The sequence below is a fragment of the Methanosarcina sp. 1.H.A.2.2 genome, from assembly GCF_000979975.1.
In the GTDB taxonomy this organism is placed as follows: Archaea; Halobacteriota; Methanosarcinia; order Methanosarcinales; family Methanosarcinaceae; genus Methanosarcina.
In genome coordinates this window covers 31,544-76,776 of sequence record NZ_JJQL01000036.1, presented here as the reverse complement: position 1 = coordinate 76,776, position 45,233 = coordinate 31,544, and the positions used below count along the sequence as shown (strand labels likewise).

The window sequence follows — 45,233 nt, the reverse complement described above, 5'->3', positions numbered from 1 at the left end:
ATTAATGCAGCCATCAACATTAAACAATTTGCAATTAATAATCTAATCACCTCTGGAACAGAGGGTAGAGCCTGCGGAGTTATTCTCAAAAGAGAGAGCTGTGAAGCAGGATGCCCGTCATTTCAATGACGGGTAGTTCACATTTTCGTTACATTGAATCCATTACTTGTGAAAGTCTCGTCGTCAGAGACATACAGGTAGGAAGGTCTGAGATTGACAAAATCTGAACCGGAGCATTCAGGAGAAGAACACTCATATTCCCATGCCCACGGAGTTGTGGACCCCGAACTTCTTTCCACGGATAGGGGGCTCTTTGCTGTCAAATGGTCCTTTGCCGGCTTGATGCTAACTGCGCTCTTTCAAATTCTTGTCGTCTTGGTTTCGGGAAGTGTAGCCCTTCTTGCCGATACCATTCATAACTTCGGGGATGCCGCAACTGCAATCCCACTGGGATTTGCCTTCCTGCTCTCCAGAAAAAAACCCAACAAAAGTTTTACTTACGGCTACGGCAGGGCAGAAGATCTCGCAGGTCTGTTAATTGTTTTCCTTGTCTTTCTCAGTGCTGCAGTTGCAGCTTATGAATCGGTTCACCGGCTTCTCTCCCCACAACCTGTTGATTATCTATGGGCTGTGGCTGCAGCTTCAATTATTGGTTTTCTGGGAAATGAACTTGTGGCAAAGTTCAGGATCAGGGTAGGAAAAGAAATTGGAAGCGCTGCCCTTGTTGCCGACGGATACCATGCCCGAGCAGACGGTTTTACCAGCCTTGCCGTGCTTTTCGGAGCCCTTGGTGTCTGGCTGGGGTATCCTCTCGCAGACCCGATAATCGGGCTCCTGATCACAGTTGCAATCCTCCGCATAGTATGGGAAGCAGGCAAATCTGTTTTTTCCCGCATGCTGGATGGGGTTGACCCTCGGATTGTTGATGATATCCGGCAGGTGGTCAGCCAGGTAAAAGATGTGAGGGATATTACAGAGATAAGAGTGCGCTGGTTAGGGCACAGGCTTTATGCTGAAGTTAACATCGCAGTAGAATCCGGACTCTCTGTTAAGGAAGGGCATGAGATCGCGGTAAACGTGCGGCATAGGATGCTTCATGGTCTGAATTACCTGTCAAACGCAGTTGTACACGTAGATCCTCTGGGAGCGTCCGGAGAGGCCTTTCATCGCATTCCGGGACATGACCCCGATATTCCACCTGCTAATTCTCACTGAACCTGGAGTATTCCGGACTTTAAAAGACATCAAAATTCTTTAACCCGGAATTTAGCTCAGACTTTAAATATCAGACTTTAGAGACCTCTGCCCCGCTGTTCTTTGCTCGAGTCATCATTGTGATTCCACCTACCGATTCATCAAGCATTTTCTGGACTTCTGCCTGAAGTTGCCTGCCTTCTTCCCTGTTATCCACAAAGGCATAAACTACAGGTCCAAAAGAGCTTACTCCGGCTCCGTAACTCCGGCTGCGCATAAAGGAGGCAATGTTCTTCACGAAGTCGGGCCAGATCAGGCTCTCCCTTTTGTTAAAACCTACTGTCTGGACATGGTTTACCGCAGCCCCGAAGTTTTCAATGTCCCCCTCTATTACTGCAGGCATCATCTTCATGAGTACCATATGTACAACCTCCCTGACCTCCTCTATCGGGAGGGGACAGAATTCCTGAAACACATTGATCTCTTGCTGGTCATACATGCCTTTCTCATTGGGAACTGCAATAACTATATCCCAATCAGGGAAATCTTCTCTGAAAAGTACAGGTCCGGGCGGCACCCTGCTGGCGGCCGAAGGCATAAAAGCTCCTTTGTCTTTGAACCTGTGCCCTCCATCAACTATGAATCCCCCCTTCTCAAAAGCAGTTACTCCTATACCCGAGGTTCCTCCCCTTTTTACTGCAAATGCAAGTTCTCTAACGCTTTTTCCAAGCCCGTACAGTTCATTCACAGCTGCTGCCGCAGCCAGGGCAGACTGGGTACCTGATCCAAAGCCCACATGAGCAGGAATCAGTTCTTCTACATGAATTCTGACCCCTTTTCCTTCTGGAAGCAGGGATTCTGCGGCTTTTCTCATGCGGTCGGCAAATCCCTGAAGCCCCTCGATCTTGATTCCATCAGCTTCTACTGCAGTAACTTTTATGTTAGGGGAGGAAAGGGTCAGCCCTGCTCCCCCATCCACCCTCCCGATCTCACCATTCATATCGATAAGGGTTATGTGAAGCCGACTGGGAGTAGTTATTTTGATCATGTGTAGTACAACCCCAAAGAGTACATTTGTGGTTTTTATAATATGTTCACGATATTTACTTTCTATTGTAGCTGCTGATATTTAATCTTTTTAAAAAAATCCTGCCTGGAAAGTCAGTATTGATTATAAAAACCGATGCAGGGAACTCTTTAAAAAAATGAGTTTATGAGAAAAGAACCGGGCAGAAACCCAAATGAAATAAAATCAGTAATAAAAAGTATTAACGAAACCCCACTAAATATGAATAGATATAATGAGTTAGGGAAGAGAATGAGAAGAATTCGAAGAGCGACAGAAAAAACCGGTAAGAAAACAACAGGTCATCCATTGTTACCTGGTTGATGTTTTTGAGTACAAAAAAACAACGTCAGCTCTGGCGGAGGCGCTTATTTTACTGTGAATTGAAAATCGGTTCCCAGGGAAAGGAAAGTATTATCTCAGCCCTTGGGATATTTCTTAAGTATTTGATCTTTCTTAATTGCAGGATTGGTTTGCCGATTTTGTTTTATCTGTTTTACAGGCCGGCTCATGCCCAGTGTGGCGCATGGGAAGAAAACTAAAAGATTCCTTCCTGGATTCCGGAATAGATCAACCAATTAATCAGGAACCACCCCCCCAACAGGAAAAAAATAGAATTAAACCGAAAAAAGGCAAATATTAAAAACCGCAGAAAAATCTTAAGGGTGCAAACAGGAAGAAAAGAAAATGAGAACTGAAATCTAAAGAGAAAAAGAGAGAGTGAAAAGAAGCAAAAAGAAAATTAAATGAAAATAAAAAGCACTGGTTTTTTTCGTTACTGCTTCCTTTCCTTACTATTGCCCTTAACTTTATCTTTACCGTCACTCTTTTACAACTAACGATTTGCCTTTCATATCTTCGGGTTTAGGGACCCCGAGAAGATCCAGGAGAGTGGGAGCAAGGTCAGACAGTTTCCCGTTCTCAAGGGCTTTTACTTCGCCGTTTCCTGCGTAAATGCATCTGACATTATTTGACGTATGAGCTGTATGCGGCTCTCCTGTATGCGGATTTTCCATCTGTTCGGCATTTCCGTGGTCTGCAGTTATAAGTGCTACACCCCCTGCATTTTCCAGAGCCTCCGTAATCCTGCCCACGCAGTGATCCACAGTTTCTACTGCCTGTACAGCGGCTTCAAAAATTCCGGTGTGCCCGACCATATCCATATTTGCGAAATTGAGTATAATTACATCATACGTTCCTGACTGAATTCTCCTGATCACCTCATCCGCAACTTCATATGCACTCATCTCGGGCTTGAGGTCATAGGTGGCAATCTTCGGCGAGGGAATCAGGCAGCGATCTTCCCCCTCATAGCATTTTTCCTGTCCGCCGTTCAGGAAAAAGGTCACATGGGCGTATTTCTCGGTTTCTGCAATTCGAAGCTGGACAAGCCCTTGCTTGCTAAGTACTTCTCCAAGCACATTTTCCAGTTTTTCAGGTGGAAAGGCAATAGGCAAATCCAGAGTTTCATCATACTGTGCCATGCAGACATAGTGAACCTTCGGGTGTTTTTCCCTGACGAAACCTTCAAAATCATCTTTTACAAAAGCCCAGGTAAGCTGACGTGCCCGATCAGGCCTGAAATTGAAGAAGATTATTGAATCATTGTCCTGTATGACTGCCTCAGGATTCCCTTCAGGGTCAGTGACTATAGTGGGTTTTACAAATTCGTCAGTTTCTCCCCTATCATAGGCTTCAGAAACTGCAGTTTCAGCATTAATGGCTGTATGCGGGGCTACCCCACGAGTCAGGGCATCATAGGCAAGTTTTGTCCTCTCCCAGCGCGTATCCCGGTCCATTGCGTAGTAACGCCCTGATACTGTCGCGATCCTGGCACTCCCGCTTTTCTTACAAAACGCATCAAGTTCCCTGATATCTGCAAGAGCAGCTTTAGGGGGTACGTCCCTCCCATCCAGAAAAGCATGTATGTATACTTTTTTTAGCCCATTTTCCTGTGCAAGTTTGATAAGGGCATGAAGGTGGGTCATATAACTGTGAACGCCTCCGTAAGAGACAAGCCCCATGAGGTGCAGGCTTGAATCATTGCGCTTTGCGTTTGAAATTGCATTCAGCAAAACAGAGTTTTTGAAAAAGTCTCCGTTCCTGACAGAGAGGTTTATTCTTGTAAGGTCCTGGTAAACAACTCTTCCTGCCCCTATATTCAGATGGCCGACTTCAGAGTTCCCCATCTGACCTTCTGGCAGACCTACGGCTTCCCCTGATGATTCTAAAAAACACCATGGGTATTCTTTCAACAGGCGATCGAGGTTTGGAGTTCTGGCTGCCAGAATAGCATTTCCTTCTTCGGCTTCCCTGTAGCCCCAGCCATCAAGGATCATAAGCATAAGAGGTCTTCTTGCCTGAGTCATATGAAGGGAATTCCACACATGTTCATAAATAGCTTGTTATGAAACTTCATAATATCCGATCATAAGAGGATCTAATAGCTGCTTATGAAACTCCATAATATCCGATCATAAGAGGATCTAATAGCTGCATATAAAATTATGTATTATATATTTATGATGTATTGAAAATTTATTTACTGTCCGTAAATATAAGTATTAATAATTACATACTAAATTAAAAGGTAAAAAGAGACATCAAAAAAGGCAGAGTGTCTCTATGTAGTTTTTATAGGAAGTTCAGGCGAAATCTCCGATTAACGGGAAGGAGGATTGGATTTTATGAGTCAAAGCGTCAAAGATATTACAAATATTAGTAGTGTAAAGATAGCGGATTTAACCGCAAACCCTGCTCCTCTGGGTTTGATGGGTTTCGGAATGACAACTGTGCTTTTGAATATACACAATGCAGGCTTCTATCCGATGAATTCGATGATCCTATCTATGGGCATTTTCTATGGTGGATTAGCTCAGGTCATTGCAGGGATTGAGGAATGGAAAAAAGGCAATACGTTCGGAGCCACGGCTTTTACATCATATGGGCTTTTCTGGCTTTCTCTTGTGGGCCTTGTTTTAATCCCTAAGCCTGAAGGCTATTCAATGTTTGCTACTGAGGCGTTCCCATTTGCCGCATACCTCTTCATGTGGGGAGTTTTCACCCTTTTCATGTTCATAGGCACACTAAAAGGCTCAAGGGCTCTCTCTGTTGTTTTCCTGACTCTTACAATCCTGTTCTTCTTGCTGGCCGCAGGAAACTACCTTGGCAGTGCAGCAATACTCAAAATCGCTGGTTATGAAGGAATCCTTACAGGACTTTCCGCAATCTACACAGCCATGGGCCAGGTACTGAACGAGGCTTACGGGAAAAAGATGGTTCCTCTCTGAAAAAGCGTGTGACAGTTAAGGAATATTTTTTCGGGCTCTTAAGCCCGGATTTTTTTTATATTAAACTTTCATACTCATTTATTCTCCATTATCTATTTTATCAGCTATTTTTAGTGGGCTTATTTTTTTGACTATATCTATTTATTAGCTCTTTTTATCGCCTATTTTTTGTGTATATTTTTTGCCCATTTTTATCGCGGTCATTTAGTTCGGATCGCTTTTTGACATAGAGTATTTGGTTTCATATATTTATGATATTTTTTAGAAAAATACTTATTTCTTAATACGCATTTATTTTTTTATATTATCCGTATTAAAACTAAGCAAATTAACGAGGAAGCAGAATGGATATAAAAATCGACTGGAATGAGCTCTGGAAAGAAAGAATGGAGTTGCAGAGTAAAACGCAGATGAATACTGATTGCACAAACATGTGGAAAAGGAAAGAGAACGCCAGACGTTTCTGGGAAATGTCTCTGGAAAATAAGGATAGGATTGAAAAAACCCTGACTGGGATGGTTCTTTCCCCGGAGTCCAGAGTCCTTGACATCGGGGCAGGCCCCGGAAGCCTGGCAATTCCTCTTGCGGAGAGAGTTGCACATGTAACAGCAGTCGAGCCTGCAGAAGGGATGATGGAGATTCTGAAACAAAATATCGAGACTTACGGAATAAGGAATATCGATTGCGTCTATAAAGACTGGGAAACTGTTGATACAGAGCCTGACCTCTGCCCCCCTTATGATGTCGTGTTTGCATCTTACTCCCTGGGCATGAAAGATATCCGGGCCTCAATCCAAAAAATGATTGACGTGTCTTCAGGATATGTTTACCTTTACTGGTTTGCAGGAGATACGTCCTGGGACATACACTCTCGAAAACTCTGGCCCATCCTGCACGAGTGTGAGTACAGGCAGGGCCCAAAGGCAGACGTTCTTTACAACGTACTCTACGATATGGGAATCTATCCAGATGTGAAAGTATTTCCTTTTGAACACAAAAACCGCTTTAAAAATCTCGAAGAAGCTCTTGAGCACTTTAAGCCTCAATATGCCGCATTTTCGCCTGAGCAGGAAGAAATTCTCAGGTCTTACCTTCAGGAAGTACTTGAGGAAGAGAATGGGGCTCTCGTACAGAAGGGCTGGAGTACAAGGGTAAAGATGTGGTGGAAAGTCTCTGCCTTTTAAAAGAAAAAGATTTCGAGTACAATAATTCAAATGTCCCTTGCGGGATAAAATATATATGTGAATATTATTACTAAAAATAGTTTACGAAACTGAGATATAGTAGTATTTCACGTGCGCCCTCCGTGAAAACTTCCACATATAAGGTTCAGACAAGGTCTTTTTGCCCTCCATAAAAAAAGGGAGGGCAAAGTTATCATGCCCTCTTTTGCTTGTGTTTTTGCATATTTTTGCCTGTATTTTTTCCCGAACTCTGGCGCTTGCTCAAAGAGATGAGATACAAAGCGCAACCATAAAGATCCCGAAATCCATTCCCGTGCTACTCAGGATCTGATGTTTCACAAAAATTATGTATGTTATCGTTAGGAAAATTGTCAATCCGGCGACAACCTCATTTTGGGTCATTTTTGTTTTCACGAAGATTAAATATTCGTTATAAATTTGCCGTCGACACTCAGAGTACAGGGTTGATCCTGTAGAATTACACGTTTTTTGCGCGTTCAAGTTTTTAGAATAACGTATCCCGTTGCTTTTTTTAAAAAGTTCTGATCGAATAGTTTATCTGTATAAATATAATTGATAGTTAATCCACACAATTGTTAGTTCAATGAGATACAAATTGTTTAATGGTTTATTCATTATACAGATCTGCCCATATTATAGTGAAATAATTATATTTAAAAGTCAGACTGTATTAGTTTCATGAGCTCCAATGAATTTTCTGGAAGTTTTGGACACATTTTCAAGCACCGTAGAACGACTAACCCTGAATGTAAAAAGGAAAATGCCACTATTGAACTGTTGAAAAGTTCTATTTTAGTTGCATTCTCAGGTGCATTAAGAATACACCTCGCATTTCTATTACTCCATATTCAATCAAGTATACTAACCTGCATTGCAGGTGGTCTAATAATTTATACTGTATACACACTTGACAGAGCTTTGGGAGCCGAAGAAGACACCGTAAACCGGACGGAACTGAATGGCTCGAATAAAAAAGTTGGACTCGCGATTTCACTGCTGGCTTTTATTATAGGAACTTATATACTGGCAAAAGAGGGAATTCTTACACTTGCGTTCATACCTTTCATAACTGGCTATCTTTACAGTAAAGGCATAAAAATCGGCAAGTTCGCTTTGAAACTCAAAGGAGGACTTGGAATTAAGAATATTGTTGTGGGGCTTACATGGGGTATTTTTATTGCAGGCCTTGCAGGCAGTGGGTGTGGGAATCTGGTTCCTATTGTTCTGGTTTTTATTTTCTTTGGAGTCAAACTCTTTATTAACTCTGCCATCTATGATTTCAAGGACATTAAAGGAGATACTCTTGCAGGTATCAAGACCCTTCCCGTGAGCCTCGGAACACAGAAAACCCGCAATCTTCTTACTGCCATGCACCTTCTCTCCCACCTGGCACTCGGGATTGCCCTTATCCATGGAGTCCTTGCTTTCGAACCCCTTATAGTTCTCTACAGTTTCATTTGCGGGCTGATATGCATCCAGAACTTTACAAATTCTGAGGATGAGAAACTTTCTTCCAGAAAACTTGAAAGGACTTTTCTTGTGGACGGAGAATCAACTTCGATTCTTGGACTCAGGATGATTGCAAGCGCTCTGATTGCATAAGACCTGACTGTACAAAAGATTCTAATAAAAAAACTATGATAAAAGACTCGATCTGATACTTTATCTGATACTTTATCTGATATTTGATCCGATACTTGATCCGATACTTGATCTGATACTTGATCTGAGAATACATCTGGAGCCTGATGTAATATTAAAACGTTTACAAAAAGTATTAGTAAAAGAGATCTGTCGAAAGCCTGGTTAAATAGGCTTTAAGCAGGTTAGACTGAAGATCGAGCGTCTTCAGCCATACTTCCAATTCTGTTTTTCAGCATTTTCCTCTTTAGACTCTCGGAAGATCTGTTACCTCAGGACATTACAACCCTTCAGTTTACAGACTCTTTATCTCGACTGCACTCTCTTTGTAATGTTTAAAAAGGTCTTCTCCCCATTTAAGTGATAAAGAATCAAAACCCACAAGGTCACTTCTCGGGTCAAAGGTTCCATTTTTGAAAAACAGTGAGAGTGACATAAACCTGTCTGTTACGACAAAAGCTACCTTTGCGCTGTCGTAGACATGGAAACTTGTGTGTTTGTACTTAAGAAACTCTTCAATTTCAGCGTTATGCTCGCTTTTTATTTTAAAAAAGACATTTGGTGTAACAATTATGGAGATCGGGATGTTCCTGCGGGCCATCTCAAAAAACATCGATGGATAGCTGGGAAGGAAAATGGATGCAAACCCCATAAAACGACCGGAAGTCAGGACATTTTCCATGAACGCCTTATGGGAATCATAAATATGTTCATGTTCGTCCTTTATAACTCTGCACTCCTTTAGCTCTTGAATTCTATTTAGCAACATATCAGGAACTGCTATAAGGTCATGTTCTCTCCAGAAGTCTTCGTTTGCTTCGATAGCTGTCAGAGTGTCAAGGAAAGGTTTGTAATATATAGCTGCAACTTTCCCCAGAGAAGTCAGCTGATACAGTCCTTCCTGTCTGACAATTAAATTCGCGGTTTCCATTTCCTTCAGGCGAGGTAGAATCTCCGGTGATTTTACATCGAAGTAGTCCCTGATCTCCGAAAGGGTTTTTGGGCTCCCCTGAAGTAGAAATAAAATATCTTTTCGTTTTTCAGAAAAGGTTAGAATGCTTAAAAGTCCAGTTGATTTCACACATATCAGCCCGTGATTTTTTATAATGTATTTAGAGAAATTGGAGAGTTATTATGGAAAAATAAGTTCTCCGACTTTGATTTGAAGCGAAGGTAATTTGATTTTTTTAATTTTTATCATCTTTTATATTGAATTGAGGTGGCAGTTATATCAGGGTGATATAATATTGCTAGAATGGTATACGAATTCAAGATATATTATCTTTTTCAAGAGTAGACTTGATTCTTAATAATTTTTGATGATATTTAGAGATTATATGTACCAGTCTTTCGAAAACGTAAGATATCCAGTTGGGAAATATTTAACACTTTACAAAAAATATTCGTGTGATAATGATATAAAATGATTCTACTAATATACGGATTAAAGCTACATATTCAGCCAGCAGGCTGAAAATCATGGATAAAAAATTGATATTTGATGTAGCCTTTCGAGAAATTATTAATGAAAGTACGCAAATCCAGCAGTGAAATAAATGTGTACGCAAATGTATTAATTAATTAAAAAAGTAATTGGTTAATTAAACCCTCATATACAGCACACTTAAGTAAGAATAGATAAAAACTTCAACTCCGGCAAAGCTATTATCTTTAAAATCATGCTGTTCTGAAAAATAAGCTTAAACTGCCGTTCTGAAAAATAAGCTTCAACTGAGATTCTGAAAAATAAGCTTAAAATGAGATTCTGAAAAATAAGCTTAAAATGAGAATGTACCCTGCCCTTAAATGCAGGGTACTCGAGTTTTTACATTGAGCTCAAGTGTATACCTTGAGTTTTTCGTTGTCTTTACTGAGATTTCAATGAAGGAAATGCCGCATGCCTGTAAAAACCAGGGAAACTCCAAGTCGGTTTGCAGTAGCAATAACCTCATTGTCCCTGATCGACCCACCGGGGGAAACAATATAGCGGATGTTGTTTTCTGCTGCATAGACTACGCTATCATCAAAGGGGAAGAAAGCGTCTGATGCCATTACACATTCTAACATAATCTTCTGGCAGTACTCTTCGAAGGGTGCAGCAGGCTGCTCACGTTCATAGATTACCTTTAGATTTTCAACTGCCTTTGTAGCTGCCAGTTTGCGGATCGAGTCCACCCTGTTAGGCTGCCCTGCTCCCATACCCAGTGCCATGAAGTATCCAGGTTCGTATTCGTGAGCAAGGGTCACAGCATTGGATTTTGTAGCTTTGCAGGCTTTAAGGCAGAACTCCGAGAGGGCGCGTTTGTCCTCAGGATAGGGGATCTCAGTAACATACTCCCATTTTTCGTAGATCCCCATATCACGGCTCTGCTTAAGCATGCCCCCGATTACGTATTTGTAGGTGTATTCCGTCCCGAAAACCTCTCTGAGTTCCGGAAGTTTCAGGAGCCTCAGATTTTCACTTTTATTTTTCAGGTATTCAAGGGCATCAGGCTTGAAGTCAGGGGCGAGGATGATTTCGACGAATTTCCCATTCAGAAAAGTTGCAGCTTCAAGGTCAAAAGTCTCGTTTGTACAGATTATGCTTCCGTAAGCCGAAATCGGGTCTCCGTCCCAGGCAGCCTGCAGAGCCTGTAAGAGTGTGCCTCCAGTAGCAAGTCCGCATGGGTTATTGTGTTTTACAATTACCACAGCCGGAGAAGTATTTCCCAGTTCTTTGACCGTCTGAAGAGCATTGTCGGCGTCTACATAGTTGTTGTAGGAAAGTTCTTTCCCGTGCAACTGGGCAGCTTTTGCCAGACTCGGACCTTCAATTTTAGGGTCTTTAAAAAAAGAGGCTTCCTGATGCCAGTTCTCCCCATAGCGAAGTTTTACGCCATTGGTATATTTCAGGCGCAGTACATCTTCTCCAAGCAGGGTCCTGCTCAGATAAGTATCAATGGCTGCATCATAATCAGCCGTATGCCTGAAAGCTTTAACCGCAAGATCAGCACGGGTTTTGTCGGAGATAATTCCGCTTGAGCGCAGTTCCGTAAGGACATGCCCGTAGTCCGAAGGGTCAGATATCACCGTTACCGAGCGATAGTTCTTGGCTGCCGAGCGGAGAAGGGTAGGACCCCCGATATCTATGTTTTCGATGGCTTCTTCAAGTTCCACACCCTCTTTGGAAACCGTTACTTCAAAGGGGTACAGGTTTACGGCCACCAGATCGAGGAGGGAAATGTCTTCTTTTGCGGCCTCCGCCATCTGTTCTTTGCTGTCCCGCAGGCATAAGAGCCCACCATGAATTCTCGGGTGGAGAGTTTTGACTCTTCCCCCCATCATCTCCGGATAGCCTGTGACTTCCGCGACATCAGTAACCTCGATACCGGCATCACGAAGAATTTTCGCAGTCCCGCCTGTTGAGATGATCTTCACGCCGAGTGCTTCAAGCCCGCGTGCAAATTCCGTAATTCCTGTCTTGTCTGAAACGCTGAGCAATGCCCTTTTTACCAAAAAATCACCAATATATTTGGTTTAAAAATTATTAGCTATAAAACTTATGGTTTACATATTATTTTATTAATAAGAAACTTTTTTTATTGAAAAAAATCAGAGTTTAATTCCTCAAATACAACATTTCGGTTAACATTTAATCATGAATCTCTTGAGGTTCTAGTTCTTTAAGTTGTTGGTATTTTGGAACTATTTTTTCTGCCCCTCTACCATCAGAAACTTCTTTCAGGAAAAATTCAGATGAAATTCTTATTGCCTGGAAATAGAAAGAATAAGTGGTATAGGGGGATAGGGGTACAGAGTCATGGCCCGGAAAAGGTCAAATAAAAAGAGATCCAGATGCCTTTAAGAAACCTGTTCTTGTGGTTAAGGCCGGGAAAATAAACACGGTAATGGAGTTCTTTGATGCCGGAGAAAAAACCGAAGAAATTGACACCTAATGAGCCCTTGCAGGAGTATGATATTCCTGACAACAGGCATAATTTTGACCGGGTATGGGCGCTTTTAAAGGAAGAGTACCCGGATGCAAAACCTTCTCTTAACTACAGCAACCCGCTGGAACTTCTTGTAGCAACCGTGCTCTCTGCTCAGTCAACGGATGTCCAGATTAACAGGGTAACTGAAAATTTGTTCAAAAAATACAGGACTGCCGAAGACTATGCCAGCGCAGACATAAGGGAACTTGAAATTGACATTTATTCCACAGGATTTTACAAAAACAAAGCAAAAAATATCAAAGCTACTGCGCAATTGATTGTCGAACGCTACGGTGGAGAAGTCCCGGAGACCATGGAAGAACTGGTAACCCTTCCCGGTGTTGGAAGAAAAACCGCAAATATAGTGCTTGCCAGGGCTTTTGGAGTAATAGAAGGGATTGCCGTCGATACCCACGTAAAAAGAGTATCAGGGAGGCTGGGCTTTACCAGGCACTCAGACCCGGTAAAAATTGAACAGGACCTTATATCACTTGCCCGAAAAGAAGATCTTGATTCAATTTCCATGACCTTTATTTATCACGGGAGGAAAGTTTGCCAGGCAAGAAAACCCAGATGCCATGTTTGTGTTGTAAAAGAGCTGTGTCCTTCCAGTATAATATTTATTGATGAGTAACCAGTGGAAGTTTTGTTCATGGGACACAAAAATATATTGATTGAAGAGAATATGGAAAAAAGCCTGCTGAAATACAGGACTTATGAAAAACTACAATGAAAAACCGCCTCTCCCCGAAAGAAGGGCGGATTTTCAAAATGGATAACGATTTTTTGCTCAGGCCTTTCTATTGAACACTTTTCCAAACCCGAAACAGATTGCCAGTACCGCTATAGTCCCTATGGCAATCGCCATAACTTCTCCACTTTTTCCCATACCTTCAATTGAATAGTCAGGCATTGGAGAACTTACTGCAGGTTCCATTTCTTCAAGTTGAGACATCTTTGATTCTTCAATAATGCCACCTGCTGCACTTTCAAGCCCATCGGGGTCTGGAGATGCGAGGAAGGGAGCCAGAACCGAAAGCAGAAGCGCAATTGCAATTCCAGCATAAAAGAATTTCAGGTTAGAGTTTCCGCTCATGCGTGAACCTCCTTCTTAGACTTATCCGATTTGACAGTGAAACTATCCTCAAGGAGATCAGGGCGGGATTTTGCAATCGCGGTGATTACAACTGCAGTGATCAGTCCCTCACCAATAAAACCAATTATCAGGTGATAGGTACCCATTGCCATAAGTCCCGTATCCAGGGGGAAGGTGCCCGCAAGCCACATCTGAACAGCACAGACCATTGCAGAGATAAAGAGCCCGAGCCAGGCGCCCCCGAAAGCTGCGACACTTGTGCCCACACTCTTGCGAAGGGCAGCATAAGTATAATACCCAACAAACCCGGAAACAACGCCCATATTCAGGATGTTTGCACCCATTGTGGTGATCCCACCGTCACCAAAGGCAAAACCCTGCACGAGCAGCACAAGCGTTAGTACGAGAACTCCTGCCCAGGGGCTTCCGAAAACAATTGCCACAAGGGCTGCCCCGACCATGTGTCCGCTAGTCCCCATCCCTATAGGAATATTCATTGCCTGGATAGCAAAGATTCCTGCTGCAAGGGCAGCGAGAATCGGTACTTTCATCTCGTCAAGCTCTTTTCGTGCCCATCTCATAGACATTATAATGAAAGGAAGGGCAATAACCCAGTAAATAACTGCCTGGCTTAAAGGTATAAACGAATCAGGTATATGCATATTTCATTTCCTCTTTCTATATTTAAATTTTAATTTACCCACTTGAGACTTTTTAGAGACTTTTTAATATATTCTGGAATCATCAAAATTTAGATTTGTTTTCAGTATCTTGTGACCGTAATAGATCAAAAACTCAGAAGAGATTACAAAGGCTCCTCCTTGTTCCCGGCGTACATCCAAAAAATATTTTTAAGAATATTTTTCAGATGAGGATAAAAATCCCATAAAACAAAATTTGTAGAATTTTATAATGTGAATAAAGATCAGTTTATTAATCTATTATTACTGTTACTGTCATTCATTTTGGAACAAATTCTTTAAAGATTTTCCTATATCTTAGATAATTCAGTATTACATATATACATTTTGGTATTATTTTTTTAGACAATTATTTAGGGAAGTCATCTTCAGGACCTGTGTTTTTATTTTTAAATCAGATTAAATATCCCCATATTACCCACCAAGTCGAATATATATTCGCAGAAAAAAAGTTGGTGTTAATTTACATAGCCCCCATTTTTCAATGTATTTTTGATTTTTGCATAGTTGCCTTTTTATGCCATTAAGTAATATATACTCATTCGATTTAAAGTTTTAGTAATATTTGTTGTGAAAAAAAAGTACATTGGTATATTGCCAGATTTGTATAATATGGAGGAGTATTTATAGACTGCAAGAAAGTTATTGCCAATTACTGGAATTTCAGGTCTTCCACTTACAAAAATGGGGTAAATGGCTTTGATGAAGAAGAACGCACTGTCTGGAAACAAATATTTGAAAATTCCCTGGATTCCGGCAAGCGTTTAAAAGTACTGGATGTGGGAACAGGCACTGGTTTTCTCGCACTCCTTTTTGCCGAGATGGGGCATGAGGTAACAGGCATAGACATTTCCGCAGGCATGTTAGAGAAAGCAAGGAATAATTCAGATAATATGGGTATTGAAATTGATTTATTCCACGGAGACGCGGAAAATCTGCCTTTTGAGGACGGTCATTTTGACCTGGTTGTGAGTAAATACCTGCTCTGGACCCTCCCGGAGCCTTCCTGTGCAATTCGCGAATGGAAAAGAGTCCTTAAACCGGAAGGCATGATTTTTGCCATCGATGGCAACTGGTTTGATCCCCGACCAGACAAACGTATCAAAAGAAGGCTTTCCGAGTTTGCTGCAAGGTTTGCAAAAAAGAACCAGTACAATCTGATTTTCAAGGACTGCTACGGCCCAATAAGGAATTCCCTCCCCTTCTATGAAAAAATGAGTCCGGAGAATGCTTCACTTCTCTTTTCTGAAACCGGATTTGTGAACACTGCAATCAATCCTCTCCGGGAGGTTCAGGAGTTTCAAAAAAATAGGCACTCATTCTCGCAGAGGCTTCTGGGGGATAACTCCATTTTTTTGATATCAGGGCAGAAAAAGTGAGGTTAAGCCTCTCTGACCGGCATTTTTTAATCAAAACTTTCCCTAAAATGCCCCAACATTTTTATAATCACTCCGTTAACAATCTATTTTTTTGTATTTTCTTATTATATTTATGAGTTTTATTAAGATCTCTTACATTTTTCCTCATATTTTTTACATAATACAACAAAACTTTTTATCATACATACTTGTCGAAAATTATGCAAAACTTTATATGTGAATCTTGAAAACTGCCCATAAAATATGCACATATTACATTTTTTGTAATTCATTGTTGAGGAATAACGAGGGATCTAATCTCATGAACAGCTTACTGAGTGCTGAAGACAACAATTTTCCATTCAAATTTCAGGAATATGAGCCGCAATTATACGACATAAGGTCTCACATATTGCATTTTTACAGCAATATTAAAGATCTGGATTTAAGTACAAAGGCAGAGGCGAATCTTTCCGACCTTTATGAAATCTTCTCCGAACTGGATGAACTTGGGCATCGGGATGTTGCTGAAGATCTCTGCCAGGCCTTACTCAGGGACCCGTTGATCAGATCCTTACTTCCCGCTGTCTACACCAGTTACACCCATTTTTTCAGCCTGCACGAGACCCATCTTGCACGAAAAATTCTGGACTGCAAAGAACCCTGGGAAATGCTGGAGTCTTTTCCCCTGTATTCCAGATACGAAGATATGATTAAAACCCATGTCCAGAATTCCCCCAAAATTGAAGTGCTGGCTTTTATAGGCTGCGGCCCCCTTCCTGTTACCCTGCTAATTTTTAGTAAACTATACGGCATCCGCTGTATCGGCGTAGATAAGGATCCCGAAGCAGTGGTACTGGCAAAAAGTTGTGTAAAGCACTTTGGCCTCGAAAAAGAAATCAGTATTGTCGAGGGAGATGAAAATATACTTGCAGAACTCGACTGGGACTCTGTGCTTGTAGCAGGGCTCGCTGAACCCAAACAACACATCTTTAGGAACCTCCATTCGATTATAAAAAATCGAAAGTCAGAACCTGAAAATCCAACCTCGGTGTGCTACCGTAACTATAGCGGAATGAGGCAGTTGCTCTACTGGCCAGTCCAACCGGACCAGACCACGGGTTTTCGAAAAATAACTGAAATCTACCCTTCTGGCAAGGTAAACAATACCCTGGTCTTCATGGAGTGTGAATAACATCCCGAAAATCGATACCGCGCCCTTAATTGCCGAACTTTGGCAGATTTCTGTTATGGTAAATGATCTTGGAAAGGAAGAGATTCTGGAAAGCTCCTCTGAAGAACTGCATTCCATATTTATAAGGCTGGATGAACTTGCAGCCCTAAATGTAGATGAAAAGTCTACTGATGCAATCCTTAAAAGCCCGGATTTTAATTATCTGATGGATGCGATCTCTCGCTTTCGATTTTTATATAACCTGAAACTTGAGATTGAAAAAGCAAAAAGCCTTCTTGAAAGCTCGAATCCGTGGAAAACTCTCCGGAATTTTACATTTTACCCGAACTACCTGCAGCTTGCCAGGACCGAATATACAGATTCCGGCTTGGAACCCAACGACTGTGTTCTTTTTCTTGGCAGCGGCCCTCTCCCCCTGAGTCTGATAGTGCTCTGCAGCGAATACGGCCTTTCCGGAATAGGAATTGAGCAGGATGGAAAAAGGGCAAGCCTCTCCCGAGAGGTAATTGCCCGCCTTGGTCTTTCCGAAAGCATCAAGATAATAGAAGGAAACCACTTCATCCTGCCCCTTAAAATCAGCTGTGACCTTTACATGGTCGCTGCCCAGGCTGAACCCAAAAAGGAGGTATTCGAACACCTTGCAAAAGTCATTCCTGAGGGGAGCAAAGTCTCCTACCGCCTCTACGAAAAAGGTCTTCGGAGAGTTCTGGACGATAGTTCCCTCTTTGAGCTGCCTTCAGGATTTGAAGAATACCTCAGGGTTCAGCCGGAACCTCCAGTTAATAATACGGTTGTATTTCTGAAAAAAAGATGAAAACCTCTGGAGATCTGCAGAAAACGAGTTTCAAAAACGATACAACTCTAGCCTCTTTTCAGGCAGCAGGTCTTTCAGATATAAAGATGGATATATAATATGCAACATGCGCTCAGGAGCAAAAAAAAGATATCCGGAATCCTTATTTTTGTCCGATAATATGCTTTTTCATACCCTCTTCCATAGCCTCTGCAAAGCATACTGATATAGGTCCTTTCTCCCTGCTCGTAGGAGCGTATGAAAATTGCGCTCATACTATTTCCTACCTGCTCGATGGCCCATCTCCTCGGCACATCTTTGTTCCAGATATCAAAGAGCCGGGTCTGCTGTGCGATTCTTATCCTTTTGAGGACGGCCCAGAACAGAAAGAGATAACGCACCATCATGCTCAGGAGCAAAGTAAATTCCCTTGGAATGCCCATCCTATCTGCTGCTGAAACCATGTCTCTCAGCCGTGTAGTGGAAGATAGCAGGACGATGGCTGTTATGCAGACCAGAAATTTCGCAAGCAATGTACTCCCAAAAGCAAGTCCCTCGTATGTTATACTTAGCCCTAAAGGCAGGTCAAATGGGTAAAGAGTATAATTTTCAATGAAGGAAGGTCTCAGGAAAGGCTGGATAAGGGCAATTCCGAGTCCGAACGGTAAAATCGCAACAATACGAAGGAAAAAATATCTTAAATCCAGCCCGGAAACAAGCACAAGAAGCAGCAAATAAACTTCTATGGCAAAAAGGTGAATCATATTTTTTTCGTGAATCCGGGGCAGACTAACTACATAAATGATTATCGCGAGCGCAAAGAGTAATTTGACCCGGGGGTCAAGCCTGTGTATGGGACTGTTTTTATATGATTCGCGTTCGATATCCGTGAGAGTTACCATAAATATAATCTCCTGTAAGGAGCCTTCTTTCCGGCTTTCACTCATTCCCCGATTTTTGCTGTCCAGAGTTTATGAGCCGCAGTATTTCATCTCTGGCCGCTTCGGCTGTTATCTGTATGTTTACATCGAGTCCTTCTTGCCGGAGCATTTCGAATACTTCAGCCACCCTCGGAAGTCTAAGGTGAGCTTTCTTCAGGAGTTCGGGGTCATTGAATATCCCCTCCGGACTTCCGTCAGCCTCAAGTCTCCCATGATGAAGCACAAATACCCTTTCAGCAAAATAAGGGACAACATCCACATCATGGGTTGAAAGAAGCAGGGTAATTCCAAGTTCCCGGTTCATTTTCATGATGAGTTCCAGGATGCGGGCTGAACTCAAAGGGTCAAGCCCTGCGGTGGGTTCGTCAAGCACAATAACTTCCGGACGCATGGCAAGGATGCCTGCAATTGCCACAAGTTTCTTCTGCCCTCCGCTCAGATGGTGCGGAGCTCTCTCTTCAAAACCTGTAAGGCCCACCATTTCAAGGGCTTCTTTAACCCTGGTTTCTACCTCTTCTCTGGACAGACCCATATTGATAGGCCCAAAAGCTATATCTTCTTCAACACTTGGAGCAAGCACCTGGTCATCAGGGTCCTGAAAAACTATCCCCACTGCCTCCCTGCACATACGGACATTTTTTTTAGTAACAGTTTCTCCTTTTACCAGAACTTCTCCGGAAAGAGGACGAAGGATCCCATTGAGGTGCTTAAAAAGAGTTGATTTTCCTGCCCCGTTAGCCCCAAGCACTGCAACCCTTTCCCCTTTGAAGACTTTCAGGTTGATATTATCAAGGGCGTTTGAATCAAGATGAGGATATCTATGACAGAGGTCTTTGACTTCAAGGATAGGAATACCATTTATTTCAGAGATCCGGTCTGCTTTTTCGGAGCTGACCCCTGTATTAAGATTCCTCCGGCCTGCGATTTCTTTCGGGATAGATTTTGCTTCTTCTGAGGTGTGTGGGAGCTTCGATATACTCATACTTGAAAACGTCCTGTATGAAGATCGTGTTTAACTGCTGAAAAATAATTTTTTCAAAAATCGTGTTACATCTAATGAAGTTATCTTTTTTATGTGTTATGGTTTTTATTTTATATTTATTCCATTTTATTTTAAAGACACATGAGTTCATTTTGCTGCTTGCGCGTTATGTTTTTACGAGAGTTTCTAAGTTTGTGCTCCATTGTCTGCACTTTTGTCTGCAATTTTCCTGTTTCAAAGCTTGAGAGATAATTATACAAATCTTCCCCGCATCTTTTACTGTAATGCACCGGGTCATTCTTCACATAGACATGGACTATTTTTATGCAGCCATTGAGGAGCGGGAAAAGCCGGAACTCCGCGGAAAAGCAGTTGTGGTCTGCATGCTCTCCGGAAGAAGCGAACTCAGCGGATCTGTAAGCACATGTAATTACATTGCACGAGAGTTTGGAGTCCGATCAGGGATGCCCTGTTCAAGGGCTAAGAAACTCAATCCCGAAGCCGTTTTCCTGCCTGTAAGGAAGGAGTTTTACACTTCAGTTTCAGACAGAATCATGGAAATTCTCCGCAACTATGCAGACCCCGGAGAAAACGGAGATTCCTTTGAACAGATAAGTATTGATGAGGCTTTCCTTGATATTACCGACAGGACGGGGGGAGACTTTAACCTTGCTTTTGAGATCGGGATGCAGATTAAAAAGGAAATCAAAGAAAAGGAGAACCTGACCTGCTCTATAGGAATCGGACCAAATAAGCTTATTGCCAAGATGGCTTCCTCCGCAAAAAAACCTGATGGAATTACGGTCGTGAGTCCGCAGGATCTGGAAGCTTTTCTCTGGCCGCTGAAGGTGTCCAAACTCTGGGGGATAGGGGATATAACTGCAAGAAAATTGCAGGAAATGGGCATAGTTACAGTAAAGGACCTTGCAGAGTATGATGTTATCAAACTTATTTCCACCTTTGGAAAATCCCGGGGTACGTGGCTTAAACAAGCTGCTGCAGGAATTGATGACTCCCCCCTTAAGGAAAGGGACGGCTCAGAGCAGATCGGAAGGATTGCAACCCTGTCTGAGGATACTCTGGACCCGGAACTGATCTTTCCACTGTTGGATAGGCTAGCAGGAGACGTTATTGAAAAACTGGACTCAAGGGAACTCTCCTTCAGGGTTGTAACCGTTACAGCCATAAACTCGAATTTCAGGATGTACACCAGGAGTCACACACTCAACCATGCAGTCTCTTCAAAGGAAATACTTCTTGAAGTATCCCGGGAAATCCTGGGCGGGTTCCTTTCGGAAAACAGGACTGAACTCCGGCGCGTGGGGATAAAGGTAGAAGGGCTCCAGAAAAGAAAGGGTCAGAAAAGCCTTTTTGATTATTGACTCCTGTGTTGTGCAGGTGTTTGGGAGTATGTCTACCTTACTGTTTGTGTATGTTTAGATTTTATGTTTGCCTGGTCGTTTATACAGGTTAGGAGAGTTATGTTTACTCTATGAGAGTTATGTTTCTCTATGAGAGTTATGTTTACTCTATGAGAGTTATGTTTCTCTATGAGAGTTATGTTTCTCTATGAGAGTTATGTTTACTCTATGAGAGTTATGTTTACTCTATTATAGATGTACAGGATTTTATCTACCTACATAATTTATATACATCACCAGTATATAAATGACCATTGCCTTAGTTGGAATTATTTTATTGTGATTACCACTTTATTGTTAACCCGGGAGAGAATTTTTTCATAAAATTTATCAAACAAGAAATGCAATAATAATAAGGATAACATTTTGAAATTGCTTCCATAACCTGAATTCCTACCCCATTTTTTGAAAGAGGCTATTTTTTATGAAGATCACCTCTGCATGTGGGTTTCTTCAAAACGGCACTTTAGCTGAAATTCACAAAAAATGGCGAAAAATATTAAAAGTGGGAAAGGAAGAACGGCTGCATAAGGACGGTTAGGAGAGGGACAATATGATTAAAAAACCGTTTACAATCCAGTTTCCGGAAAATCCAGTCAGCGGCTTCAGCTGGGATATCGCAACCAGTAACGGCCTACAGATAATGAGGGACAGGTTTGTCCCTGAAGATGAAGAAGAGACTGGCAGCGGGGGATACCGTGTATGGGATATTCAGGTAACTTGCCAGGGAAGTCAAAAGATAACAGGCACATACCGGAGGGGTAACCAGATAGCAAGTTGCTTTGAGATCAATATTGATGCCGAATAATACTTCTTACAGGTCACGGGACCTGGAGCCCTGGCAAGGTAACCTTCTCTGGTTTAAGTCCATCCGCCCTGCCTTGCCGTGGACTCACTTTACTTTTTTTCTGCTTTTTCCCCTGGTTGTGCCACCCTAGTTGCGCGTCCCGAATTGCGAATCGGGATCACAGGAAATCGGAGATTTCCGGGGAGTTACAATGTAATCGCAACAGCCCGCAGTCCTTTTCGCTTCGCTCAAGAGGACAAACATGTCTAATTTATGGGTTTTAGCAGTTAGTTTTGTTCAAGAGGACTAATTAAAAAATACTGGTAGCTTTTCCCTGTCCTTCTGTAGTGTTTTCCAGGGTTCATCTCTTAGTTGAGGTTAGCGAAGGAATTTTGAGATCAGGCCTATTTAACAACAGTGCAGCCCCCTCATGATCGTTTGTTCTCTGGATGACGAGCCAGCTATGGCTCTGCACAATGCAGAAGAGAAAAACGAAACCAGCCGCACAGGTACAGGACAGGAAAAAATAGGAGATGTCGGTCAGGCTGCCCGGAATAATGTCAAGAGATTAACTAGGGACAACCTGAACATTTAACACTGGATAATACTTACATGAATTTCACAAGCGGGCAGACCTCTATACAGGCTCCGCAGTGAGTGCAGCTCTCCTTGATCCAGGCTCTCTTTTCTTTCATTTCAATCGCGCTGTGCTCACAGTGTCCTACACAGACTCCACAGCCCTGGCAGATAATAGCCCTTCTTACCGAGAACTCGACCATTCGCATGAGCTTTTTCAGTGTTTTTTCGTTTTCACTTCTTCCGTTTACATTTCCTGAAGCAAAGACCTGAGCTCTGGATTCCCCCAGGACAACAGAGGCAGCCCCTTCTATGAAGGAAACTTTCCCTACCGGGTTAAGCATTCCGCTTTCTTTAAGAGTTTCGATGTCTATCGCCTGTCCGAAACTTCCATCCGCAGAAATCCCTCCTGCTTTGCAGGGCCTGTATCCTGTGGCAACTTCAAAATGGAGCTCTCCGGGAGCTTCCTGAGTAGGGAGCAGGGATATTCCCTTTCTATCCGCAAGCTCCTGCAGGACCTTTGGGTAACGTTTGTAGCGCCATAAGCCGTATTTTACCCATTCGGGGGAAAGCCCCATCCGTTCTGCGTAGGCCAGGAGGTGGGAGTTGAGTTTTTGTGCAAGTTCGGGATGGCTTTCCTTAAGCTGGAAAAAGTCGGATAGTGAGGAGGAAGGGCAGAGCCAGCATCCCATTCGGTCATACCCTTTCTCATAAGCCGGATTATAGGGAGCTTTTGTCCTGAAGAGATAAAGCCAGACATGCAGAGCTGTCCATTCCTGTATGGGAGACGCTCCGACCTGATTTCCAACCCAGGGATTTTTCCAGACCTTATTACTGATGGAGCGAGCATGGGATTCGTACTGGCGCTGGCCTATGAAACTCAGGCAACCTCCCTCATAGTTTTCGTCAATAACCCTGGTAATGGGCCCCAGTTTGCAGATCTTGCAGCACCAGCGCGTATCCATTGTAGGAGGCCCGAAAACTCCAATAGACTCCCAGAAAGAATCTCCTGAATTCGCTGTACGGAGGGTTTTTCCATAATATTCGGAAACCTTTCGGACGTTTTCAAGGGTTTCCGGAAACTCAATCCCTGTATCTGCAAACATCAATTCATAATCGTCCAGAGTTTCATCCACAAGTTGCAGCACTGCAAGGCTGTCCTTGCCCCCGGAATAGGATACACTGACTTTCAGGTCCATACTTCCGGAAACGTTTCTTATGAAAGAATGAGCAGTCTCTATCATTGAGTCAAGAATTTTCTCATTAGCTTTTACAGCATCATCCCAGCTCTTTTCCGGGGGGAGGATTTTTGCAGCCACGGGTTCTGCACTCCAGCGCGGCTTTACCGCATTCCCGCGCTTTTCTTCAATCATTTCCCTGCCTGTCAGCCGGGCTCTCCCGCAGCAAACTACCTCTCCTGAAGGAAGGAGAACAACAACCTCGTCCTCTTTTTCGATTTCCGGGTCTGCATCAAGGACTCCGGGAGCAAGAATACTTGCCCCTTTTTTCAGGATAAAGGGCATAATTTCCGGCTCAATCACAACCCATTTTTTAAGCTCTTTCCTGTCCCTGCCCTGAAAAAGCCGCCGTGCTCCCTCAAGCCTGGGGAGCAGGACCCATGTGCAGTTTTCGATTTCAAACCTGATAGATGCAAGGACTTCCCCGTCCACTATAATTTCATCCATCCGGTCTTCATAAGGGGCTTTGTTAAGCACCACAAGGTGACCTTCGGGGATAAGGGAGGCATTGAACTGTTTTTCAGAAACGGAATTTATGCGTTTTATATCATAATCAAAAGCCGGACGAATATCGCCGGGAGGAGTGACCTCAACTTTTTTTGCTCTATTGCCGCAACCACACTGTTTTCCGAGCACAGGCACATTGCAGGCATCGCACCAGTGCAGGAGCATTTTGCCAAGGTATACTGGTTTGGACATGTCATGCAGATTGAGCGAGGTTCACCTTTAAAAGGCTTTGGCTTTTCCTAAGAACCGATCTAAAAATCAAATTGATTTTACAACCGGGATAGGACTTACGCATTTGAACTGGAAAACAGCAGCATTAAACTACTCAATGTTTAAAATGTGAATTTAGACCATAATTTCGGAAAAACTTACTTTTCGATTCAAAAGTTAACCTTGCCCATTATCCAATTGCAGGAATAGTATAAATTTTAAGCCCGAATCTTAGCGATTTTGTTTTTTAGAATATTCTGCGGCAAGTACCGATAGCATAACAAATATCAATACAAGAAATAGGTAAGAGTCTTTTGATTTGTCTAACCATCCAAGATATGCATTATATAGTGCTATAATAAGAGCTATCAGTGCTAATATACGTGATATTATGTTAGCTGATTTTGCATTCATGTAAACTCCCTAAAATACGTGAAGCTTCGATACATCAGGTTTCTATGCTTCATTTACCAGATCCAACAGGCTACAGATTACCAATTGCCAGCGATCTGGTTATCCAGGGCCGTCATTACTTCTTCCTGAGTTTCCATCCACCATACAGGCAGGCTAAACTTCCCAATAATCCAAAACCTGGGATAGAGTTATTTTTGCTCGATTCATTTTCACCTGAGCTACTACCATTATCAGATTCAGAATTATTAGTATCAGTATTATTGTTTGAATTATTGAGTTCAACAGCACTTTTGTCTTCAGACGATGATAAGTTAGTTTCTTCAACTCCTATATCTTCAGTTGCGTTTAAATTCGCCATTGTACTCGGGTCAGTTTCATTGTAGGTTGCCTTTATGCTTTGATCAGTCATATCAGAACTTCTAAAAGGTCCAATGACAACTCCAGCAGGACCGTTCATAGTATATTTTCCTGTATTCACAGTCGCTGTAACAGTATTTGTGGTTGTGTCAATTACAGAGACATTATTATTGTAGTCGCTGGAGTAGCTATCAGAGATCACTACATATGCCTTTTTTCCATCTGGAGTGACTGCAATCCCCCTCGGAGCAGTTCCTACATACACTGTAGCTGTAACGGTGTTTGTTGATGTATCAATTACAGAAACAGTGTTGCCGGGATCTTTGTAGGAACCGGAATTTGTCACATATGCCTTTTTACCATCAGGAGTGACTGCGATATCACCGGGGCTGTCTCCTACAGATACAGTTCCTGTAACATTGTTTGTAGCCGTGTCAATTACAGAAACATTGTTGCTCCCTGAATTAATCACATACACTTCATTTCCATCAGGACTGACCGCAATATCAGTAGGATAATCTCCTACAGGAACAATAGCTGTAACTTTGTTTGTAGCCGCATCAATTACAGAGGTAGTGTTGTTGCGACTGTTGGTAGCATAGATTTTTTTCCCATCCAGGGAGAATGCAACGTCAGAAGTACTTAGCCCCATATTAACCGGGTCCATTACAGTGTTTGTGGATGTGCCAATTACTGTGTTAATTACAGAGACATTGTTGCTGTTATCGTCCACTCTACTGTAACGATTCGTCACATAAACCCTGGACCCTTTGGGATTAACTGCAACTTTCCGGGGATAAATTCCCACATCCACTACTGCATCAACAGTGTTTGTCGCGGTGTCAATTACAAAAACATTGGTGCTGAATCCTGATGAGTCTGTCACATATACCTTTGTTCCTGCAGGGTTGATTGCGGCTTCTCCAGCCCAGCCTTCTATAGGCACCACGGCTGTAAGATTGTTAGTTGCTGTGTCAATTACAAAAACAGTGCCGGTGTCGATACCTATACTCGTCACATATGCAAAAGGAGCGGCACCTGCTAAACTCACCAATATTAAAATCGCAAGTGCTGTTATCCCCAAAGCTCTTGTGAGGGCGTATCCTATGTGTGCTTCATTAGACATTGCCACAGATGGAAGTGAAATCGAAAAAGTGACAGTTGGCGTTGTTGATATAGTGTTACTTTTCATCTTTTATCCCTCAACTGGCATTTTTCTTTCATGCTAGTGTCTAGAAAATTTAGTTCTGTGTCCTCGGAATTAAGAAAGGGACTACGGATGATGTATTGTCTAAGCATTAAAGCCCAGTAATTAAATTGCCATGGCACTAGTACCATCATCGAGAAATTTGGACTTACTACATAATCGAATAAGATTTTTGGATTATGAATGTATGAAAAAATTGAAACGAATCCCGAGACTAAATAATTTTAGGAAAATTTTCTACTTACTTTTTATTAATCTCCTTTATCCAGAATGCAGCTATCAGGCTCATGATTCCGTAAACTATCTCAAATCCAGGAGTTCTTTTGCTTCCTTTTGCAGGAATGCTTGTATCTTTTGTTATGATTACGCCAGCACTATCTTCTCCTTCGCCTCCGATGCTGTTTTTTTCACTGAAACTAGTTGCATCCAGCACAAATATCGTAGCCTCTTTTGAGGCTGTTCTGTTTCCATTTATTACTGTCAGTTCAACATTATAAGTTCCTGCTGAGGAGTAAGTATGGATCGGGTTTTGATTCGTTGAATTTAATCCGTCTCCAAAGTCCCAGTTCCATACGGTTTCATTCTGAGAACTGTCATTAAACTGGATCGAAAGAGGGGCGTAACCGGATGTAGAATTGCTGCTGAAGTCTGCAACAATAAACGCTGATTGTTCTGGGTTTGCTTTCAGAATAACAAGACCATTAACACCATTAATTGCATAGATATAATTCCCGGAAACTTCAACATCACTAGCACAAACATCACAAATCCCTTTTAAAATTAGAGAGGAAGGATTGCCGATATCAACAATCATAAGGCTATCATCAATGTTTTCTTCTAGAACGAAATTTCACACACAAAACTGGTAAGTTAATCATCGAGAATTTATTACTACTATTGGAATATGAAAATCCTATTTTTTTCAAAAATATGGACTTATTACTTGTCATAGATGACAGCTACTCTTATGAATGATAAACCAAGGATGAGAATAGCTATTGAATATATATAGAAAAAAATGGGAACGTCTCCGGGATTTTTCATCGAGTATTCTACAAAAAGTATCATATTAGAAAGTGCTGCGACAAGAGAGAGTCCTAATGGTAACATCATTTTCTTCCTTTTTTCTTCCGGGACAGAAAGACAGAATAGTGCAGAAGCTAGAGAAAAGAAGATAGAAATGGAATTTATGAAAGGGTCAGTCGCTATAGAGCGACCCTCTAACAGATGCCACTTGTCAAAGGAGGCAATGAATGACTGACCATAAGTGAATTGAAATAGAGCACCTGGCTCCAACGGTCTCATAAATGAAAAGTCCCTGATAAATGTATATAATATAAGTCCGATAAGAAATGGAATTCCCCAATACCATCTGGATGAGGTCTTTTTTGTATTTTTCATAAAAATCAAAAGTCCAACTGCGGGAAGAAGCAGTGAGAAGAGATATAACGATAGGAGATTAATAAGAGGAGGATTAGGCATATTCCATGTAATAAACATACAAACGAAGGCTTCTATCCACCAAGCAAAAAAAGTGAGTGATATTAGAAATAGTGACAGTTTTGTCTGACTTATTGATATCCGATTCATTGGTATAGCTCCTTAATGTAAACAGTACTAAATCATTTGTTTCACTCCTAGTTATTTTTCCCTAGGAGGCAAAATCAGGCAAGCTTAAATATACACAAAGCTAACATAATTATTGCCTCTTAGGGCGTATGTTATGGAGTTCGTGTGGTACGGGAAATACTTTTGAACTCCATAAACTCCTCATTGTCAACTCCTTATAAGTTTTCCGGCCAGGTTATCAAATAATCAGAAAGGATGTTGAGTTTAGGATTACGTTTTACAGAAGTATTACTTAATAGGACGAATAGTTTGATGAGTTGGCTAGAAAACTTATATAGCTGCATGTGCTACAAATCGTCTCTTCTAATAAAAATTAAAAGATGATTTTTTGTTAAGGATTTTCATCTTTTTATACCAAAATCAAAGAAGATAAAAATAAATCTTAAAAATTTGGGCAAGTTTAATAGTGAATTTAAGAGAACCTAGTTCAGTTTAATACCATCAAATTCATGGAACAGCAATGCTTAGATCCAATGGATCATCGGGATGCGCATCTATATTAATATATAAGATAGCTATATCGCTCAAATTTTGAGAAACAGTTTCGGTCTTTGTAATATTGTTATTTAATGTAACTTCAATGTATGTCCCCGTTACCAATCCAACTGGATATTGACTTCTTATATCTTCCCCAGGAGCTAAAATATATGATTCATTAAATATAGAGTTGTTTTTTGAGTCAAATAATTTCACAGTAACTTCATGACTTGTATTTCCCTGATTATGTATGATTAACAAAGTATTATTTTCTTTTTTGTCAGGGAGAGAGTTATGCCTAATAACATAAGGTAAAACGATAATGCCTACTAACAAAAGGCATATACCTACAAATATGATAAGAAATTTTCTTCTTGGCATTTTAACCCCTTAATTAAAATCAATCCAATATACCCTACATTCTCAGTATTTTTTCAAAGATTTGTCTTTTTCCGGATAGCGTTTTTATAACAAATCAAATTAATTTGGATTTTTAATGGAACTTGGAGAAAATTGAATAATATCGTTTTTTGGTCTCTATGATACGCCATATAGTTACTTTACCTCCTGCATAAAATTCCAATAAATCCACGTTTTATTGAAAATCGATAGCAGAAAAAATTGTGAATATGCGAAAATTTACTGCGGAAAGTGAGATAACTCGTGCCTCTTAGGGCATGTTTTATGGAGTTCGAGTGATCTGGAAAGTACGTTTGAACTCCATAAACTCCTATTAATTATCCCCTTATAACTTTTCTGTCCAGAGTATCAAACAATCAGAAAGAACATTTGATTTATGATTCTGTTTTTCAGAATTATTACTTAATAGACGGATTGCTAGAGACTCTGGATAGAACGCTTATATATTCATACTCAACACAAGTCCTTTCTTAAACTTAATAAATGAGAGACGTTGTTTTTAAGAAATGTACGAACTTGCTTTTTTCATTGCTCTGTAATCTTTTCTGCCTGCTTCAGGTTTAGAAAAACTTTGACATAAGGGACGAATTTGAAACACACTTCTCTGAAAAAGTGCATTCCGTACAGAATTTTTCTTCTTTTTTCTCGGGCATGAATCCGGCTTTTATTTTCTCCACACGCCTGCAGATTTTTAATACCTCCCTGCGATCCGAGCTTCGGATAGCCACTTTCCGAATCAGGCCAAAACTTACGTATTCAACAAAGGCAAAGGGCACCTCTTTTCCGGATTCGGCTTCAAGGAGAAGGACAAGGGATGCAGCATGCATCCTGTCAGATGCCCACACACCCTGAACAGGGCAGTTTCCCGGTTTTAGAATAGAGGGGACATTCATGCCCTCGAAACAGACAAGCTTGGACGGAACACCCTTCAGGTTAAGCCTTTCCGATGAAAGAAATGGCTCGGTTTTAACAGGCGTAAGTGCCGCAAGCATAGGATCTTTTCCGAATTCTTCAAGTCCTCTGAGAAGGTTAGCCGCAATTTCCGGAATTTTAGCTCTTGCCCGCGTCTTCCCTTCTTCAAGGACTTCCTTTTCAATGCATGCGAATTCTGTTGGAAACATAAGAGGGAGATCTTCACATACCTGGAGAAAAGCAGTTTCAAGTTCTTTGCACAAGTTATCGGCGTTTAACGAACATTCCCTCACAATTTCAGGAAAAGTCAGAGAAAGCTCTTTAAGGAGCATTCTTTCAAGCCTTGAAGCGTTTATTTCAGGAAACAGTTCAAAACCCCGGCTGACAAAGTATACGCGTCGCGGGCAGTTGATATATAGGAGAAGATCAGAAACGCTTATCTCAGGATTCCGTGAATCTGCAGGCATCACATTAGAATTTCTTTTACAATTGATATAAATTTTTTGGATAAGATCTCGCCCTTACACGGTAGTCAAGCTTCTGCGACAATTGCCGAACTCGCATTCGTTAAATATATAAGGGAACGTTTCCTCTTAGATTAAGTAAGTCATGACATCCAACGATTCCTCAGAAAATCTGCGCAACCGCCTGGCAGAAAAAATGGCTGGAGATATCACACTCTCAGAAAAACCCGGAGAGTCACTGAAAAAGTGGAGGTTAAACTTTGAGATATCCCAGACCGATATTGCAAATTACCTGAAGGTTTCTCCCTCTGTTATCAGTGATTATGAAAGCGGGAGGCGAAAGTCTCCAGGGACAATGATCGTCCGGAAGATCGTGGAATCCCTGCTTGAAGTTGATATAGAGCGGGGAGGCAAAAAGATTCACACCTACGAATCGATACTTAACGCCGAATGCGGCTCAAAATCAATCTACTCAACCTACGAGTATACTATCCCGATACAGCTTGCTAAACTGGTAAACCTTATTGAAGGCGAGATTGTCTACAAAGGAGCTGAAAGACCTCTATATGGTTTTTCTGTCATCGACAGCCAGCGGGCAGTCCTGGAACTTTCCTCCCACGAATTCCAGAAGCTCTACGGCTGGAGTACGGACAGAGCCATGATCTTTACGAAGGTCAGTACCGGGAAATCCCCCATGGTAGCTATCCGAGTCACCAACCTGAAACCCGGAGCCGTTGTGCTTCACGGGCTCTGTAAAGAAGAGGTCGAACCTGTTGCAGTCAAGATGGCGGAAGTAGACCGTGTACCCCTGGTCGCAACTACAATGGACCTCGACCAGATTGTGCAGTTACTGAAAAAATACAGTCAATACTATGCAAGGGAATGACCCCTGGAAGATGCCCTAAACACTCAAAAACAGGTGAACACATGACTATTGGAATTGTATCATACGGTGCTTACGTCCCGAGATACCGTATAAAAATTGAAGAAATCGCCCGGCTCTGGGGTGATGACGCAGAGGCTCTTAAAAATGGCCTCATGGTGTACGAAAAATCCGTACCTGATGTAGATGAAGACGCAGCAACGATCGCAGTGGAAGCTGCAAGATACGCAATAGCAAGAAGCGGCGTCGATCCCTCCAGAATTGGGGCGGTATATACAGGTTCAGAAAGTCATCCCTACGCTGTAAAACCGACCAGCACTATCGTAGCTCAGGCTATCAGCGCAACCCCTGAAATGACTGCAGCAGACTTTGAGTTTGCATGTAAGGCAGGAACAGCTGCAGTTCAGGCATGTATGGGACTGGTGGGTTCCGGAATGATTGACCTTGGCATGGCTATAGGAGCAGACGTTTCCCAGGGAGCCCCCAGTGATGCCCTTGAGTACACTGCCGCAGCAGGAGGAGTCGCCTGCCTCATCGGGAGAAAAGAATCCGAACTTGCAGCAATCATTGAAGATACGTACTCTTTTACAACAGATACTCCTGACTTCTGGAGAAGGGAAGGAATGCCTTACCCCGAACATGGAGGCCGGTTTACAGGAGAGCCGGGGTACTTCAAACATGTAACAAACGGCGCAAAAGGTCTGCTTAAAAAACTAGGGACAAAGCCTGAAGATTATGATTATGCAGTCTTCCACCAGCCAAATGGGAAGTTCCCTACCAAAGCTGCAAAGATGCTGGGGTTCACAAAAGCCCAGATAACTCCGGGACTTGTAGTTCCAAAAATAGGGAATACATATTCAGGGTCCTGCCTTATGGGAATCGCCGCAACCCTTGACCAGGCAAAACCCGGGGACCGGATTTTTGCAACCGCCTTCGGGTCCGGAGCAGGGTCCGATTCATTCAGCATAACAGTTACTGACAGGATTGAGGAAATTCGAAACCTGGCTCCGACGGTTTCCGAACTTATCAAGGATCCTATATACATCGACTACGCAAAGTATGCCAGACATAAAGGTAAAATCCGCCTGGCCTGAAAACGGGGTGAATACATGAGAGACGTAGCAATTATCGGAATAAAGAATACAAAATTCGGGGAACTCTGGGAGCGTTCCCTGAGAGACATCGTCGTAGAAGCCGGGATCGGAGCAATCCAGGACGCAGGCGTTAGTGGAAAAGAGATTGACGCTCTGTATGTAGGAAACATGAGTGGAGGCCGCTTTATTGATCAGGAGCACATAGGTGCCCTTATCGCAGACTATTCCGGTCTTTCGAGAAACCTTCATGTCCCGGCTACCAGAGTAGAAGCTGCCTGTGCATCCGGAGGGCTTGCCCTGCGCCAGGCTATAATGTCTGTGGCTTCAGGCTACAGCGACATCGTAGTAGCAGCAGGAGCAGAAAAGATGACTGATGTCGGGTCTGAAGAGGCATCTTCAGCTCTTGCAGCAGCTGCTGACCGGGAATGGGAAGGCATGGCAGGAGCAACCTTCCCCGGGCTTTATGCAATGATTGCAAAGCTGCACATGCACAGGTACGGAACTACAAGCGAACAGCTTGCAGAAGTAGCCGTAAAAAACCACAAAAATGGGTGTTTTAACCCCATTGCCCAGTACAAGAATGAAATTAGCGTGGACGACGTACTGAATTCAATAATGGTAGCCGACCCGTTACATATCTTTGACTGCTCCCCTATAACAGACGGAGCATCTGCACTTGTTCTGGCTCCTGCGGAAGTTGCCCACAAATATACTGATACGCCCATTTACATTAAGGCAACAGCCCAGGCAAGTGACACAATTGCCCTGCATGACAGAAGGGATATCACAACCCTGGACGCAACCGTAATGGCTGCAAAGAGAGCATATTCCATGGCAAAATTGAAACCTGAAGATATCGACCTTGTCGAGGTACATGACTGCTTTACCATTGCTGAGATCTGCGCAATTGAAGACCTGGGATTTGCAGAAAAAGGGAAAGGCGGAATTGTCACAGCAAATGGGGAAACTGCGATAGGCGGAAGGATCCCTGTCAACACCTCCGGCGGCCTGAAAGCCTGCGGACATCCAGTGGGAGCAACAGGCATAAAGCAGGCTGTGGAAATTGTAACCCAGCTTCGCGGGGATGCAGGAAAGCGCCAGGTAGCAGGAGCCGAGTATGGAATGACCCACAACGTAGGAGGGTCAGGAGCGACCGCAGTAATCCACATTTTCTCGAGGGAGAGGTGATATTCGATGTCTTCTGTACCAAGATTCTGGAGAAACCTGGGCAGCAGGTATAACCTTGAAGGGACCCGCTGCAAGGAATGTGGGGAATATTTCTATCCCCCGCGCAATGTTTGTGTAAACTGCAGGCGCATGGGTGAGCTCGAATCATTCAAATTCAAAGGCACCGGCGAAATCGTAAGCTATACATTGATTCACACGCCTGCGGAAGGTTTTGAAAACCAGACTCCCTATACCCTTGCAATTATTAAACTGGATGAAGGGCCCCGTCTAACCTCCCAGGTGATTGGAGACCCTGAAAAAATCCAGATTGGAACACGGGTTAAATCCGTGTTCAGGAAGCTCGGGGAAGACGGCGAGCACGGTATGATCTACTACGGCACCAAATTCGTCCCTGCAGATACATGATCGGATCCGGATTCTTCCGGATTCCGTTAATGATTCTAAAGTGAGGATTTTCCGGGGCCTCCCGGATCAAATTGGAGATGTCTTTAAACTATGATTGAAGTGGAAGTAAAGGTCAGAGCGGATCATTCAAAGGTCCGCTTCATCCTTCAGAAATTAGGGGCAATAAAAATAGGGGTAGAGAATCAGTCAGATACTTATTTTGCAGCTCCTTATAGGGATTTTGCAAAAACTGACGAGGCGCTCAGGATTCGTTCCCTGGACGGTCAAGCCGTGCTGACCTATAAAGGTCCCAAACTCGATAAAGTCTCCAAAACCAGAGAAGAGCTCGAAACTTCTGTGGATGAGGCCACTACCACAGGAATACTACGTGCCCTTGGATTCTCGGAAGCCGGAATCGTCCGCAAAAAAAGGGAAGTCTTCAGGGCAGGAGAGATAACTGTCTGTCTTGACGCAGTCGAAGGGCTCGGAGAATTCCTGGAAGTCGAAATCGTAGCTGGAGATGAAAAAGATCTTGAAATTTCAAGGAAAAAATTATTCGAGTTGCTAAAACAGTTTGGCGCCGAGGAAAAAGACTCTATTCGGACTTCTTACCTTGAAATGGTACTGGATAAAAGCAATGATTAATTTACCGGTTCAATTTCAATAATTTTCCCGACTATTTTTTTATTGATACTAAAATGAACCCTGGGATCGGCTCAATAAGTTGTTCATGCCCGCATCATGCACGGACATGAAAACAACTGTCAAATTTTGATTTAATTTTGATTTTAATTTACTCTTAATTATTACCTTATTCTGGAGCCGGGCTTTAGATCTTTATCCGGCATCAGAGCTGCTACAATCGATCCACCGTCATCGGCTGCAAGTATCATGCCGTTTGACTCAACTCCGCAGAGTTTGGCGGGTTTCAGGTTGGCGAGTACAATTACGGATTTACCTGTGAGTTCTTCAGGAGTATAATATGAAGATAGGCCTGCTACAAGCTGTCTTGGCTTTTCCTCTCCTATATCCACTTCAACCCGCAGGAGCTTTTTTGACTTCTTTACAGGTTCAGCAAAGATAACTTTTCCTACCCTGATGTCAAGTTTTGCAAAGTCCTCGTAATCTATCTGGGGAAGGGTTTCTATTTGCTCTGTTTCTTCTGTTTTTGCTGCATCTCCGGCTTATTCGGCTGGTTTTGCCTCTTCTACAGGGCCCATTCCATCGGATTTGACGGGCTCCTTTTCACTCCCCTTTGCCGCGTTTTTCTTTGCATCTGCAGCTTTTACCCTCTGGTTTGCAATCTCGTCCATCTCTCCTATCCTGTCATCTTCGAGCTTGGTAAAGAGGAGCTCAGGCTTTGCAAGTTTTGTGCCTGCCTTCAGGGGCACGAGGGCTTCTTCATACTGCACGGCATGTATATCGCTTTCCTGTCCGAGTCCTTTCCAGGCTGTTTCCATGGTCAGCGGGAGCACGGGTTCAAATATAATGCTCAGGGCTTTTGCCAGGTGGAGGCAGTTGTAGAGGACCTGTCCGCAAGCGGCCCGATCTTCTTTCAGAAGTTTCCAGGGCTCATGGGACTGGAAGTAAATGTTCCCGAAAGACGCAAGAGTCATGGCAGAATCGACAGCTTTTTTGAACTCGTACTCAGCCATTGCAGCTTTTATTTCTTTTAGAGCCTTTTCTATTTCTGCGCTTACTTCAGGTTCGAGTTGCCCTTCAGGGACTTCTCCATAGTTCTTGAAAGCAAAGAGCATGGTCCTGTACAGGAAGTTTCCTAATACAGCCACCAGTTCGGTATTGATCTTTTCCTGAAGCACGCGCCAGGAGAAGTTCAGTTCCTTAGTATGGGAGGTGTAGCTCGCAAGGTAATACCTGAGGAGGTCGGGATGGAAGCCGTGGTCAAGATAATCTTCCCCTACCCAGACCACATAACCTCTGGTCTTGGAAAACTTTTTATCTTCTATTTTTACCATGCCTGATGCTACAACAGCTGTAGGCACGGAATAGTCTGCACCTTTAAGCATGGCAGGCCAGAAAATGCAGTGGTGGTAGGTAATGTCCCCTCCAATGAAGTGGACTATCTCCCCGTCCTCTTTCCAGAATTTTTCCCAGGAATCCCCTGTCTTTGCAGCCCATTCCTCGGTGAAAGCCATGTATCCTATGGGGGCATCCACCCAGACGTAAACCACAAGATCTTCATGCCCCGGGAATTTAACTCCCCATTCAAGGTTTCTTGTGATACACCAGTCCGTAAGCCCCTGCTTTACCCAGCCAAGTGCGTAATTAATAGCATTGGTGGTGCCTCCCAGGTCATTAGAGAGGTAATTCAGCAGGTAGTCGCTAAACTCGGAAAGTTTGAAAAAGAAGTGTTCCTGCTGGCGGTACTCTGCAGGCCCTCCGCAGATAGTACATACAGGGTTCTGAAGCTCCCCAGGCTCAAGGTGTTTTCCGCAGCCCTGGTCACATTCATCACCTCTGGCTGTTTCTCCGCAGTGAGGGCAGGCTCCTTCCACATAGCGGTCAGGAAGGAAGCGGTTGCACTTTGGGCAGTAAGCGATTTCTATGATTTTCGGATACACATAGCCCTTTTCAATCAACCTGGTTACAATATTAAGGGTCCGGTTATGATTTTCAGGGTCATCGGTTGTCCCAAAAGCATCAAAGTAAACTCCAAGCTGCTTGAAAGTTTCATCAAAGTGTGTATGATAGACCTCTACAAGTTCTTTAGGGGTGATCCCGAGCTCCTCGGCGTTTACGACAATGGGGGTTCCATGAGTGTCCGAACCGCAAACAAAGGTAACCTCCCTCCCTTCCTTCCGCAAGGAGCGGGCAAAAATATCAGCGGGCACATAGGTCCGGAGATGCCCGATATGTGCCTTGCCGTTAGCATAGGGTAGGCCACAGGTGACAAGTACGGGTTTACTGGATGATTTTGACATTCTTATCTCCATATATTTTTATAAGTGTATCTCTTCTGGATGACTGCAATTCTGAAATATATTTCGCTTATTGTATGTACAAGGGAACTTATTTGAGGGATAGTTGATAATCATATATAAAAGAGGGGTGGAACGCAGAGAAACATAAATAGTTGCTCTGACAATTCAGACCTGTTGAATTGACCCTTTTATTTGCGGGCTTTTGAAAAATATGTTTCTGGCAGTTCCCCTACCAGGAGAATTTGCCTGTCCCCTTAACTGGAGTTTTCAGCAGTAAATAAACATAGACCGGAAATTAAAGAAACAAATCCAGGAAGTGCGGTCCTGTCAGATATGAATGATGAAAATGTAAACTCAGAAGGTACGGATTCAGAAAGTATGAATCCGGAAGAGGCATCCGGAGACGACCTTTCGGGAAGTAGTGCATTCAATAAAAAAGAGACTATTATCCCTGAGGAGGATATTTCAGATATTACCATCAAGGAAAATTCCTCAGATTCCGATTCTGCTCCTGAAAAACAGGGATCAGCAAAAACGGATGATCAGGGACTTCCTCCCCGGGACCCTGAGAAGAAAATTCCTGAGAAGAAAATAATTGAAAATGAGAGTTTAAGCATGAATTCAGGCTCTTCTCCTTCCGTACATAAAAAGAAACGCAGCGGTACGTCCTATGTTGTGGTCTTACTGGCTCTGATTACTGTTATTGCAGTCAGTATGGCTGCTATATTCTACGGCCTCGGTTTCGGAGGAAATTTAGGGACCTCCGAGAAGATAGCGGTAATTTATGTACAGGGCTCCATGCTCACTGGAAACGTTCCCTCAGGGTTCGGCTATGCAACCTCAGAAGAGATTTCTGAAAACATCCACACCGCTGTAGCAGATGAAAACGTCAGGGCAATCGTGCTCAGGGTAAACAGTCCTGGAGGGTCTCCTGCAGCCGCCCAGGAGATTGCAATAGAGATCGAGAAAGCTCAGGAACAGGGTATCCCTGTTATTGTTTCCATGGGAGATCTTGCGGCCAGCGCTGCATATTACATCTCTGCGCCCGCAGATTACATATTTGCAAATCCCTCCACAAGTACGGGATCCATAGGAGTTATCTGGGTCTTTGAGAATATGTCTTCTTTCAACGAAAAGGAAGGTATAGATTATTACATTTCAAAGTCCGGAGAGTTCAAAGATATGGGAGGGTCCTGGAGAGGGCTTACGGACGACGAAAAAGAATACGCTGATACCGTTGTCATGGAGAGTTATGAAAACTTTGTAACCCAGGTTGCAGAAGGGCGTAATATGAGCCGGAGTGAAGTAAAAGACCTCGCCGACGGACGCGTATATACCGGGTCCAGAGCAAAGGAACTTGGGCTTGTGGACGACTTTGGAAACCTCTATGACGCAATTGATAAAGCTGCGGAACTTGGAGGCATTCAGGGTGAACCAAGAGTTGTATATATGAACAGGGCAAGCATTTCAAGGTTACTTCTCGGTTCGGAGTCCGGGGATTCCAATGAGGAAACCAGGCAACTTGTCAATTACTTTGAGAAAAGCCCTTATGGGAAGATTCTTGCCTGTATAAGTTAATTATCGGATTCCCTCTATTTCCTTTTTTTCCGTTATTCATTTTTCTTAATTAATTCAGTTTTCTGTTTTTTAGACAGGCTTACAGCCTGAAAATAGCAAAATATATATTAGCTAACATGCAGGATATCTCGGGCTTAACATGCTGGAACTCAAATTTGTACGTAATAACCCCGACATAGTTGGGCGTGCTCTTATTAACAGGAATATGGGCACCGAGCTTATAGATAGCCTTCTTGAATATGACGCGGCCTGGAGGGACTGTATCACCGAGGGTGATAGCCTGAAGCATAAACGCAATGTGGTCACCCGCGAGATAGCGCAATTTAAGAAGGAAAATAAAGATGCTTTATCAAAAATAAACGAAATGCAGGGCATCAATGATCGTATTAAAGAAATAGATGATAAGATACGCGACTATAAGTCAAAAATAAATGAAATAATGCTCAGTATCCCCAATATCCCTTCTGACATGACGCCTATAGGCAAGGATGAAAATGACAATCCGGTTGTAAGGGTAGTTGGAGAGCCAAGAGAATTTACGTTCACTCCAAAGCCTCACTGGGAGATAGGGGAGGCGCTGGATATACTCGACTTTGAGAGAGGAACAAAGATAGCAGGCCAGGGCTTTACAGTCTATAAAGGCATGGGCGCGAAACTTGAAAGAGCTCTCATAAACTTCATGCTTGATGTACACGCCGATCAGGGTTATCTCGAAGTTCTGCCGCCTGTGCTTATCAATGAAAAAGCCATGACCGGCACAGGGCAGCTGCCAAAGTTCAAAGATGACATGTATGTATGCAGCGCTGACGGCTATTATCTTGCACCGACCGCGGAAGTCCCGGTGACCAACCTCTTCATGGACGAGTATGTAGAAAATCTGCCGGTATTACTTACAGCATATACCGCCTGCTTCAGGCGTGAGGCGGGGAAACATGGTCAGGATACAAGAGGCATCATCCGCCAGCACCAGTTCAACAAGGTTGAGCTTGTCAAATTCGTGAAGCCAGAAACATCCTATGAAGAACTCGAAAAACTCACCCTCGATGCTGAGGAGATTCTCAAACTCCTGAAGATACCATATCGCGTCATAAGCCTTTGCACTGGCGACATAGGGTTCTCGGCGGCCAGGACTTACGACATAGAGGTATGGGTACCCGCACAGAAAAAGTACCGGGAGATCTCCTCGTGCTCGAATTTTGAGAACTTCCAGGCAAGGAGAGCCAATATCCGTTTCAGAACCCCTGAAGGTCCTCAGTTCGTCCACACGCTTAACGGTTCAGGCCTTGCTGTCGGCAGGACCGTCGTTGCGATACTGGAGAACTACCAGCGTGAGGACGGCAGCGTAGAGATTCCGGAAGTCCTCAGGCCGTACATGAGAGGGGCCGAAGAAATCTGCAAAGTTTGAGCTTGTGGATTACTTTTAAAAAAACCATATAATCCGGAATTCGATGAGAAAACCGGCAGCTCGTCAATTACTTCGAGGAACGCTCTTAGGAGTAAATCCTTGCCTGTATAAAGTAATTAACGGGCTCCCTTACTTTCTCTTTTTCCAGTACTTATTTTTTCATATATTCAGCCTTATTCATGATTTCCTGCGTTTCTTCTGCAAATCTTATCAAGGAGAAGGATATTGTCAAGCATGAGAGAACCGCTCCAGCCAAGAGGAATGGCCCATGCTGGTTTTCCTGTAGACTTGTCCACCTGTTCAGGGAGAAGCCCTGTGCTTGTTGCTCCGGCCAGAGCCCATCTCAGGCATTTAACCCCTTCATCGGTCAATTTTTTCACATCTTCGGCATAAGGTCCCTCTTTTCCATTGGGGAGATCGAGGACAAAGGCAAACATAGCCTCCGAAAGCCAGAGAGTGGTTATTATCCAGGGATTTCCGTCGATGTAACTGTCATTTTCGTAACGTTTGATTCCATTACCCGCATTGATAGGAATTGAGAGCTTTTTCTGGATATTTTCTATCAGGAAAAGAATCATATCCCTTTCCACAGGGTCTTTCGGGGAGAGCATTCCAAAGGGCATATAAGCTCCAAGGACGCTTGCATCAATCGTTTTATCCAGTTTTTCATTAATGATTCCTTTTGCAAAATAGCCTTCCTGAAGCCAGAACCGGTCAATTGTAGCCTGCTTGATGAACTCCGCCCTTTTCTTCCAGCGTCTTGCCATGCCAGACTCACCGTTTTCTTCCGCAAGGTGAGAGGCGCCCATGAGCCCTGCATAGATCGAGGCATTGGTATAGGTGAAAACGCCGTAATAAGTCTCCCACAGGTCCATACAGCTTTCATGCAGCCCGGACTTGGTCCTCTTCATCAGGTATTCGGCAGCCCTGAGCACGGAGACCCAGACCTCTTCCAGAAATTCAACCTTTTTGAGGCCTTCGAGAATCCTGTAATACACATCCATGGCATGGAGTGTGGACCCGGTCTCGTCTATCTGGGTTGAATAGTCAAAATTACCCCAGGAAGGAGCTATGTCTCCGTTGAGCCAGTAACGCTGGAACCATGAACCATCGGGGAGCTGGGCCCGGATACACCACTTGAAAAATCTGTCACAATACTCGGGATATCCGGAATGCTTGAGAGCAAGCACAACCTCAGAGGTATCCCTGTTCCAGCAAAACCCGTATCCTCCGCATTTCTCGAAATTGGAGTCAAACTCCGGAGCAGCCACGAAAGACCCATATTCACGGTCGTTCAGGAGATAAAGCATGAGAAGAGCCCGGTTATATGCATTGAATAACTCCTGGCGCAGGTTATTATGCCCTTCAAGTCCTGGCATCTTGAGCACGTGTTTTTTTGATAGCCACATCACCCAGTGTTCCCGTGTCTTTTCAAAGATGTGTTCCAGGGGCATTTTGGATAACTCATACATTCTTTTATACAGGAGGCTCCGGGAAGATGCAGCTCCAATAAAGATTACAAACTCATTTGCCCCGTCAGCTTCCAGTTCAAGGTCCCAGCCAGCAGCGTTGTTGATATTCCCTATATCTTCCTTGTTACGCTGCAGCTTTCCGTCTTCCATATCGTATTTGGAATTTGTCCACCATATGGTATCCATTGCCTTTCCGATCTGCCATTCCGTAAACTCCGGCAGGGCATAGATTCCTATATAGTAATTTTGCCAGTACTGTGCAAGCAGGCGAGCTTCCGTATCGCAAAATCCGGAGTTTTTCTTGGAAGTTTCCCCTACGTTTAAATTCGAATAGTAAAAGAATTTTCCCGACATCTTTTGCTGGGACTGCACCTTAAACCTGCGGATAAGGACGGGCACTTCAGGATGCACAAGGTCAAGAATCGAGATCCTTATTCCGGAGTCGTGGTAGAGTTTTGTGGATACGATATTTGTATCCTCTATGTAGTTCTGAATAGAATGCCAATCATTATCGTTTGTCCAGAGAAGTTTTTCCCCTGTATGGATACAGGCAAGGGATTCTTCTACGTGCTGGGCATGGTCTCTGCGAGGATAAAATAAGCCTAAAATATCTCCCTTTCTGCCCATTGTCACAAGCAGTTCGTCATTTCCGAGAATGACATTCGGTTGTCTTATCACCGTGTGTCCCCTCTTAGCTGGTATTCCTGGCTTGCGCTGGAGGGAGCCAGTGAGATTACATGTTCGCAGAAATTCTTTCCTGTGGCTTTACAGCTGACTTCCCTCACACTTATGTTCTTCCCAAAATACTCGGTCAGGTAACCCGCAAAGTATCCGCTCATGAAAGCACATACCGGCTGGTCCGATGCTCCGTAAACATCGGCTATAAACGAGTCTTTAACAATGATTTTTCCTTCGTAGGTTTCGGGGTTACAGTCAATTTCCAGGATTCCCCAGCCCACAGCTCTGTACAACTCTGCAAGCATGCTTGCGAAATTGCTGTTATTAATAGGCATTATACTCTTGAAATATTTTGCAGCATGACTTCCTCCCCGCAGTCCGGATAGGGTAAGAAGCCCTTCTGCATGTGGCACACTCTGATTAAGAGTTTTGATGATATCAACAATTGTGAGTGCCCTTGCCATAACTCCCCTGACACCTATGACATTCAGGGGGAAATCAACAGAGTAAATCATCCCGAATTCTGAAATCCCGTGTTCCACTGCAATTACAACTTCCAGTTCTCCTATTTTTCGAGCAAGATTCTCTATATCCATATCTTTCTTAAGCTCTGTAAATATGGAGTATTCTCCAGTCTCCTGTGTAATGTTGTCAATGTGACCAAACATAACGAATGCATTCTCTTTTTCAAGAAAATCAGTTATTAAGGATAAAGAACCAGGCTCTTTCGAATAAGTAACCTTGAACCATACAATCTGCGAATCTTCATTAAATCCTGCAAACATGCATAAGTCCCTAACCATGTGACTCAAACTCCCATGAACCTATATGTATACATTTCATTAAGTTATTGCGTTAAGCTCCTGAATACACGAGCCTTGAAGTCCATAAGTACTGCCATGAAGTTTACTGCCGCCTCGAAGGGTGTGGAGTGGACACTGAAATAAGAATGCACGTCTCCATCCCCGAGCCACTTGGTGCACATATAGTAATAGTGGTCCGAAGTCAACAGGTGCTTCCATATACGCAGGATTTCGGGGTCTCCTGTTTTTTTCACAAAAGGCTCAAGCAATTTCATCTCTTCAAAACAACGCCTTTGCATATCGTTTCCAAGCCATGCGCTGGTATCGCGTTCCATATCAGCCCAGGAAATCGTCGAAAAGTCTCCAATATCGATCTCGGCTACAGGGGAATATTTTCTGGCAACCTCTACAGGAGTGCTGAATTCCAGACCGTTTTTGAGGACTTCTGCAGGCAGTTTTTCCAGGAAATTAAAAATTCCGGTTTCTTCCCACTGGTGTTCTCCGAACGTCTCGTAGTCCATAAAAACATTGATACAATCCTCCTTAACCCCTGAAGCCCACGAGGCCCATTTCTCCGCAGTAAGTGGATATCCTTCCCACCACCTTGCCGAAAAACGGTACCCTATGTCGTCACTCAGCTTGTAGTTCCTGAAGAGAATGGGTAACCCTGAGTCTTTTGCCTTATAAAGTACGTTAGGAGACCTCCCCTCAAGCATATGGTCTGCACCTTCCGTAAGAATTGCCTTATAACCCAGCTCGGAAGCTACCTTTGCTATGGAGTTATTGTAAAGAAGTTCTGTGTTTCTGAATACCTGAGGTTTAACTCCAAGGAGGTCGAAAACCATTTCTTGGTGTTCCTTCACTTCTTCAATAAATTCTGTTTTGTCATCAAAAAGGCTTGAGAGAGAATGATAACAGGTCTCATCCAGAAACTCCACAGCCCCTGTTTCTGCCATTTGCCGGAAACTCTCAAGCACCTCCTTTCCCCAGAGTTCGCATTGTTCGAGCAGTGTGCCAGTAATCGAAAGGGAAAACCTGAACTCTCCTTTATGCTCGTCGAGAGAGTCCAGAAGAGCCCTGTTTGTAGGGATGTAGCATTTATGGGCCACTCTTTCAAAAATCTCCCTGTTGCTTCTTTCATCAAAGTAGCGGAAAAAACCAGACCTGTCATCAGGCCAGAACCTGCGCAGCCTGAAAGGCTGATGCACCTGAAAGTACATGCAGAGAGAGGTCATGCCCCTTCCTCCAGAACGGCTCTTCTTAAATCAGAGAGAATGGAAAAGTAGTTCACAGCCCTTTCAGACCCTTCCCGGGCGTTTCCAGCATTCATTGAAAAAAGGATTTCACTCTGCTGGAGGTAGCCGAAAAGATGCTTCAACTTTTGGTAATTCGGTTTTTCTTTAATTTCTGCAAGTTCTTCCCCTACCCTTACCAGTTCTCTCAGGTAGAGTTGCTGCGCATGATTTCCGACAGCATTGTGCATTCCGTAACGGATTGTCTGTTCTGTCCCAAGGGTAGAAAGTCTCAAAGGACTGAACCTGCTTACTGCTTCCGAAGGTGTGATCATTTCAATGCCCCGGCTCTTCAGGGCTTCCGGAAAAGCCCGTATAAAATCGGCTATCATGCTCTTGCTCCTGTGGTGAAGGCAGAGGCTTGTGTAATTTAAATAAAGGGTCAGGACATCCCCTTCCATGCCTGCAATCCAGTCTGCGAACTTTTCCGGGATCAGAGGATAACCTTCCCAGTTTTTTTCGGAAAAGCGCAGTTCAAGGTCTTCACTGAGGTTTATATGCCTGAGAAGAGTCGGAAGGTGGTTTTCAAAAACACGGACAGGATCGCATCCATCCAGAATGTTTCTTGACCCTTCGGCAATAAGGCACCTGAAACTCATATCTGCAAGTATACTTCCTACTCTTTCCGTGTACAGAAGTTCTGTGTTCACGAAAGTCCTGGGATTTACTCCTAACAGTTCCCTGAGCATTTCCCTGTAACTCATTACTTCCTCTTTAAACCAGGAAAGGTCAGGATAAAGGGCACTCAGGGAATGGTAACTGCAGCTTCCTGTAAACTCTACCCTTCGACTCTCCGAAAGTTCCCTGAAAGATTCAAGAAGTTCAGGGTCCCACCTGCACTGTTCCAGGAAAGGACCTGAAAGGTCAAAGGCATAGCTTCCCCCCCTTTCAATGGATTCTAGAAAAAAATCATTAAGGCGCAGAAATTCTCTCCCTGTTTTCAAGAGCCTTGAAAAAATTTGATTTCGGTCAAAATACCTGTCCATTTCAGGCACTCCGGAAAAACCCTCCACAGGCCAGTACCATTTGGGACTGTAAGGCAGATGTACTCCCAGACACATGCACACGGCTTTCATAACAAAAGAATCTTGTGCGGAAACCTACTAAAAACTATTGTTTCTTTCAGTCTTTTGCCTAATAACGGAATTATTGATCAGATTCAAAAAAGCTGATTCCTGGTTAATTGGGGGGATCTAAGCCGGAACCCGGAGAAGGAATTTCTCAGTTATCTCTTCCTGCGCCGTAAGGGGGTTAGGGCCTGCCTGCCAACCAGATAAAAAACAACTTACAAGCCAGTAACGCAATTAAGAGAGATAGTATATTGAAGGAATTCCTGCGTAGATCGTAGCAATATACAGACAACAGGGTGACGGCTCCCGCCAATGAATTGGCAGGCATCTAAGGGATTGCACCTATGCTATACCGCCCTAGAGCAAATAATGTTTGTCTCGCCAACACCGTT

General features: G+C 43.2%; 37 protein-coding genes and 1 pseudogene. 19 read left to right on the top strand and 19 right to left on the bottom strand.

Translation table 11 applies throughout. From position 1 onward, the window contains the following. Positions 1-207 precede the first annotated feature (207 nt). Positions 208-1,215, top strand: coding sequence for a cation diffusion facilitator family transporter (locus tag EO93_RS05515; RefSeq protein WP_048161361.1), 1,008 nt, complete (start codon positions 208-210; stop codon positions 1,213-1,215). A gap of 70 nt (positions 1,216-1,285) precedes the next feature. Here the strand turns inward: EO93_RS05515 and EO93_RS05510 are convergent, their stop codons facing one another. Next, a complete protein-coding gene (locus EO93_RS05510; protein ID WP_048161360.1) occupies positions 1,286-2,242 on the bottom strand; it encodes a beta-ribofuranosylaminobenzene 5'-phosphate synthase in 957 nt (318 codons plus the stop codon). Positions 2,243-2,407: 165 nt separating this feature from the next. Between EO93_RS05510 and EO93_RS17280 the strand changes: the two genes are divergently transcribed. Next, positions 2,408-2,584: a hypothetical protein gene (locus EO93_RS17280; RefSeq protein WP_156161241.1), complete on the top strand. Its 177-nt coding sequence runs from the start codon at positions 2,408-2,410 to the stop codon at positions 2,582-2,584. 497 nt (positions 2,585-3,081) lie between these two features. On the opposite strand, the gene gpmI is transcribed toward EO93_RS17280, so the two are convergent. Further along, positions 3,082-4,629 (bottom strand): 2,3-bisphosphoglycerate-independent phosphoglycerate mutase, encoded by a 1,548-nt coding sequence (gene gpmI / locus EO93_RS05500; RefSeq protein ID WP_048161358.1) that lies wholly within the window; start codon positions 4,627-4,629, stop codon positions 3,082-3,084. Between the two features lie 318 nt (positions 4,630-4,947). On the opposite strand from gpmI, the gene EO93_RS05495 reads away from it, so the two are divergent. The 3 genes from EO93_RS05495 (at position 4,948) to EO93_RS05485 (ending at position 8,357) form a co-directional block, all read left to right on the top strand. After that, the gene (locus EO93_RS05495; protein ID WP_048161357.1) at positions 4,948-5,550 is read left to right on the top strand and encodes an acetate uptake transporter; all 603 of its coding nucleotides are present in this window, start codon (positions 4,948-4,950) and stop codon (positions 5,548-5,550) included. Between the two features lie 344 nt (positions 5,551-5,894). Then, positions 5,895-6,734 carry a class I SAM-dependent methyltransferase gene (locus EO93_RS05490; RefSeq protein WP_048134090.1) on the top strand — a complete coding sequence of 280 codons (840 nt, stop codon included), beginning with the start codon at positions 5,895-5,897 and terminating at the stop codon, positions 6,732-6,734. Positions 6,735-7,433: 699 nt separating this feature from the next. Further along, positions 7,434-8,357: a UbiA family prenyltransferase gene (locus EO93_RS05485; RefSeq protein WP_048161356.1), complete on the top strand. Its 924-nt coding sequence runs from the start codon at positions 7,434-7,436 to the stop codon at positions 8,355-8,357. 334 nt (positions 8,358-8,691) lie between these two features. On the opposite strand, the gene EO93_RS05480 is transcribed toward EO93_RS05485, so the two are convergent. Together EO93_RS05480 and purH are read right to left on the bottom strand one after the other, a co-directional pair. After that, on the bottom strand, positions 8,692-9,477 hold the full coding sequence (locus EO93_RS05480) for a winged helix-turn-helix domain-containing protein (RefSeq protein ID WP_048161355.1): 786 nt from the start codon (positions 9,475-9,477) through the stop codon (positions 8,692-8,694). 797 nt (positions 9,478-10,274) lie between these two features. Beyond that, complete coding sequence (purH, locus tag EO93_RS05475) at positions 10,275-11,891, bottom strand: bifunctional phosphoribosylaminoimidazolecarboxamide formyltransferase/IMP cyclohydrolase (RefSeq protein WP_048134099.1); 1,617 nt, start codon at positions 11,889-11,891, stop codon at positions 10,275-10,277. A gap of 405 nt (positions 11,892-12,296) precedes the next feature. Between purH and nth the strand changes: the two genes are divergently transcribed. Continuing rightward, positions 12,297-13,001 (top strand): endonuclease III, encoded by a 705-nt coding sequence (gene nth, locus EO93_RS05470; RefSeq protein WP_048134101.1) that lies wholly within the window; start codon positions 12,297-12,299, stop codon positions 12,999-13,001. 156 nt (positions 13,002-13,157) lie between these two features. Here the strand turns inward: nth and EO93_RS05465 are convergent, their stop codons facing one another. After that, the gene (locus tag EO93_RS05465) at positions 13,158-13,463 is read right to left on the bottom strand and encodes a PDGLE domain-containing protein (RefSeq protein WP_048161354.1); all 306 of its coding nucleotides are present in this window, start codon (positions 13,461-13,463) and stop codon (positions 13,158-13,160) included. Next, a complete protein-coding gene (gene cbiM / locus EO93_RS05460; RefSeq protein WP_048134106.1) occupies positions 13,460-14,125 on the bottom strand; it encodes a cobalt transporter CbiM in 666 nt (221 codons plus the stop codon). Before cbiM ends, EO93_RS05465 begins: the two co-directional genes overlap by 4 nt. Positions 14,126-14,790: 665 nt before the next feature. Between cbiM and EO93_RS05455 the strand changes: the two genes are divergently transcribed. The 3 genes from EO93_RS05455 (at position 14,791) to EO93_RS05445 (ending at position 17,531) form a co-directional block, all read left to right on the top strand. Then, positions 14,791-15,543 (top strand): class I SAM-dependent methyltransferase, encoded by a 753-nt coding sequence (locus EO93_RS05455; RefSeq protein ID WP_048161353.1) that lies wholly within the window; start codon positions 14,791-14,793, stop codon positions 15,541-15,543. A 301-nt stretch (positions 15,544-15,844) separates the two neighbouring features. Further along, positions 15,845-16,717 carry a nicotianamine synthase family protein gene (locus tag EO93_RS05450; protein WP_048161352.1) on the top strand — a complete coding sequence of 291 codons (873 nt, stop codon included), beginning with the start codon at positions 15,845-15,847 and terminating at the stop codon, positions 16,715-16,717. After that, entirely contained in the window at positions 16,710-17,531 is an 822-nt protein-coding gene (locus EO93_RS05445; protein WP_048161351.1) for a nicotianamine synthase family protein, read from the top strand. Before EO93_RS05450 ends, EO93_RS05445 begins: the two co-directional genes overlap by 8 nt. A gap of 74 nt (positions 17,532-17,605) precedes the next feature. Here the strand turns inward: EO93_RS05445 and cbiQ are convergent, their stop codons facing one another. Together cbiQ and EO93_RS05435 are read right to left on the bottom strand one after the other, a co-directional pair. Continuing rightward, a complete protein-coding gene (gene cbiQ, locus EO93_RS05440; RefSeq protein WP_048142183.1) occupies positions 17,606-18,412 on the bottom strand; it encodes a cobalt ECF transporter T component CbiQ in 807 nt (268 codons plus the stop codon). Between the two features lie 37 nt (positions 18,413-18,449). After that, entirely contained in the window at positions 18,450-19,433 is a 984-nt protein-coding gene (locus tag EO93_RS05435; RefSeq protein ID WP_082107571.1) for an energy-coupling factor ABC transporter ATP-binding protein, read from the bottom strand. A gap of 284 nt (positions 19,434-19,717) precedes the next feature. Between EO93_RS05435 and dinB the strand changes: the two genes are divergently transcribed. The 3 genes from dinB to EO93_RS17275 all read left to right on the top strand — a co-directional run bounded on the left by dinB (position 19,718) and on the right by EO93_RS17275 (position 22,236). Next, entirely contained in the window at positions 19,718-20,815 is a 1,098-nt protein-coding gene (dinB, locus tag EO93_RS05430) for a DNA polymerase IV (RefSeq protein ID WP_048161350.1), read from the top strand. A gap of 592 nt (positions 20,816-21,407) precedes the next feature. Further along, positions 21,408-21,662, top strand: a complete 255-nt coding sequence (locus EO93_RS05425; protein WP_048134120.1) for a protease inhibitor I42 family protein — start codon at positions 21,408-21,410, stop codon at positions 21,660-21,662. 409 nt (positions 21,663-22,071) lie between these two features. Continuing rightward, positions 22,072-22,236 carry a hypothetical protein gene (locus EO93_RS17275; RefSeq protein WP_156161240.1) on the top strand — a complete coding sequence of 55 codons (165 nt, stop codon included), beginning with the start codon at positions 22,072-22,074 and terminating at the stop codon, positions 22,234-22,236. A 13-nt stretch (positions 22,237-22,249) separates the two neighbouring features. Here EO93_RS17275 and EO93_RS05420 read toward each other — a convergent pair whose 3' ends face one another. From EO93_RS05420 to EO93_RS05390, 6 genes are all read right to left on the bottom strand, one after another. Continuing rightward, positions 22,250-24,154 carry a phosphoadenosine phosphosulfate reductase family protein gene (locus EO93_RS05420; RefSeq protein ID WP_048161349.1) on the bottom strand — a complete coding sequence of 635 codons (1,905 nt, stop codon included), beginning with the start codon at positions 24,152-24,154 and terminating at the stop codon, positions 22,250-22,252. 547 nt (positions 24,155-24,701) lie between these two features. After that, positions 24,702-26,135: a YncE family protein gene (locus EO93_RS05410; RefSeq protein ID WP_082107570.1), complete on the bottom strand. Its 1,434-nt coding sequence runs from the start codon at positions 26,133-26,135 to the stop codon at positions 24,702-24,704. Between the two features lie 256 nt (positions 26,136-26,391). Then, positions 26,392-26,979 carry a PKD domain-containing protein gene (locus EO93_RS05405; RefSeq protein WP_255350197.1) on the bottom strand — a complete coding sequence of 196 codons (588 nt, stop codon included), beginning with the start codon at positions 26,977-26,979 and terminating at the stop codon, positions 26,392-26,394. 110 nt (positions 26,980-27,089) lie between these two features. Beyond that, complete coding sequence (locus EO93_RS05400; RefSeq protein ID WP_156161239.1) at positions 27,090-27,551, bottom strand: hypothetical protein; 462 nt, start codon at positions 27,549-27,551, stop codon at positions 27,090-27,092. Between the two features lie 675 nt (positions 27,552-28,226). Beyond that, positions 28,227-28,637 (bottom strand): hypothetical protein, encoded by a 411-nt coding sequence (locus EO93_RS05395; RefSeq protein ID WP_048161347.1) that lies wholly within the window; start codon positions 28,635-28,637, stop codon positions 28,227-28,229. A 599-nt stretch (positions 28,638-29,236) separates the two neighbouring features. Then, positions 29,237-30,055, bottom strand: coding sequence for a Dna2/Cas4 domain-containing protein (locus tag EO93_RS05390; protein ID WP_235284122.1), 819 nt, complete (start codon positions 30,053-30,055; stop codon positions 29,237-29,239). Positions 30,056-30,197: 142 nt separating this feature from the next. Here EO93_RS05390 and EO93_RS05385 point away from each other — a divergent pair, with 142 nt between their 5' ends. From EO93_RS05385 to cyaB, 5 genes are all read left to right on the top strand, one after another. Continuing rightward, the gene (locus EO93_RS05385) at positions 30,198-30,938 is read left to right on the top strand and encodes a helix-turn-helix domain-containing protein (protein ID WP_048134125.1); all 741 of its coding nucleotides are present in this window, start codon (positions 30,198-30,200) and stop codon (positions 30,936-30,938) included. 41 nt (positions 30,939-30,979) lie between these two features. Then, on the top strand, positions 30,980-32,029 hold the full coding sequence (locus tag EO93_RS05380; protein WP_048134126.1) for a hydroxymethylglutaryl-CoA synthase: 1,050 nt from the start codon (positions 30,980-30,982) through the stop codon (positions 32,027-32,029). Between the two features lie 15 nt (positions 32,030-32,044). Then, complete coding sequence (locus tag EO93_RS05375) at positions 32,045-33,217, top strand: thiolase domain-containing protein (RefSeq protein ID WP_048134129.1); 1,173 nt, start codon at positions 32,045-32,047, stop codon at positions 33,215-33,217. Between the two features lie 6 nt (positions 33,218-33,223). Next, a complete protein-coding gene (locus EO93_RS05370; protein ID WP_048134130.1) occupies positions 33,224-33,622 on the top strand; it encodes a Zn-ribbon domain-containing OB-fold protein in 399 nt (132 codons plus the stop codon). A gap of 90 nt (positions 33,623-33,712) precedes the next feature. After that, positions 33,713-34,246 carry a class IV adenylate cyclase gene (cyaB, locus tag EO93_RS05365; RefSeq protein ID WP_048134132.1) on the top strand — a complete coding sequence of 178 codons (534 nt, stop codon included), beginning with the start codon at positions 33,713-33,715 and terminating at the stop codon, positions 34,244-34,246. Positions 34,247-34,407: 161 nt separating this feature from the next. On the opposite strand, the pseudogene metG reads toward cyaB, so the two are convergent. Continuing rightward, positions 34,408-36,543, bottom strand: a pseudogene (gene metG, locus EO93_RS05360) (methionine--tRNA ligase). A 378-nt stretch (positions 36,544-36,921) separates the two neighbouring features. Here metG and sppA point away from each other — a divergent pair. Both sppA and serS read left to right on the top strand, forming a co-directional pair. Then, positions 36,922-38,121 carry a signal peptide peptidase SppA gene (sppA, locus tag EO93_RS05355; protein ID WP_235284121.1) on the top strand — a complete coding sequence of 400 codons (1,200 nt, stop codon included), beginning with the start codon at positions 36,922-36,924 and terminating at the stop codon, positions 38,119-38,121. 139 nt (positions 38,122-38,260) lie between these two features. After that, positions 38,261-39,526, top strand: a complete 1,266-nt coding sequence (serS, locus tag EO93_RS05350) for a serine--tRNA ligase (RefSeq protein ID WP_048161344.1) — start codon at positions 38,261-38,263, stop codon at positions 39,524-39,526. A 173-nt stretch (positions 39,527-39,699) separates the two neighbouring features. Here serS and EO93_RS05345 read toward each other — a convergent pair whose 3' ends face one another. The 4 genes from EO93_RS05345 to EO93_RS05330 are packed head-to-tail and all read right to left on the bottom strand — an operon-like array spanning position 39,700 to position 44,847. Next, positions 39,700-41,676, bottom strand: coding sequence for a glycoside hydrolase family 15 protein (locus EO93_RS05345; protein ID WP_048134140.1), 1,977 nt, complete (start codon positions 41,674-41,676; stop codon positions 39,700-39,702). Continuing rightward, positions 41,673-42,479: a V4R domain-containing protein gene (locus EO93_RS05340; RefSeq protein WP_048134142.1), complete on the bottom strand. Its 807-nt coding sequence runs from the start codon at positions 42,477-42,479 to the stop codon at positions 41,673-41,675. The genes EO93_RS05345 and EO93_RS05340 overlap by 4 nt, the downstream gene beginning before the upstream one ends. 44 nt (positions 42,480-42,523) lie before the next feature. Next, on the bottom strand, positions 42,524-43,714 hold the full coding sequence (locus EO93_RS05335) for a glycoside hydrolase family 57 protein (RefSeq protein ID WP_048134144.1): 1,191 nt from the start codon (positions 43,712-43,714) through the stop codon (positions 42,524-42,526). After that, positions 43,711-44,847, bottom strand: coding sequence for a glycoside hydrolase family 57 protein (locus tag EO93_RS05330; RefSeq protein WP_048161343.1), 1,137 nt, complete (start codon positions 44,845-44,847; stop codon positions 43,711-43,713). Before EO93_RS05330 ends, EO93_RS05335 begins: the two co-directional genes overlap by 4 nt. Positions 44,848-45,233 lie beyond the last annotated feature (386 nt).

Bases quoted from the DNA above. Each gene is read 5' to 3' on its own strand.
- EO93_RS05435 (WP_082107571.1), bottom strand. From the start codon at position 19,433: ATGAGTATATCGAAGCTCCCACACACCTCAGAAGAAGCAAAATCTATC.
- nth (WP_048134101.1), top strand. From the start codon at position 12,297: ATGCCGGAGAAAAAACCGAAGAAATTGACACCTAATGAGCCCTTGCAG.
- EO93_RS05425 (WP_048134120.1), top strand. From the start codon at position 21,408: ATGATTAAAAAACCGTTTACAATCCAGTTTCCGGAAAATCCAGTCAGC.
- EO93_RS05340 (WP_048134142.1), bottom strand. From the start codon at position 42,479: ATGGTTAGGGACTTATGCATGTTTGCAGGATTTAATGAAGATTCGCAG.
- EO93_RS05410 (WP_082107570.1), bottom strand. From the start codon at position 26,135: ATGAAAAGTAACACTATATCAACAACGCCAACTGTCACTTTTTCGATT.
- EO93_RS05485 (WP_048161356.1), top strand. From the start codon at position 7,434: ATGAGCTCCAATGAATTTTCTGGAAGTTTTGGACACATTTTCAAGCAC.
- cbiQ (WP_048142183.1), bottom strand. From the start codon at position 18,412: ATGGTAACTCTCACGGATATCGAACGCGAATCATATAAAAACAGTCCC.
- EO93_RS17275 (WP_156161240.1), top strand. From the start codon at position 22,072: ATGATCGTTTGTTCTCTGGATGACGAGCCAGCTATGGCTCTGCACAAT.
- EO93_RS17280 (WP_156161241.1), top strand. From the start codon at position 2,408: ATGAGAAAAGAACCGGGCAGAAACCCAAATGAAATAAAATCAGTAATA.
- EO93_RS05465 (WP_048161354.1), bottom strand. From the start codon at position 13,463: ATGAGCGGAAACTCTAACCTGAAATTCTTTTATGCTGGAATTGCAATT.
- gpmI (WP_048161358.1), bottom strand. From the start codon at position 4,629: ATGACTCAGGCAAGAAGACCTCTTATGCTTATGATCCTTGATGGCTGG.
- EO93_RS05450 (WP_048161352.1), top strand. From the start codon at position 15,845: ATGAACAGCTTACTGAGTGCTGAAGACAACAATTTTCCATTCAAATTT.
- serS (WP_048161344.1), top strand. From the start codon at position 38,261: ATGCTGGAACTCAAATTTGTACGTAATAACCCCGACATAGTTGGGCGT.
- EO93_RS05400 (WP_156161239.1), bottom strand. From the start codon at position 27,551: ATGAAAAATACAAAAAAGACCTCATCCAGATGGTATTGGGGAATTCCA.
- EO93_RS05375 (WP_048134129.1), top strand. From the start codon at position 32,045: ATGAGAGACGTAGCAATTATCGGAATAAAGAATACAAAATTCGGGGAA.
- EO93_RS05420 (WP_048161349.1), bottom strand. From the start codon at position 24,154: ATGTCCAAACCAGTATACCTTGGCAAAATGCTCCTGCACTGGTGCGAT.
- cyaB (WP_048134132.1), top strand. From the start codon at position 33,713: ATGATTGAAGTGGAAGTAAAGGTCAGAGCGGATCATTCAAAGGTCCGC.
- EO93_RS05490 (WP_048134090.1), top strand. From the start codon at position 5,895: ATGGATATAAAAATCGACTGGAATGAGCTCTGGAAAGAAAGAATGGAG.
- EO93_RS05510 (WP_048161360.1), bottom strand. From the start codon at position 2,242: ATGATCAAAATAACTACTCCCAGTCGGCTTCACATAACCCTTATCGAT.
- sppA (WP_235284121.1), top strand. From the start codon at position 36,922: ATGAATCCGGAAGAGGCATCCGGAGACGACCTTTCGGGAAGTAGTGCA.
- EO93_RS05390 (WP_235284122.1), bottom strand. From the start codon at position 30,055: ATGCCTGCAGATTCACGGAATCCTGAGATAAGCGTTTCTGATCTTCTC.
- EO93_RS05335 (WP_048134144.1), bottom strand. From the start codon at position 43,714: ATGACCTCTCTCTGCATGTACTTTCAGGTGCATCAGCCTTTCAGGCTG.
- EO93_RS05380 (WP_048134126.1), top strand. From the start codon at position 30,980: ATGACTATTGGAATTGTATCATACGGTGCTTACGTCCCGAGATACCGT.
- EO93_RS05385 (WP_048134125.1), top strand. From the start codon at position 30,198: ATGACATCCAACGATTCCTCAGAAAATCTGCGCAACCGCCTGGCAGAA.
- EO93_RS05330 (WP_048161343.1), bottom strand. From the start codon at position 44,847: ATGAAAGCCGTGTGCATGTGTCTGGGAGTACATCTGCCTTACAGTCCC.
- EO93_RS05495 (WP_048161357.1), top strand. From the start codon at position 4,948: ATGAGTCAAAGCGTCAAAGATATTACAAATATTAGTAGTGTAAAGATA.
- cbiM (WP_048134106.1), bottom strand. From the start codon at position 14,125: ATGCATATACCTGATTCGTTTATACCTTTAAGCCAGGCAGTTATTTAC.
- EO93_RS05370 (WP_048134130.1), top strand. From the start codon at position 33,224: ATGTCTTCTGTACCAAGATTCTGGAGAAACCTGGGCAGCAGGTATAAC.
- EO93_RS05395 (WP_048161347.1), bottom strand. From the start codon at position 28,637: ATGCCAAGAAGAAAATTTCTTATCATATTTGTAGGTATATGCCTTTTG.
- dinB (WP_048161350.1), top strand. From the start codon at position 19,718: ATGCACCGGGTCATTCTTCACATAGACATGGACTATTTTTATGCAGCC.